The organism is Streptomyces viridifaciens (assembly GCF_001888885.2).
In the GTDB taxonomy this organism is placed as follows: Bacteria; Actinomycetota; Actinomycetes; order Streptomycetales; family Streptomycetaceae; genus Kitasatospora; species Kitasatospora aureofaciens.
Window position 1 is genome coordinate 7,574,525 of record NZ_CP090841.1, and the last position, 57,671, is coordinate 7,632,195.

Sequence of the window (57,671 nt, forward strand, 5' to 3'; positions counted from 1 at the left end):
CTGCGACGTTTCACTGAATGTGAAAACAGTCTCCTGACAGCTATTCAGTGAATGCGGAGCCCTTCGGAGTGACCTCGGATCAGGTTTTTCACCTGCCCGGATGCCGTTCTTAATGTTTCCTTACCCCTGGCCGTTGACCTGCGTTCATCAACTCTGCTTTCCTTCAGCCCAGCAGGCAGCCCCCACCGAAAGACAGTCAATTCCGGTTGCCCGGAAGAAACGACCGGATTTGGCGTTCGGGCGGATTCCGCCGTCTGCTCCTTCCCCACAAAGGGATCGTTCGCGGCCCCCAGCCGTACGGGCGATCGGTACGAGAGAGGCACCCCCACCTGATGGGTCACTCCCGCAGAATGCGGCGCGCGAAGTACGCAGCGCTCACCGGCATGGCGTCACTCGCCCTCGCCGCCGCCGGCCTGGCCGGTGCGGCCGGCCCGGCCGCCGCTCAGGACATCTCCAGCGCCTCCAGCTCCTCGGGCAGCGCCGGCAACGAGTTCAACCCCTGGAGCCCGCAGAACGGTCACCCGTACCGCCACGGCGCGGTCCCGGGCAAGCAGCAGCACGAGCAGTACAAGAAGTGGCTCGCCGCAAAGAACCAGGCGGCGGCCACCGGCCAGGAGACGCTCTCCTACGGCGGTGGCGTCGACGGCATAGGCGTGCAGAGCGGCCACTCCAAGGTCTACCTGGTCTTCTACGGCACCCAGTGGGGCACCCAGACCACCGACGCCAACGGGAACGCGAAGTTCTCCGGCGACTCGGCCGGCGCCGCCGGTGCCACCCAGCAGATGTTCAAGGGCATCGGCACCAACGGCGAGACCTGGTCGGCCGACCTGACCCAGTGGTGCGACGGCCCCAACGTCTCCACCGGTGCCACCAGCTGCCCGTCCAACGCCAACTTCATCCCGTACCAGAGCGGCGGCGTGCTGTCCGGCGTCTGGTACGACAACGCGGCCGCCTCGCCCTCCCAGGCCACCGGCAACCAGCTGGCCCAGGAGGCCGTCAAGGCCGCCGGCCACTTCGGCAACACCACGGCCGCCGCCAACCGCGACGCGTACTACGTCATCCTGTCGCCGCACGGCACCAACCCGGACGACTACCAGAACCCGACCACCGGATACTGCGCCTGGCACGACTGGAACGGCGACACCACCCTCACCGGCGGCGCGGCCAGCTCGCCCTACGGCGACATCGCGTTCTCCAACCAGCCGTACAACATCGACCAGGGCTCCACCTGCGGCGTCGGCTTCGTCAACTCGCCCGGCACGCTGGACGGCTACACGATGACCCTCGGCCACGAGTGGCACGAGATGATGTCCGACCAGAACCCGGCCGGCGGCTGGACCAACCACGTGAGCGGCAGCTCGTACAACGGCCAGGAGAACTCGGACGAGTGCGCCTGGATCCAGCCCGGCTCGGCCGGCGGCGCCGCGAACGTCTCCTTCGGTTCCTACGGCACCTTCGCCGAGCAGGCCAGCTGGTCGAACGACACCAACTCCTGCGCGATCTCGCACGCCATCCTGACCCACGGCAACACGGTCACCGTCACCAACCCGGGCAACCAGTCCGGCACCGTCGGCACCGCGGCCAGCCTGCAGATCCACGCCACTGACTCGGCCTCCGGCCAGACCCTGCGCTACTCGGCCACCGGCCTGCCCGCCGGCCTGTCGATCAACTCCTCGACCGGTCTGATCTCCGGCACGCCGACCGCCGCCGGCACCTCCAGCGTGACGGTCACCGCGACCGACTCCACCGGTGCCGCGGGCAACACCACCTTCACCTGGACCGAGTCGTCCACCTCGGGCGGCAGCGCCGTCACCAACGGCGGCTTCGAGAACGGCAACGCGACCGGCTGGAGCACCACCGGCAGCGCCTCCGTCCTCGGCGCGGCCGCCCACAGCGGCAGCTACGGCCTGCAGCTCGGCTCCGGCAGCCCGAGCACCGACTCCACCGCCGCCCAGACCTTCACCGCGCCGACCGGCTCCAGCAAGCTGTCCTTCTGGTACAGCAACACCTGCCCGGACACCGTGACCTACGACTGGGCCACCGCGACCCTGAAGGACAACACCACCGGCACGACCACCACGGTCCTCGCCAAGACCTGCTCCTCCGCCGCGAGCTGGACCAACCAGAGCGCGACCGTCACCCCCGGTCACTCGTACACGCTCACCCTGAGCAACCACGACGACGACTACGCGGGTGACCCGACCTACACCTACTACGACGACGTGACCGTCTCCTGACGATCTCCTCGCGCTGACGCACCGGGGTGGGCCTCGTGCCCGCCCCGGTGTGTTTCTTCGGTTCCGGGGGGATCCGATCCAGCGCGCGGTGCGTCCAACCGGTACCGCTTTCCCCCTGCACTGAGGAACCACCGTGAACCTGAGAAGACCCGCCGCCCTCGCCCTGACCTGCGCCGCCGCCCTGCTGGCCCTGACCGGCTGCGGCTCCAAGGGGGCCGCGACGGCCGCGTCCGCCCCGGCGCCCACCACCACGGCCCTGAGCACCCCGGCCGCCGTGACCGCCGACGAACACGCCAACCACACCACCCTGAAGGTCGCCGCCGGCGCGACCGTCTCGATCCAACTGCACGGCACCTACTGGTCCGCCGTCTCCAGCTCCGCCGGCGACGTCCTCGCGTCCGTCGGCGCCCCGACCACCGCGCCGTCCCCCTCCTGCCGCCCGGGCGGCGGCTGCGGCACGGTCACCACCTCCTTCACCGCCCGGACCGCGGGCACGGCGCACCTCACCGCCTCCCGCACCGCCTGCGGCGAGGCCCTCAACTGCGCGCCGGACCAGCGCAGTTACGACGTCACGGTCGAGGTCACGGGCTGACGGCAGGCCCGGGCTGTGGCCCGGGACACACTTGAGCCCGCCCCTGGGGCAGGGTGGAGATTCGTCACACCAGCCGGACACCGATCCGGACCCGACGGACTCCGAGGAACACCATGTCCACCACCCTTTCCACCGCCACCACCTCCTCCGACCAGGACCGCCCGGAACTGCGCCAGGCGATCGAGGAGATCGTCGAGTCGGGCGTCCTCGGCGTGCAGCTGCTGGTGACCGACGAACGGGGGGAGTGGGTCGGCAGCGCCGGGGCCCGCGAGCTGGGCTCCGGCGCCGGGCCGCTGACCGACGGGCACTTCCGCATCGGCAGCAGCACCAAGAGCTTCGTCGCCGGCTCGGTGCTGTTGCTGGTGGCGGAGGGCAGGATCGAGCTGGACGCCCCGGCCGCGCAGTACCTGCCCGCCTTCGGGCTGGACGGCCGGATCACCGTGCGGATGCTGCTCCAGCACACCAGCGGGGTCTTCAGCCACACCGGCGAGCTCCTGGCGGACGGGACGGTCGTGCCCGGCGTCGCCTGGCAGGGCAAGGCCTGGGTGGACGACCGCTTCCGCACCTACCGGCCCGAGGAGCTGGTCCGGTTGTCGCTGTCCAAGGAGCCGCGGTTGGCGCCGGGGGAGGGCTGGAGCTACTCCAACACCAACTACGTGCTGGCCAGGCTGGTGATCGAGGAGGTCACCGGCCGGTCCTTCGCCGAGGAGCTGCAGCGGCTGATCCTGGGGCCGCTGGGGATGACCGGCACCGTGGCGCCGGGCGCCTCGCCGGAACTCCCCGAGCCCCACCACCACAGCTACTACCGCTACCAGGACGGTGGGCAGGAGCGGACGCTCGACGTCACCCGGCACAACCCCTCCTGGGTCGCGGCCGGCGGCGACATGATCTCGACCACCCGGGACCTGCACACCTACTTCTCCGCGCTGATGGGCGGAAGGCTCCTGCCCGCCGAGCTGCTGGGCGAAATGCGCACGCCGGAGGCGACCATCGGCTACGGCCTGGGGGTGTTCGCCCAGGAAACGGAGGGCGGTACCGTCTACCACCACAACGGCGCCACCATCGGCTCGGCCGCGCTGATGTACGGCTCGGCCGACGGCAGCAGGATCCTGACCGCCGGCCTGAACTACGTGGACGACGCGGACCTGTCCCTCGCCGGGGCCTTCCAGAAGGCACAGCAACTGCTCCTCGCCGAGGTGTTCTGCGGCGGGCAGGCCGATCCGGCGCCGTCGACGGACTGAACGGCGGGCATCGGGACGGGGGCCGGACCGGGGGCCGGGTGGCCGCCCGGTCCGGACGCACGAGAAGCTGAGCAGATGATGAGCGGAGTCACGATCGGTCAGGCGGCGGCGTTCCTCGGCGTCTCGGTGAAGACGGTGCGGCACTACCACGAGCACGGACTGGTCGCCGAACCACGGCGCGACGCCTCCGGCTACCGGAGGTACGGCTCGGACGAGCTGCTGCGGCTGGTGCAGGTCCGGACCCTGGCCACCGCCGGGGTGCCGCTGGCCGAGATCGGGCCCCTGCTCGACGCCGACGCCGAGCACTTCGCCGCCGCCCTCGCCGACGTCGAGCGGCGGCTCGCCGAACGGATCGCCGAGCTGGCGGCGCGCAGGGAGACACTGCACCGGCTCGCCGAAGGTGACCGGGCCCTGTTGCCCGACCGCGCCTGCGCGACCCTCGACCGGATGCCCGCCCTCGGCTTCGACCCGGCGTACGTGACCGCCCAGCGCGAGGCCCTGGTGCTGGCCCGGGTACTGGTGCCGGACGGCTTCGACGGCTTCCTGACCCAGCTGGAACACCAGCTCGACGACCCCGGGTTCGTCGAGCTGGCCCAGCGCGGCTGGGAGGCGCGGGACTGGGACCCGGACGACCCGAGGATCGAGGAACTCGCCGCGGCCATGGCCGACCGCTACCTCGCCAACCCCGGACTGCTGGGGGACCCGGGCAGTCTGGAGGCCTGGAGCAGGGCTGCCACCCAGTACCGGCTGATCGACGGGCACCGGGAGGAGCAGGCACCGGTCTCCGCCCGGCTGACCGCGCTGACCGAGGCGAGGCTCCGGTCCGCCGGCGTGGCAGGACCACGCCTGCCCCGCCGGTGAACCGGAGCCGCACGGTTCACGCGCTCGGGGCGCCGCCCTCCACCAACTCGCCGTCCGCCAGCCGCAGCCAGCGGTCGACGCCGATGCCGGCCAGGAAGCGTTCGTCGTGACTGACCACCAGGAAGGCGCCCTGGTAGGAGTTGAGGGCGCCTTCGAGCTGCCCGACGCTGACCAGGTCCAGGTTGTTCGTCGGCTCGTCCAGCAGCAGCAGCTGGGGCGCGGGCTCGGCGCACAGCACGCAGGCCAGGGTGGCGCGCAGCCGCTCGCCGCCGGACAGCGCCCGGACGGGCAGGTGGGCCCGGGCGCCGCGGAACAGGAAGCGGGCGAGCAGGTTCATCCGCTCGGCCTCCGGCCGCTCCGGCGCGGCGGCGGCGAAGTTCTCCGCCACCGTGCGGTCCGGGTCCAGCAGGTCCAGGCGCTGGGAGAGGTGGGCGACCCGGCCGTCGGCCCGCTTGACCTGCCCGCCGTCCGGGGTGAGGTCGCCGACCAGCAGCCGCAGCAGGGTGGTCTTGCCGGCCCCGTTGGCGCCGGACAGGGCGATCCGCTCCGGACCTCGAACGGTCAGGTCGACGCCGCCCCCGGCGAACAGTGGGGCGCCGCCGCGCAGCACCTGGAGGTGTTCGCCGATGAAGAGGTCGCGGCCGCTCGGCACCTTGGTGCCGGACAGGTCGAGGGTGAGGCGCTGTTCGTCGCGCACGGCGCGCCCCGCCTCGTCGAGCCGGGCCTTGGCCTCGTCGACCCGGGCGGCGTGCATCTGGCCGGCCCGCCCGGCGGACTCCTGGGCGCCGCGCTTCATGTTCCCGGCGAAGATGCGGGGCAGCCCGGCGCTCTTGAGGTTGCGGGCGGCGTTGCCCGCCCGGCGCTCGGCGCGTTCGCGGGCCTGCTGCATCTCCCGCTTCTCCCGCTTGAGCTCCTGCTCGGCGTTGCGGACGTTCTTCTCCGCGACCTCCCGCTCGGCCTGGACGGCCTGCTCGTAGGCGGTGAAGTCGCCGCCGTAGAGCCGCAGTTCGTGCGAGTCGAGTTCGGCGATCCGGTCCATCCGGTCGAGCAGGGCGCGGTCGTGGCTGACCAGCAGGAGGCAGCCGCCGAAGTCCTCCAGCGCGTCGTACAGCCGGTGGCGGGCCCCGAGGTCGAGGTTGTTGGTGGGTTCGTCGAGCAGCAGGACGTCCGGCCGCTTGAGCAGTTGGGCGGCGAGGCCCAGTTGCACGATCTGGCCGCCGCTGAGGGCTGCCAGGCCCCGGTCGAGGCGCAGGGCGCCGAGGCCGAGGCGTTCGAGCTGGGCACGGCAGCGCTCCTCGATGTCCCAGTCGTCACCGATGGTGGTGAAGTGCTCCTCGGCGACGTCCCCCGCCTCCACGGCGTCGATCGCCCGGATCACCTCGGCGACGCCGAGCACCTCGGCGACGGTGAGGTCGGCCGTCAGCGGGAGGTCCTGGGGGAGGTAGCCGGCCGTGCCGGTGACCGTCACCGAGCCGGCCGCCGGGCGCAGTTGACCGGCGATCAGCTTGAGCAGCGTGCTCTTGCCCGAACCGTTGGGCGCGACCAGGCCGGTGCGGCCGGGGCCGACGGTGAAGGAGAGGTTCTGGAAGACGGGGGTGTCGTCGGGCCAGGCGAAGGACAGCTGGGACGCGACGATGGATGCGAAGGACATGGGAACGACCCGGAAGGTGAGCGGGCGGAAACGAGTCCGGCCCGGGAAAGACAGGGGGACTGGGGTACGACGAGTCCGACCGCTGCACCGGGCGCCCTGCACCCGCAACGGCCGTCAAGTCCGGGTCTCACCCGGAGATGTCGTCGTCACCCGCCATGTCTGCTGCACTCCTCCGAAGGGGTTGGTTCGCCAGCGTAGCAGTCCACTTCGCCGGGCGCCGCCCGTTTTTCCGCGCGGGTTCGGGGCCCGTGCGGTGAACGGAACGGCCCCGGCCCGGTGGGCTCCGGCCTCAGGGGTGGCCGGCGTCAGAGGTGGTCGGCGTCGACGACGGCCTGGGCGAAGGCGGTCGGCGCCTCCTGGGGGACGTTCTGGCCGATACCGGCCAGCGTCCGGTGCTCCGACTGTGTTCGCCGACGTCGACAACTCGATGCGGATCGCCCAGGAGGAGATCTTCGGCCCGGTCCTGGTGGTCATCCCCTACGAGGGCGAGGACGACGCCGTCCGGATCGCCAACGACTCCGAGTACGGTCTGTCCGGCGGCGTCTGGTCCACCAGCGAGGAGCACACGGACGGCTTCTGGCGGCGGGTGATGCCCGACGCGATGTCGCTCCTGGGGCACGCGCTCGCCACCGTCTGAGCCCTCGGCAGCCTCCGGAACGACCGTCAGCTGTTCCACCGGTGTTCAACCACGCGGTCTCGACTCCGTCCCGTCAACCCCCTACCTTCCCTGGGGGACTGCGAGAAGGAGCCATGGAAGACACCCAACCTGCCGTACGGGCACGCGGATTGACGAAGTGCTTCGGTGACGTCGTGGCGCTCGACGAGGTCGGGCTGGAGCTGGTACCCGGGCGGATCCACGGGCTGGCCGGGCCGAACGGCGCCGGGAAGACCACGCTGCTGGGGCTGCTGCTCGGGCTGGCCGTCGCCGACGGCGGCGAGCTGGAGGTGCTGGGCAGACCGGTCGGACGGGCACTCGCGGCGCCGGACGGGGTCGCCGGATTCGTCGACGGCCCCGGCCTGTACCCGTCGCTGACCGCCCGGAAGAACCTGGCCGCGCTGGCGGCGCTGCGCGGTCAGGACACCGGGGCCCGGCGGATCGACGAGGTGCTGGCCGAGGTCGGGCTGACCGACGTCGCCGACGACCGGGTGCGGGGCTTCTCGCTGGGCATGCGACAGCGGCTCGGCCTGGCCGCCGCGCTGCTCACCGAGCCGCGGCTGCTGGTGCTCGACGAGCCCTCCAACGGCCTGGACCCGGCGGGCAAGCAGCACGTGCACGGGGCGCTGCGCCGGCTCGCGGACAACGGCGTGACGGTCGTGCTGTCCAGCCACCGGATGGACGACCTGGAGGCGCTCTGCTCCGAGGTGACGATCCTCGCGACCGGGCGGGTGCGATTCTCCGGCCCGCTGGGCACGTTGGCCGTCGAGACCCGCGCGCTCGACCACCGGCTGCTCACCTCCGACCTGCGCACCGCGCGGCTGGTGGCCGCCGGGGCTGCCGGGGTGACGGTCCTGGACGGGGACGTCGCGTGGCGCGGCACGGAGGTCCTGGTGGTGCGCGCCACCGCGCCGGCCGTCGAACAGCTGGTGGCGGCGCTGGTACGGGAGGGCGTAGGGGTGCGCGAGGTCGCCCCCGTCGTGTCGCCGCTGGAGGCCGCGTACCTCGCCCTCACCCAGGAGCAGCGCACCGAGGAGCAGCAGGAGTACGGGCGATGAGCACGGTCACGGCCGGGAAGGCGGCGGCCGGTCCGGCCGCCGGGCCCGCGACGCGCCGGGTGCCGGTGGGCCGGGTGTACCGCTTCGAGCTGGTCAAGCTCGTCTCGCAGTGGCGGATCCGCCTGCTGGTGCTGGCCTGCTGGGCGCTGCCCGGGCTGTTCGTGGCGGCCGTGGCCCAGCAGGGGACACTGCCCTCCGACACCCTGTTCGGCCGCTGGATGCACGCCACCGGCTGGGCCGGTCCGTTGGTGGTGCTGGGCTTCGCCGGCTCCTGGGCGCTGCCGCTGCTGACCTCGGTGGTCGCGGGCGACGTGTTCGCCGCCGAGGACCGCCTCGGGACATGGCGGCACCTGCTGGTGGCGGTCCGCTCACCGCGGCGGATCTTCCTGGCCAAGACCCTGGCGGGCGCGACCGTGCTCGCGCTGCTGGTGGCCGGGCTGGTGGCCTCCAGTACGGTCGGCGGGCTGGCGGCGGTCGGCAACCGGCCGCTGGTCGGCGTCGACGGGCACCAGCTGGCCCCGTCCGACGCGGCCGCGTCGGTCCTGCTGGCCTGGGCCTGCGCGCTGGCGCCCACCCTGGCGCTGGCGGCGCTCGGGCTGCTCGGCTCCGTCGTCCTGGGTCGCTCCCCGATGGGGCTGCTCGTCCCCGCGCTGTCCGCGGTCGCGATGCAGCTGGCCCAGATGCTGCCGCTGCCGGTGGCGCTGCGCCTCGCGCTGCCCGGCTACGCCTTCGTCTCGTGGAACGGTTTGTTCGCCGATCCGGCACGTCTGACCGAGCTGCTGATCGCCGTCGCGGTGAGCCTGGTGTGGGCGGTGGTGGCGACCACCGCGGCCCGTGTGCTGTTCCTCCGGCGGGACTTCACCAACGGCAGCGAGGACGGCGGCGGTCGCCGGGCGCTCGCCTTCGGGGCGGCCCCGCTGGCCGGGCTGCTGGCGCTGACCTTCGGCGCGGTCGCCGTGGCCACGCCCTCGACCGGGTCGGGGATCACCCAGGCGAAGGTGCAGCGCACGGTCACCACCGTGTTCGCGCACCTGTACCGGCTGCAGACCGAGCAGTTGCACCGCCCCACCGTCACCGAGGCCGACCTGCGGGTCACGGCGGACTGCGGCCGGGGCGACGGCCAGGTCGACCCGGAGGGGCCGGGCAACGACTGGCGCTGCACCGTCACCTGGCACCTGCCCGGTACTGCCGCTCCGGGGACGGCGATCTACCAGCTGGACGTCGCCTCGGACGGGCGGGTGATGGCGGACGGGGACGGCCCGAAGGAAGTGAACGGCTACTTCCTGGTGCACACCGGGGCCGGCGACGCGCCGAACCCGCTCTGGCAGTTCGACGGCCAGGTCGACCTGCTCGCCTCCCCGACCGGCTGACCGGGCACCAGCGCCGGCACCGGCACCGGCACACCGAAGCTCCCACGCTCCCACGCATCCCCGCGCGCTCACCACGAAGCGCGCACTCACAACGAAGGGCTGACGCCATGCAGGTAACGCGTCGTCGACGTGTCCGCAACGAGCACCCCGGGCGCCCCGGCCGGCGGTCGGGCCGCCGGGCCGTGCTGGCCACGGCGTGCATCACGGCGGTGGCCGTGGCCACCGGCACGGCCTTCGCGGCCACCCACCAGTTCGGCAACGACCAGGTCGGCCAGGTCACCGCCGACGGCCAGGTGATCTCCAGCGACCAGTACCTGGCCCCGTACGGCGACCGGCTGGTGATCAACAACGGCAAGATCATGGGCTCCCGGGTCAGCCCGGACGGCACCCACCTGGCCGCCTCGCTCGCCGACGGCGACGCCTCGCTGGTCGTGGTGGACCTGAGGACCGGCAAGGTGCAGCAGCGTGCGGGCAAGGCAAGGACGGCCGACCTGAAGCTGACCGACGGCTCGGTCGGCCAGGAGGCCCCGGTCTACTCGCCGGACGGCAGGCAGCTCTGGCTGGGCCAGCTCGACGGCTACACCCGGTTCACCGTCAAGGCCGACGGTTCCCTGGCCGACCCGGTGAAGGTGGCGATCCCGGCCGACGGCGACAAGCACGCGCTTGCCTCCGGCGCGGTGTTCTCCGCCGACGGCTCGACGCTGTACGCGGCGGTCAACGGCCAGAACCGGGTGGTCGCGATCAACACGGCCACCGGCGCGCTCGGGCAGAGCTGGACGGTGGGCAACGCGCCCCGCGGCATCGTGCAGGTCGGGCACAAGCTGTACGTCAGCAACGAGGGCGGCCGCCCCGCCACCCCCGACGACGACACCCTCAACTCCTACGGCACCCAGGTCCCGGCCGACCCGGACACCGGCGCCGCGACCTCGGGCACCGTCAGCGTGATCGACCTCTCCGCCCCGTCCGCCGCCGTCGGCTCGATCGACGTCGGCCTGCACCCGACCGCGGTGTACGCCAAGAACGGGACGGTCTTCGTCGCCGACACCTCCTCCGACCAGGTGTCGGTCATCGACACCGGGCGCGACAAGGTGGTGCAGCGGATCTCCACCAAGCCGTGGCCGGAGGCCTCGGTGGGCTATGAGCCGACGGCGGTGACCCTCACCGACGACGGACGCCTGCTGGTCACCCTCGGCCGCGCCAACGCGGTGGCGGTCTACCGCTTCACCAGCGCCCAGGAGCCGGTGAGTTACGTCGGCCTGCTGCCCACCGACTACTTCCCGGCCGAGGTCACCACCGTCGGCCCGAAGGTGGTCGTCTCCAACACCCGCGGCATCGATGCCCGGCGCCCCAACTCCACCGGCGCCCACAACACCCACGACACCACCTCCAGCCTGACCCAGTTCACCCTGCCGGGCGACAAGGAGATCCGCTCCCAGACCGAGAAGGTCTTCCAGCAGAACGGCTGGACGAAGAACGCGGTTCGGACGGCCGACCGGCGCGGGGCTAAGCCCGTGGCCGTACCGGCCCGGATCGGCGACCCGTCGACGATCAAGCACGTCTTCCTGATCGTCAAGGAGAACCGGACCTACGACCAGGTCTTCGGCGACATCGGCAAGGGCAACGGTGACCCGAAGCTGGCCCAGTTCGGCGCCAACGTGACGCCCAACCAGCAGGCGCTGGCCAAGCAGTTCGGGCTCTACGACAACACCTACGACATCGGCACCAACTCCGCCGAGGGCCACAACTGGCTGATGCAGGCGGACAACCCGGAGTACACCGAGTCCTCCGCGGGCGAGTACGAGCGCAGCTACGACACCGAGGACGACGCCCTGGGGCACCAGCGCTCGGGCTTCCTGTGGACGGGCGCGCAGGCGGCCGGCCAGGACGTGCGCGACTTCGGCGAGTTCCACCAGTTCCTGACCAAGCCCGACGGCGCGAACTGGCAGAACCTGTACTGCGACGCCAAGAACATGGACGCGACCGGCGACGACACCGCCTACCCGCTCAACTCCTCCTCGCCGATCCCGTCGCTCAACGACGTGTCGGTGCCCGGCTTCCCCAAGTTCGACCTCGACGTGCCCGACCAGTACCGCTACCAGATCTGGAAGCAGGACTTCGAGCAGAACGGCCCGGCCGCGCTCAACATGCTCTGGCTGTCCAGCGACCACACCGGCGGGCCGGCCAGCCCGGCCGCGCAGGTCGCCGACAACGACCTGGCGGTCGGCAGGATCGTCCAGGAGATCTCGCACAGCGAGTACTGGAAGGACTCCGCGATCTTCGTGGTCGAGGACGACTCCCAGGCCGGCCTGGACCACGTGGACGGCCACCGCGCCCCGATCCAGATCATCAGCCCCTGGGCCCAGCACGGCGCCGTCGACAGCCGCTACTACTCGCAGATCACCATGGTCCGCACCATCGAGCAGATCCTCGGGATCCACCCGATGAACCAGAAGGACAGCGCGGCCACGCCGATGGCCACGGCCTTCACCGACAAGCCCGACTACACCCCGTTCACCGCGGTGCCCAACCGGACCTCGCTGACCGACGGCCTGAAGACCCCGCCCTCCTGCGGCGTCGACGTGCCCGGCGGGGCCCAGGACCGCAGCGCGGTGGCGGCGCCGGTGACCGCCGCCCCGCCGGCGGCCGAGCAGGGCGTCGCCGCCCAGTGGGACACCTGGAAGTCCAAGCAGCACCTGACCGGCCCCAACGCCGCCCCGGACCGCGCGAACCCGGCCCAGATGAACCACCTGACCTGGTACCAGACCCACAACTGGACCACGCCGTACCCGGGCGAGGACGAGATCCACACCCCGGACGACGTCCCCGGCGCCTACATCCCCTCCGCCGAGAACGACGGCTGACACCCTCCCCGAGGACCGTGAACGGGCCCCGGAGCGGCTCCAACCGGTCCGGGGCCCGTACGTGTCCCATCGAGGACAGGGCCCTACGAGCGCACCGCCGCGCCCGTCCAGGCCCGGTTGCCGAGGAGGGTCTTGATGTCCGAGGCGAGCCCGTTGTCGGGGTTCACCAGGAAGCCCAGCTCGTAGAGGGTGTTCTTGTCCCAGTTGGTGGTGAGCAGCCGGATCGGGACGTCGCCGGGGTGGGCCTGGAGTGCGAGCTTGAGCTCGGCGACCATCTGGGGGGTGATCCGGTGGACCGGGACGGTGATCTGGACCGGCGGCTTGGTGCCGAGTTCGGCGGAGGAGACGTCGAGGGTGGTGATCTCCTGGCCGAAGACGCTCAGCGAGCCGTCGCGCTCGTTGAGCCGGCCGCGGATCGAGATCACGTTGTCCTCGATCATCTGGTCGGCCATCAGGTTGTAGGTCGCGGGGAAGAACAGCACCTCGACCGAGCCGTCGCGGTCGGCGAGGGTGATGATCGCCCAGGCGTTGCCCGCCTTGTTGATCCGCCGGTCGACGCCGGTGATCAGCCCGGACAGCCGGACCTCGCCCTCGGAGCGGCCGGAGCCGAGGAGTTCGGCGATCGAGGTGTCGCGGTTCTGGGACAGGATGTGCTCGGCGCCGTCGAGCGGGTGGCTGGAGACGTACAGGCCGAGCATCTCCCGCTCCAGGGCGAGGAGTTGGCGCCGAGGCCACTCGTTGTCGGTGAGCTGGAAGTCCAGTCCGATGCCGGGCCCGCCGCCGTCGCCGGGGTCGAGGGCGCCGAACAGGTCGTCCTGGCCGATGGCCTGCTGCTTCTTCAGCCCGGTGACGGAGTCGATCGCGCTCTCGTGGACGCTGCTGAGCGAGAGCCGGGTGTGGCCGAGCGAGTCGAAGGCGCCCGCCTTGATCAGGGAGTCGACGGTGCGCTTGTTGCAGACCACCAGCTCGACCTTGTCCAGGAAGTCGGCGAAGGAAGTGTACTTGCCCTTCTCTTCCCGGGTGCCGACCAGCGACTCGATCACGGGCACGCCGACGTTGCGCACGGCCTTGAGGCCGAAGCGGACGTCGCTGCCGACGGCGGTGAAGTCGACCACCGACTCGTTGACGTCGGGGGAGAGGATCTTGATGCCCATCTGCCGGCACTCGGCCAGGTAGACGGCCATCTTGTCCTTGTCGTCGGCGACGGAGGTGAGCAGCGCGGCCATGTACTCGGCCGGGTAGTTGGCCTTCAGGTAGGCGGTGTGGTAGGAGACCAGGCCGTAGGCGGCGGAGTGCGACTTGTTGAACGCGTAGCCGGCGAACGGGACCAGGACGTCCCAGACCGCCTGGATGGCCTCGTCGGAATAGCCGCGCTCCTTGCAGCCCGCGTGGAAGGGCACGAACTCCTTCTCCAGCACCTCCTTCTTCTTCTTGCCCATCGCGCGGCGCAGCAGGTCTGCCTGGCCGAGTGAGTAGCCGGCCAGCACCTGGGCCGCTCGCTGGACCTGCTCCTGGTAGACGATCAGGCCGTAGGTGGGGCCGAGGACGTCCTTGAGCGGTTCCTCCAGCTCGGGGTGGATCGGGATGATCTCCTGCTGGGCGTTCTTGCGCAGCGCGTAGTTGGTGTGCGAGTTCATGCCCATCGGGCCGGGCCGGTACAGCGCGGAGACGGCGGAGATGTCGGCGAACTCGGTGGGCTTCATCAGCTTGAGCAGGGCGCGCATGGGGCCGCCGTCGAGCTGGAACACGCCCAGGGTGTCGCCGCGGGCGAGCAGCTGGTAGGTGGTGGGGTCGTCGATCGGGATCTTCTCGATGTCGACGTCGATGCCCCGGTTGGCCTTCACGATCTTGATGCAGTGGTCGATGATGCCCAGGTTCCGCAGACCCAGGAAGTCCATCTTGATCAGGCCCATGGCTTCGCAGGACGGGTAGTCGAAGCCGGTGATGATCACCCCGTCCTTGTCCCGCATGTGCAGCGGGATCAGGTCGAGCAGCGGGGTGGAGGAGAGGATGACGGCGGCCGCGTGCACGCCGGTGCCGCGGATCAGGCCCTCGATGCCGCGCCCGGTGTCGATGATCTTCTTGACGTCCGGTTCGTTCTGGTACAGCGCCCGGATCTCGGTGCCCTCGTTGTACCGGGCGTGCTTCTCGTCGAACAGGTCGGCCAGCGGCACGCCCTTGCCCATGACGTCCGGCGGCATCGCCTTGGTGATCCGGTCGCCCATCGAGAACGGGTAGCCCAGGATGCGGTTGGCGTCCTTGACGGCGGCCTTGGCCTTGATGGTGCCGAAGGTGTTCACCTGCGCCGTGTACGCGGCGCCGTACTTCTCGGTGACGTAGCGCACCATCTGGTCGCGCTGGCGGTCGTCGAAGTCGATGTCGACGTCCGGGGGGTTGATGCGCTCGGGGTTGAGGAAGCGCTCGAACAACAGGTCGTGCTCCAGCGGGTCCAGTTGGGTGATCCCGGTCAGGTAGGCGATCATCGAGCCGGCGGCCGAGCCACGGCCGGGGCCGACCGGGATGCCGTTGTCCCGGCCGTACTGGCAGATGTCGGCGACCACGAGGAAGTAGGCGTCGAACCCCATCGGGGTGATGACGCCCATCTCCAGCTCGATCCGGTCCAGCACCTCCTGGCTCGGGTTGTCGCCGTAGCGGTGCTTCAGCCCGACCTCGATCTTCTTGCGCAGGTAGGAGGCCTGGGTCTCGCCCTCGGGCACGTCGAACTGGGGCATCCGGTCGACGTAGGTGAAGACCTCCTCGTACGACTCGACCCGCTCGGCGATCGCCAGGGTGTTGTCGCAGGCCTCCGGCAGTTCGCGGAAGAGCGCGCGCATCTCCTCGGCGGTCTTCACGTAGTAGCCGGTGCCCTGGAACTTGAAGCGGTTCGGGTCGTCCTTGTTCTTGCCCACGCCGACGCAGAGCAGGCTGTCGTGGGCGTCGGCCTGGTCAGCGGTGACGTAGTGGGAGTCGTTGGTGGCCAGCAGCGGGATGTTCAGCTGCTTGGCCAGCCGCAGCAGGTCCTCGCGGACGTCGCGCTCGATGTCCAGGCCGTGGTCCATCAGCTCCAGGAAGTAGTTCTCCTTCCCGAAGATGTCCTGGTACGCGGCGGCGGCCTTGACCGCCTCCTCGTACTGGCCCAGCCGCAGCCGGGTCTGCACCTCGCCGGAGGGGCAGCCGGTGGTCGCGATGATGCCGCCGGCGTTGGCGGCGATCAGCTCGCGGTCCATCCGGGGCTTCATGTAGTAGCCCTCCATCGACGCGAGGGAGGACAGCTTGAAGAGGTTCCGCAGGCCGGTCGCGTTCTGCGCCCACATCGTCATGTGGGTGTAGCGGCCGCCGCCGGAGACGTCCTTGCCGCCCTCACCGTCGGCGCCGGTCGGGCGCTGGCCGCCCGGCGACCAGAACACCTGCTTTTTCAGGAAGCGCGAGCCGGGGGCGACGTACGCCTCGATGCCGATGATCGGCTTCACGCCGGTCTTCGCGGCGGCGTGGAAGAACTCGTACGCGCCGAACATGTTGCCGTGGTCGCTCATCGCGATGGCGGGCATGCCCTGTCTCTCCGCCTCGGCGAACAGCTTGCCATTCTTCGCCGCCCCGTCCAGCATCGAGTACTCGGTGTGGACGTGCAGGTGCGCGAAGCTGTCGGACACGGCGCTGCTCTCCTTGGTGGGCGTCGGTAGGGCGAAGCGGTCCACGCTAGCGGGTCGGCGCGCGCGACGCACGACGGGCTGACGGACCGCCCTGCGACGGCCCGGCAGCCCGTGCGGGGGAACCGTCAGGCGCTCGGCCGGGCCTCGGCGAGGCCGGGGATCTCGGCGGCGCTGGCCAGCACGTGGGTCTGCGGGTGCCCGTCGAAGTCGGCGCGGCCGAGCTCCCCGGTCAGCACCCCGACGACCACGCCGGCCCCGGCGTTGCGCCCGGCCTCGACGTCGACCACGGTGTCACCGGCCGTCAGCACCCGGCGGGTGTCGATCACCCCGGTCTTCTGCATCGCCCGGTGGATCATGTACGGGGCCGGACGGCCGCGCGGCACCTCGTCCGAGGTCACCACCGCGTCAAGGTTGCCGCCCTCGCCGGTGGACCAGCCGAGCGACTCCAGCAGCGGGTACGCGACGTCGCCGCTGAAGCCGGTGGTGAGCGCGACCTTGATCCCGCGGCGGCGCAGCTCGGCCAGCGCCTCCTCGACCCCGGGGACGGCCTGTGGGGGAGTGGTCCGGTAGGCCTCGCGCAGGTACTCCGCGAAGGCCGCGTAGCTCTCCTCCACCAGCTCCGGGGTCGGGGTGCCGCCGCCGAGGCGGACCAGGGCGGCGATGGCCTCGCGCTTGTCGGTGCCCATCCAGGCCTGGAGGTCGGCCTCGGCGACGGCCACACCGTTGCGTTCGACGGCGGTGCGCAGCGCCCGGTAGACGGCGCCGGACTCGTTGATGGTGGTCCCGGCCATGTCCAGGGCGGCGAGCTCGATCACGGTGTCAGTCCTCTTCGGTGCGGTAGCGGCCGATGACGGTACGGCCTTCGATGGTGTTCTCGATGGTGAAGGTGGCCATGGCGGGCAGGTAGCGGTCGTCGGCGTCCTCCAGCGGCACGCCCAGGCGGGAGGTGGTGAGCCGGCGTACCCGCAGCAGCGGGGCTCCGGCGTCGACCCGCAGCAGTTCGGCGTCGCGCGGCCCGGCGGCGACGGCGTCGATGGTGTGCCGCGCGTGGTGGAGGTCGACCTCGCGGCGCAGCAGTTCCTGGTAGACGGAGCCGGTGTCCGGGTCGAAGTCGAACAGGATGCGGCCGACCTCGTGGACGAAGGTGGAGCGCTCCAGCATGGCCGGGACGCCGTCCAGCAGCCGCAGCCGGACGAGTTCGACGACCGGCTCGTCCTGCGCGAGGCCCAGCCGGACCGCCGCCTCCGGGGAGGCCCGGCGGCGGGCGACCTCGAGGGTGTGCTGCCCGGGCTCGCGGCCGATGCTGCGGGCCCACTGGGTGAAGGACAGGAAGGTGTCGAAGGGCTGGGAGGGCGTGGTGCGACGGGCCACGGGCGGCTTCCCGCGCCCGCCGACCAGGCTGCCCGCGCTGCGCAGCATGGCCAGGGCTTGGCGGACCGGCCCCCGGGAGGTGCCGAACTCGGCGCAGAGCTGCGACTCGCTGGGCACCGGCTCGCCCTCGGGCCACTCGCCGGACTCGATGCGGCGCTGGAACTCGGCGCCGAGCCGTTGGTGGAGGGGGAGGTCCTCACTTGTCTTCACAAGTCGACTATGGCACCCGGGCCCAGGACTTCTCAAGACCGATCGAGCTGCGGATTCTCCTGTTCACCCGGCAGATCACTGAGATCGTCGGGCGGATGAACAGTCGGTAACTTGTACATACATGTCTTGACGCCAGCGCCCGCCCGCCCGGAAGCTGGACCCATGAGCAGCAGCACCCCACCCGTGACCTCCCCCACCACCCCGCGCAGCGATGTGGTGATCGTCGGCGCCGGAATCATCGGCCTCGCCCACGCCTTCGAGGCGCTGAGCAACGGACTCTCCGTCACCGTCCTCGACCGCGACCGGCGGCCGGTCGGCGCCTCCGTCCGCAACTTCGGCCACTGCTGCATCAGCGCCCAGGACGGCGAACTGCTCGCCCTCGCCCAGCGCTCCCGGCCGGGCTGGCTGCGCGCCGCCGAGGCGTCCGGCATCTGGGCCGCGGAGGCCGGCACCCTGGTGGTCGCCCGGTCGGCGACCGAGGCGGCCGTCCTGGAGGAACTGCACGCCGAACGCGGCGGCGACGCGGTGCGGTTGCGCAGCGCCGCCCAGACGGCCGAGGCGCTCGGCCGGGCGGCGGGCGAGGACGGCGACCTGGTGGGCGGCGCGGTGCTGCCCGCCGACCTGCGGGTCGACCCGCGCGAGGCGGCGCCCGGCCTGGCCCGCTGGGTGGCCGAGCAGCCACGGGGCCGCATCCTGTGGGGCACCGCCGTCACCGGCGTCGAGTCCGGCACCGTGCACACCACCCGCGGCCCGGTCCACGGCGACCGCAATCTGGTCTGCGTCGGCCACGACCTGGACTACCTGCTCCCCGACGTCGCCGAGGACCACGGGATCCAGCGCTGCCGGCTGACCATGGCCCGGGCCGCCGCCCCGGAGGGCTTCCGCACCGACTCCGCGGTGCTGACCGCCACCTCGATGCTGCGCTACGACGCCTTCACCGCCCGGCCATCGGCTGCCCGGCTGCGGGAGGAGGTGCTCGGCCACAGCGCGGAGCTGCTGGAGATCGGCGCGAACGTGATGTTCACCCGCCAGCCGGACGGCACCCTGCTGATCGGCGACTCGCACCACTATGACGCCACCACCCCGCCGTTCGTCGACGAGCGCACCTACGAGCTGCTGATCGACGCCGTCGCCCGGGTGCTGGGCGTGCCGCGGCTGCGGATCCTGGAGCGCTGGCAGGGCGTCTACGCCAGCAGCCCCCGCGGGCCGCTGCTGGTGCGCGACCTGGCCCCGGGGGTGCGGGCCATCTCGGTCACCTCGGGCATCGGGATGACCCTCTCCTTCGGCCTCGCGGCCGCCACCTTCGACGGCACCCTCGCCGCGACGGCCTGAGCCGCTGCCCATCGGTGCTCGGAAGTCCCGTCGGTGCTCGAAGGCGGTCGGTGCTCGGAAGGTGGTCGTGCTCAGAAGGACGAGTGGGCGAACCAGTGCGCCAGCAGTTCCTGGTCGCCGGAGAGCTCGACACCGGCGGTGTCGCGGTCGAGGCGCCCGTACAGCATGAGCAGCAGTTCGGCGGCGGTGGCGCGGACGGTGGCAGCGGCCTCCGTGTCGGTGTCGGCGTGGTCGAGGCCGAAGCCGTCGGGGCGCAGCCGGACCAGCCAGTCGCCCTCGCCGTCGGTGCGGGCGAAGCGGACGGTCCGGTTCTCGGCGCGCAGTTCGGCCGTCGCGGGGGCGAAGAAGGCGGCGAAGGGCAGGTTGGTCAGGAACTCGTCCACCCCGTCGGCCGCGAGGGCCGGGTCGATCTCCGGCTCCAGTCCGAGCGCGCGTTCGGCGTCGACCCGGTGGACGAGGGTCTCGAACAGCATCCGGCGCACCCAGAACCGGGCGTGCTGGTCGGCGCCCCAGGCCCACATCGGCGCGTCGAGGTCGCCCTCGGCGAAGGCCGCGGCGGCCTGTTCGGCGGCCTCGGCCAGCCAGGCCGGGTAGTCCTCCGGCCGCTCGGGCAGCCGCAGGTCGACGTCCCGGCTGCGCGGCGGCTCCTGGATCCGCTGGCGCAGCAGGACGGTGAACCAGCGCTGCACGCTGCCGGTGTGGCGGACGAGGTCGGCGAGCGTCCACCCCGGGCAGCCGGGGACCGGGAGGGCGGGGTCGGCCTGCCGCACGGCGGCGACGAAGCGGGCGGTCTCGGCGGCGACGGCGGTGCCGTGGTCCAGCGGGGTCATCAGGGCTGCCTCTCAATTCTTCATGTAGTGAAGCAATTGCGACGACGCTAGGCCTGAAAGGTTGAGGCTGTCAAGTAACTCTCGGGTGCGCTCCGGCCCCGGAGATCGCCGGCCCAGAGGGCGGGTGGCTTCGCCGCAGCGGGACCTACCCCCACGGCCGTACTCACTCGGCGGGCGCCGAGCGGATGGACAGGCCTGGCCGGCGGCGGTGGACGGTGAGGTAGACCAGTCCGTCCCCGCCCGCCGTGACGGACCGCCGGGCGCCGTGCGGCAGCCAGGCCGTGCACCCCGGGGAGAGGTCCTGGCGGCCGTTGGCGGTCTCCAGCCGACCGCTCCCGTCGAGCACCTGGACCAGGACGTCGAGGTCCGGCTCCACGTGCCCGGCGACCTCGGCGTTCGCGGGCAGGCGGATGATGTTCGCGTCCAGCTGGCGGCTCTCCTCCTGGAGGCGCCACAGCGCTCCGCTGCGGTCGGCGGGAGCCTGGTGGAGCAGGGACCCCAGGTGGGCGAGCACACCGGGGCCGGGATCGGACGTCAACGAGGCCTCCTGCGGGCGAGTGGGATCGGCCCGTGGATTCTACGGAGGATCGCACGCGACCCGGACGGCCGGCGGGCCCGGTCGCTGGTCCCACTCGGTGGGCCCGGTCGCTGGTCTCGCTCGGTGGGCCCGGTCGGCGGGCTCAGTCGGTGGCGAGGAGCCGGGCGAGGGCCGCGTCGATGTCCAGGTGGTCGGACTCGGAGCCGGCCGGCACCAGGGTGAAGGAGTCCGAGAGGAACGCCGTGACGAGGTCCTCCGGTGCGCTGACCAGGGACCCGCCGCCGGGCCCCCGCAGGCTGATCAGGACCTCGCCCGCCACCCCCGGACGGACCTTCACGTCGCCGCTGCCGACCGGGCCGAGCCGCCCCTCGTTCAGCAGCTCACGGCTGAAGTACCAGGACACCCGGGCTTCGTCGCCGGTGCACTGGCACGGAGTCAGCGGAAAGGCCAGGCAGGCCGCATAAGGGAGGCTCGCGTCGAAGCGGAGCTCCGCCTCGACCGGAACGTCGGGCGCCGCGCTCTCCGGGAAGGTCACGGACAGCGGGCGGACGGTGGACAACTGCATCGATTCGGCCTCCTGCGATCGCAACGGCCGGCCCGCGGCGGTCCGGCTGCCCATGGCGCCTACCCGGCGCGCCGAGACACAGCCAGGGGCGGACGAATCTCCACAATTCCCTTGCATCACCGGCCTGCACCGCCCGCCGGCAGGCGTCAACTCCGCGCCCGCTTCTTCACTCCTGCGCATGAAATGGTGGGCCGTCCGGAGCTCTGGAGCAGGTCACGGCGGCCTCCTGCCGGAGGAGGCTGGCCAGTGGGCCGCTCCCGCCGCCCGCCCTCCCGAACGGAGCCCGAACGTGACCAGATCCCGGCCCCTCCGGGCAGCCGCCGCGCTGCTGCTCCCCGCCGTCCTCGCGGCCTGCTCCAGCTCGGGCTCCGGCTCCGGAACGCCGTCGACCACCGCGACGAGCCCCCTGCAGGGCAGCACCGTCGCGACGAGTCCCGTCCAGAGCAGTGCCGCCGCCGCGAGCCCCGCCCAGAGCAGTACCGCGGCGCTCCAGGTCACCATCAAGGACTTCGCCTTCGCGCCCGCGACCCTGAAGGCGGGCCCCGGCCGGACCGTCACCGTGACGAACCAGGACACCACCGCCCACACCCTCACCGCCGCCGACAAGTCCTTCGACACCGGGACGATCGCGCCCGGCGCCACCGCGACCTTCACCGCGCCCCAGCAGGCCGGCGACCACCCGTACATCTGCACCATCCACCCGTTCATGCACGGCACCCTCACCGTGGGCTGAGGCCCCGTGGCCACCCCCGCACCCGCCCGCCGGCACCGCCTCGCCCACCTCCTGCCGCGCGTGGTGGCCGCCGCCGGCCTCGCCGTGCCGGTGGTGTTCCTCCGGCGCCACCGCACCGGCGATCTCTACGCCTGGCTCGTCGCCGCCTGCGGCCTCGGCGCACCGCTGCTCCGCCGCTACGTCGACGTCGGCACCCTGGGCCCGCTGCCGAACATGTACGAGCCGATCTGGTTCGAGGAGAAGATCCGCGCCGCCTGGGCCGAGGGCATCGCCACCGCGGCGCTCACCGTCCTGCTGTTCGGCCACCGCCGACGCCCGGCCTGATCGCGGAGGGGGCCCCGGACACCGCTCCCGCCGCCCGGGTGAACGGGCGGCGCGGCGGTCCGGGTGAACGGGCGGCGCGGCGGGCCGGAGGCGATGATCGCCGGAATCCTGGAGGCCCTCACCGTCGGAGGCGGACATGCGGATCCTGCTCCTCGCCAGTGCGTTCAACAGCCTCAGTCAGCGGCTGCACGCCGAACTGCGCGACCGACGCCACCAGGTCGAGTTCCAACTCGCCGGTGACGACGAGGAGTTGTCCGCCACCGTGGCCCGGTTCCGGCCGGACGTGCTGCTCGCGCCGATGCTGCGCACCGCGATCCCGCAGGAGGTCTGGTCGGAGCTCACCTGCCTGATCGTCCACCCCGGCCCGCCCGGCGATCGCGGTCCCTCCTCACTCGACCGGGCGATCCAGGACGGCCGCACCGAGTGGGGCGTCACGGTGCTCCAGGCCGAGGCGGAGATGGACGCCGGACCGGTCTGGGCCGCCGAGCCCTGCGGGCTGCCCGAGCACGGCAAGAGCGACCTCTACCGCAACGAGGTCTCCGACGCGGCCGTGGCCGCCGCCCTGCTCGCTGTGGAGCGCGTCGCCTCCGGCACGTACGTCCCGCAGCCGCAGCACGGTCCCGGCTGGCGCCGGACAGTGCGCACCCGGCCCTTCCTGCGCCAGCACGACCGCCGGATCGACTGGGCGGCCGACCCCACCGAAACGGTGCTGCGCAGGCTCCGCGCCGCGGACTCCCAGCCCGGCGTGCTGGACGAGCTGTGCGGCGGCGAGTGGTTCCTGCACGGCGGCCACCGCGAGCCGCTGTTGCGCGGCCGCCCCGGTGAGCTGCTCGCCACCCGGGCCGGCGCCGTCTGCCGGGCCACCTCGGACGGCGCGGTGTGGATCCCCGAACTGCGCCGCCGCCGCACCCCGGGCGGGCCCGCGACCTTCAAGCTCCCGGCGGTCACGGCGCTCGGCGCCCTGCTGCCGCCCCTGCCCGAGGCACTCGCGCCGCTGATGCCCGATGAGGGCGAGCGGCCCGGCTGGTCGGACATCGGCTACCGCGAGGACGGCCCGGTGGGCCTGCTGCGCTTCGCGTTCCCCGGCGGGGCGATGTCCACCGAGCACTGCCGCCGGCTGCTGGCGGCGTACCGCTTCGCGCTCGGGCGCCCGACCTCGGTGCTGGTGCTCGGCGGCGGCCGGGACTTCTTCTCCAACGGCATCCACCTCAACGTCATCGAGGCGGCCCAGGACCCGGCCGCCGAGTCCTGGGCCAACATCACCGCGATGGACGACCTGGTCGCCGAGGTGCTCGCCACCACCGACCGGCTGGTGGTCTCCGCCCTCGGCGGCAACGCCGCGGCCGGCGGGATGATGCTGGCGCTGGCCGCCGACGAGGTGTGGTGCCGCGCCGGCTCCGTGCTCAACCCGCACTACCGGCTGATGGGCCTGTACGGCTCGGAGTACTGGACCTACACCCTGCCGCGGCGGGTGGGCGCGGCGGAGGCCGGGCGGCTGACCGAGCAGGCCCTCCCGGTGTCCGCCGCGGCGGCCGAGCGGATCGGCCTGGTCGACCGGGTGCTGGACTGCGGGCCGGGCGAGTTCGGGGCGAACGCGGCCCACCTGGCCGGGCTGCTCGCCGCCTCGCCCGCCGCCCAGCAGCGGATCGCGGCCAAGAAGGCGGTGCGCGAGGCCGACGAGCGGGCGAAGCCGCTCGCCGCGTACCGGGAGGAGGAGCTCGCGGTGATGCGCCGGCAGTTCTTCACACCCGAATCGCCGTACCACGCCCTGCGGTCCGCGTTCGTCCACAAGCGCCCGGTGCCCGCCGGGCTCCTCGCGAGGACGTGACCCGAACGGCCGCGGCGGGCTTGCGCGGCCAGGACGGTCCGGTGGGCTCTCCGCCCGGCGGCCGACCCGGATCGTTGGTATGACTGGGACCGAGCCATCCCCTCCGGTTCCCGTCCCCGAGGAGGCATCCTCATGAGCGCCGCGACCGCCGCAACGGCTGTAACCGCCGCAATGGCTGTAACCGCCGCAACCGCTGCAAGCGCCGACACCGACATGCTGCACAGTCGGCCGAACGGGCCCGCCCGTTGCCCGCGGAGGTGACGGCGTGAGTGAACGAAGTGAGCGAAGGCACACGAGCGGCTTCCCCGAGAAGATCGAGCGCGGTTTCGCAGGGGCCCGGCGGATCGCCGACGCGGTGCTGATGGCGGGCTACGAGCTCCACCCGCACCGCGTGTCCGAGGCCGAGAACAGGCTGCGCCGGCAGTTCGGCGTGCTGGTGCCGCCCGAGTACACGGCGCAGGGCGGCGAACACTCCCACCAGCGCACGGAGTGCGTGATGGAGGCGCAGTACGACGACCGGCTGGCGGTGGAGCTGCGCTTCCTGCGGGCCCAGCGACGCACCGTCGAACAGGCCGTCAAGGGCGGCGGGTTCGAGCCGGTGGAGGAACTGGAGCTGGCCGACCGGGTGCTCGTCGAGTGCGACGAGGCGGTCGAGGAGCGGATCGAACTGCTGCTGTCCGTCGAGGAGTTGACCGGCGAGGTGGTGCAGCACGGGTTCCGGCTGCCGGGCGTCGGCAGCACGGAGCTGCTGCACGAGCGCGGCAGCGCCGTCGGCCGACTGGTGCGCCGGCGCGAACAGGTCGACGGGCTGGTGCGGTTGAGGGTCGAGGAACTGCCCGGCCGGTACCGGGCGCAGCGCCTGACCGTCGAGGTGGAGAACGCCTCCACCTGGACGCCGCCCCGAGGGGCCGGCCGCGAGGAGGCGCTGCCGCGCTCCCTGCTCTCCACCCACCTGCTGCTCGCACTGGAGCACGGCCGCTTCCTGTCGGTCGCCGATCCGCCCGACTGGGCCCGCTCGGCCGTGGAGCGGTGCCGCAACGAGCGCACCTGGCCCATGCCCGCCGGACCGGACGGCGGGTACCAGGTGGTCCTCTCCTCGCCGATCCTCCTGGAGGACCACCCGCCCATCCCCCCGGAGAGCCCCGACGCCTTGTACGAGGCCACCGAGATCGACGAGATCCGGGCCCTGCGGACGGCGACCCCGACCGACCGGCGGAAGCGGGAGCCCCGGGGCAGCGACGGCCTGGCCGCTTCCATGCCGCCCGAGGTGCTCGGGTAGCCGCACGGCGTGATCCGCGGCGTGCGCGGCATCACCGGCTGCGGCCCGGACCGGCAACAGCCCTGGTGGGACCCGGGCAGCCCGGTGCTGCTGCGGCCCGGACGGCGGCGCACCGCCACCCAGGACCTCGACGGGTCGGTGCACCTGGCCGGCACGACTGGAGGACGACCTGGGCGCGGACCTGTGGCGGGCCCAGGGGCGCTTCCGGTGCCTGCAGCCCGACGAGATCACCCCGCCGGAGGAGTCGTGACCCGACGGACGGTGCTGATCGCCGGAGTGGCAGACGTCCTCCTCGGCGACGACGGCCTCGGGGCGGAGACCGTCCCGCCCCGGAGCTGCTGACCCGCACCGGCCCGGGCTGGTCGTCGGTGGTGCCGCGTAGGGTCGGGCCCGACAGGTTGAGCCGGTGTTGAGGGTGGGGCAGTTGGAGCCGCAGGGGAACGAGTGGGACGCGCGGGTGGCCGGGGTCCGGAGGTTCGCGGAGGCCGGGAATCTGGACGGTCTGGTGAGGAGCCTCTACGGCCTGAACGTCGACCTCGATGGCGACTGGGCCGGCGACGGCGGCGGGCAGGTGATCGAGCTGCTGGGGCGGATGCCCATCCCCGACCGGGTGCAGCTGCTGTGCCGGATGACGGAGGGGCTGGAGGAGACGGCCGTCCACGCGCCCCGTGAGCGCCCGGGCCTGGCCAGGCTGGTCGTACGGCTGAGTGAGGGGCTGAGCTGCGAGCAATTGGCCGCCTGGCGGGAGCCGTTGCTCGACCTGGCGGCGGGGATGATGACCCTGTGGGAGGGCTGGCGGCTGGGCTGCCTGGCCGAGGTCGAGCTGGCGGCGGGTCGGTGCCTGCCGGACGCGGTGGTCGCCACCGTTCGCCGGACCGCGCTGGCCGCCGAGACCCCCGGTGAACTCCTCGATGTGGCCGCCGGAATCGCCGAGCCGCCTCTCAACCCCGGCGAGCCGTGGGCGGATCGGGCACTCGCGGACCTGGCGGTCACCGGGCCCGCCTGGCACCCGCTGATCGGCCACGCGCTGTCCCTCTCCGGCTCCCGCCCCGGCGTCGGGTGGCAGCGGGCCGGGCGGCAGCTGCTCGCCGAACTCGGGCCGGAGCGCGTCCGCTCGGCGGTCTGCGGGTGGCTCGCCCTGGCCGGCGAGCCGCGCAGTCTGCCCGTCGCGTCCTACTACGGCTCGGGCACCGCGGGGTTCGAGATGGACCCCTTCAACGTGCGTGCGCTCCAGGGCGTCGCCGCGCTCCTGGCGCTGGCACCCGCCCACCCGGACTCGGCCGCAGCCCTGGGCCGTCTGGTGGAGGCAGCCCTGCTGCGGATCCCCGGCGTCGGACCGCGGTCGCACAAGACGGCCTCCGCCGCGGTGCACGCCCTCGTCCAGCTCGGGGACGAGGACGCGTACGACGAGCTGGAGCGCCTGGCCGGCACGGTGAAGTACCGCCCGACCGTGAACCTCGTCACCAAGGCCCTCGCCGCCAGGACCGTGTAGAGCGGGGCCTGCGGGAAACCGATTTCCGTTTCGGTAGGGACATCGCCTATGGTGATCTCACCGACGCGGGGTGGAGCAGCTCGGTAGCTCGCTGGGCTCATAACCCAGAGGTCGCAGGTTCAAATCCTGTCCCCGCTACCAACAGAAGCCGGGGTCGGCGCACTTGGTGCGCCGACCCCGGCTTCTTCGTGTTACGGGAGCGGAGGACGGGGTCGATCCCGGCCGGGGCTTCGCGCGTGACCGGCGTCCGCGCGGTCGCGGTGGTCCCGGCTTCGTCCGAGGTCGGCCAGGGCAGCGACGGCTGCGTGCCGCAACTCCGTGTCCAACGTGTCCGCCCGCCCTTTCGCGATGTCCGGGCTAGGTACCACCGGGTGCCCAGCGGTTCCGGCGCCGAGTGGGTGTCAGGCCCACGTGAACTTCCTTGATGGGACCCTGACAGCACATCAGGTTACTTTAGGGTAATTTAACGGTGTCGTCCGGGTGAACGTCCCCGGCCTCCCTTGAAGGACTCGTACGTGCTCTCTCACCAGTTCCACCGTTCCGGTCGCCGTCTGGCCGGGTCCGCGCTGGCCCTTGTTGCTGCTGTCGGTGTACTGCCCGTTGCTCCCGCGTTCGCCGATCCGGCGCCCGTGCCGGGGGCGGCCGGTCAGCCGGACGCCACTGCGCATCTGGATGCGGTGGAGCGGGCGTTGCGCGAGGTGTCGCCGGGGCTGGAGGGGACGGCGTGGGAGCGCACGGCGGGGAACCGGCTGGATGCGCCGGCCGGAGACCCGGGTGGGTGGCTGCTGCAGACGCCGGGGTGCTGGGGGGACGCCTCGTGCAGCCAGCGGGTGGGGACCAGGCGGGTGCTGGACAAGATGCGGGAGAACATCTCGCGGGCGACCCGGACCGTCGACATCTCAACTCTCGCGCCGTTCCCGGACGGTGGGTTCCAGGACGCGATCGTGGACGGCCTCAAGGCGTCGGTCGCCGCCGGGAACACGCCGCACGTGCGGGTCCTGGCCGGGGCCGCGCCGCTGTACAACATCACCGCGCTGCCGTCGAAGTACCGGGACGACCTGGTGGCCCGGCTCGGGGGTGCCGCCGGGAGCGTGACCGTCGAGGTGGCCTCGATGACCACCGCGAAGACCGCGTTCTCCTGGAACCACTCCAAGCTGCTGGTCGTCGACGGGCAGAGCGTCATCACCGGCGGGATCAACAACTGGAAGGGCGACTACCTCGACACCGCCCACCCGGTCACCGACGTCGACCTGGCGCTGAACGGTCCGGCCGCCGCCTCCGCCGGTGCCTACCTGGACACCCTGTGGGACTGGACCTGCCGCAACACAGGGGTCTTCTCGGCCGCCTGGTTCGCCTCCTCCAACGGCGCCGGGTGCACCCCCGACCTCGAGCGGCGTCTCAACCCGGCGGCCGCGCAGGTGCCCGCCGCCGGCGACCTGCCGGTGATCTCGGTCGGCGGCCTGGGCGTCGGCATCCGCGGCAACGACCCCGCCTCCGGCTACCGCCCCGACCGGGCGCCCGCCGCCGACGACCTCAAGTGCGGCCCGATCGGCCTGCACGACAACACCAACGACGACCGCGACTACGCGACGGTCAACCCGGAGGAGGCCGCGCTGCGGGCGCTGATCGCCGGCGCCGGCAGCCGGATCGACATCTCCCAGCAGGACGTGACCGGCACCTGCCCGCCGATGCCGCGCTACGACGTGCGGCTCTTGGACCTGCTCGCGGGCAAGCTCGCGGACGGCGTGAAGGTGCGCATCGTGGTCAGCGATCCCGGCAACCGGGGTACCGTCGGCAGCGGCGGCTACTCGCAGATCAAGTCCCTGAACGAGATCAGCGACACCCTGGCCGCCCGCCTCACCGCCCGCCTCGGCGACCCGGGGAAGGCGAAGGCGACGATGTGCCAGAACCTCCAACTCGCGCCGTTCCGGGCCTCCTCGGCCCCGACCTGGGCCGACGGCCACCCGTACGCGCTGCACCACAAGCTGGTCTCGGTCGACGGATCCGCCTTCTTCATCGGTTCCAAGAACCTCTACCCGGCCTGGCTGCAGGACTTCGGCTACGTCGTCGAGAACCGCGCCGCCGCCGGGCAGCTCGACCAGCAGCTGCTCGCCCCGCAGTGGCAGTACTCGCAGGCCGCCGCGACCTTCGACTACAGCCGGGGCGTCTGCCAGGGCTGACGGTCAGTAGAAGAGCAGTCAAGGAGCCGCCCCCGCCGAACCGGAGCCCGGCGAGGGCGGCCCCGCAGGCGCGAGCCCGAAGAGAGGCCCTTGGGCGCCCTGGACGGCGGGTCAGCGGCTGCGCGAGCATGGAGCACATGCCCGAGACGCCGAAGTCCCCGCGCAGGATCGCCGACGACCACGTCGTCCGGGTCGCGGCACTCGACCCGGCGACCTCGACCAGACTCGGCCTCCACCCCGAGGACGACCGGCAGCCGGACCTGTCACCGGACGGCTTCGAGGCGCTCGCCGAAGTCGCCCGGCAGACCCTGACCGCCCTCGACACCACGGCGCTCGTCGACGATCCCGCCGAGCTGGACTGCGCCCGCCTGCTGCGCGAGCGGCTCACCGCCGAACTCGCCGTGCACGAGGCCGGGGACCACTACCGCCAGCTGCGCAACGTCAACTCGCCCCTGCACAAGGTCCGCGGCGTCTTCACCATGATGCCCACCGACACCGCCGAGCAGTGGGCGGCCGTCGCCGGACGGCTGCGCAACGTCCCCGGCGCCCTGCACGGCTACCGGGCGACGCTGGCCGAGGGCATCGGCCGCGGACTGCTCAGCGCCCCCCGGCAGGCCCGCGCCGCCATCGCCCAACTGGACGCCTGGACGGGGCGAGCGGGCGGCGGCACGAGCTGGTTCACCGGCTTCGTCGCGGACGGGCCCGCCGCGCTGCGCCCCGAACTGGACGCCGCCGCCGAACGGGCGACCGCCGCCACTGCCGCCTTCCGCGACTGGCTCGCCGACACCTACCTGCCCGCCGCCGACGGCACCCCGGACGCCGTCGGCCGCGAGCACTACCTGCGCTGCGCACGCTCGCCGAGGAAGCAGGTGAGGGCCACGTGGCCGCTGCTGAAGGAGGCCATGCCGAGTCGGCCGCGCCGGCCGCGCTGGTGCGCGGCGGGCGTGAGCGACGAGGTCAGAAGCTGTAGTCGATCGCCTTCTCCTGCATCAACGTGTCCAGCTCCGCGTCCGACAGCGGGTGCAGGGTGTTCAGGAGGTCGCGCAGCCCGGCTTCGCCGAGGGTCTGGCTGGCGACCGAGACCTCCGTGTCGCGGTAGCGCCGGGTGACGGTGGTCTCCTGGGTGGAGCCGTGAACCGTGACCATCTCGCCGTGGCCGTCCACCCTGCAGGTCGTGCCCGCCTCCGGGGGCTCGGGGCACCGGAGAGCCGGTGTGAGCGGCAGGCGCACCACGAGACCCACGTACCCGGTCTCGTAACCCTCGCGGACGGGCCGGTAGTCGACGGCGAAGGAGGCCGGGCCGACCCGGACGCGGGACACGTGCATGCCCGCCGGTGCGGTACCGAGGTACAGCAGCGAATAGGTGAGCACCATGAGCTGCCGTCGGGCGTGGCCGTCGGGCGGGGCTGCGGCGGCACCTTCGGCTGATTCCGGATCAGTTGCTCCTCGGTCATGGCGTGCGAGCATGACCGGATGACTGTGACTTCCCACGAGCTGCACCGGGTGACGACGCCGGTTCTGGAGATTGCCTACCACCGGACCGGCGAGCGCCGCCGGACCACCGACGCTCCGGTGATCCTGCTGCACGGGTTCCCCTACGACGTGCGGGCCTACGACGAGGTGGCGCGGTTGGTCGCGGAGGTCGGCCGGGAGGTACTGGTGCCGTACCTGCGTGGTTACGGGCCGACGCGGTTCCTGGACGGGGGGACGGTACGCAGTGGCCAGCAGGCCGCGCTCGCGCGGGACCTGGTGGAGTTCATGGACGCGCTGGGGATCGAGCGGGCGGTGGTGGCCGGTTACGACTGGGGTGGGCGGGCGGCCTGTGCGGCGGCGGCGCTGTGGCCGGAGCGGATCGACGGTCTGGTTGCGGCGGGCGGCTACACCGTCCAGGACATCGCCCGCGCGATGGAGCCCGCCGCGCCGGAGGCGGAGCGCAACCTCTGGTATCAGTACTACTTCCATTCCGATCGCGGCCGCCAGGGGCTGGAGCAGAACCGTGAGGAGCTGTGCGGGTTGCTCTGGCGGCTGTGGTCGCCGAGCTGGGCGGCGGCCGGGAAGGCGTTCGCGGCGTCCGCACCCAGCCTGCACAACCCGGACTTCGTCGAGGTGTCGATCCACTCCTACCGGCACCGGTACGGACTGGTGGAGGGCGACCCGCGCTACCAGGAGCTGGAGGAGACGCTGGCCGGCCGGCCGCCTATCGCGGCTCCGACGGTGGTGCTGGTCGGGGAGGAGAACGGGGTGATCCCCGCCGCGGACCAGACCGGCACCGACCGGTTCACGGGCCCGTGCGAGGTGCGGACCCTGCCAGGCGTGGGGCACAACGTTCCGCAGGAGGCGCCGGAGGCGTTCGCCGAGGCGGTGCTGAGCCTGGTGGGGTGAGGAGGGAGGGGCGGTGGGGCCGCCGGGCGGACGGCGGCCCCACCGGTGGCGCAAGGAGTGCTAGCCGTGCGTGACGCACTTGTTGGTGCTGTTGGACCACAGGCCCTGGAGGTCGAAGGTGCCGGTGCTCAGGGTGACGTAGGCGTCGAGGTTCTGGCACTCGTCGCCGATCTCCCCGCCGCCGCCGTTCCAGCCGATGCTGGGCCAGAAGTCGGTGACGGTCTCGGCGTACTCGTGGGTCTCGGTGGATTCGATGCCGGAGAGCATCCGGCCGTCGGTGAAGGTGGTGCAGGCGCCTGCTCCCAGGTCCGGGATGTACGGCATGTTGGTGTAGGCCAGGGTGCCGTAGGAGCTGCTGGTCTTGTCGTGCCAGGCGCAGAATCCGCTGTTGGGGAAGCCGTCCGGGTGGGTGCCGGTGGGGGAGAGCACCACGTACTGGGCGTTGAGGTTGGGCGCCTGGGTGGTGTTGCCGAAGTGGGCGGCGGCCTTGCCGGCCTCGGCGCCGAGCTGGGTGCTGGTCGCGCTCGCAGGCGCGGCGGCGGAGTTGTCGAACCAGACGCCGGCGAGCGGGGTGGTGGCCGGGTGCTGGACGTGGACGCCCTTGGTGCCGCAGTTGGTGGTGCCCTTGGCGACGCCCTCGCAGTACTGGTCGAGGATGGTGCCCCAGGTGTCCTGGCTGCCGTAGAGGCCCTTGAACATGTTCTGCATGTCGGCCGCCACCCCGGCCGGGTCGGAGGACCACTGGCTGCCCCAGAAGACCAGGTACACCTTCGGGGTGGGGGAGACCACGCCCTGGGTCGCGGAGGAGCGGACCGAGAGGGTGTTGTTGGTGGTGGCGGTCGGGCGCTGGGCGGCGCCGGGGTGGAGCGCCTTGGTTCCGAAGTGGGCGGCGGCCGGGGCGGGTTGCGCCTCGGCGCCGGTGGCCAGTGCGGTGGTGCCGAGGGCGGCCAGGGCCAGCGCGGTGAGGGTGTGTGCGGCGGCCTTGAGCGGTGTGCGCATGCGTCTGCTCCCGAGTGTGAGGGTGTGGGAGGTTTGTCCGTGCTCGTCGAGTCGAGCCCGGACACCACACCAACTCGGCGGCGGTGCCGTCCAGATGGCGGACACGGCCGTGCGAAGCCTTTGCCGTGGTCATACCAAGTCCTTGTCGTCGAACGGCCGGTGGACGTGTTCGATGGTCCACGGCGGTCGGTACTACGATGCGCAGCGATGTTTTCCGGCCGATCAAGGGGGAACTGATGACGGGTCAGTGGCAGGAGCTGGGCGCGCCCGGCGGTATCGAGGCGTACGTGCACCGCCCGGCGGGCGAGGTGCGCGGGGCGGTGGTGGTCTGTTCGGAGCTGTACGGCGTCAACGCGTACCTGCGGCGCGTCTGTGCCGAGTTGGCGGACCTCGGGTACGTGGCGGTGGCCCCGGACTTCTACTGGCGCAACGCCCGCCGCACCGAGCTCGGTTACGGCGCCGAGGAACGCGAGGCGGGTCTGCTGCTGATGACCGCCCTGGACCGCGACGAGTTGGTCGCCGACGCCGCCGCGGCACTGGACGCCGCCCGGGCACTGGCCGACGGCCACGGCGTGGCCTTCTTCGGGATGAGCATGGGCGGCCACATCGCCGTGCGTGCGGCCACCGAGCTGCGCTTCGAGCTGGCCGCGGTGTACTACCCGGGCTGGCTGCTCAACTCCGGCTTCCCGCTGGTCGGTCCGGTGCCGCCGCTGGAGACGGCGGAGCGGATCGCCGCCAACGGCGTGTACCTGCTGGGCTTCTGCGGCGAGCTGGACCACATCCTCCCGCAGGAGGAGTGGCGGGAGGCCGAGCGGCGGCTGACCGACGCCAAGGTCGGGCACGAGCTGGTCACCTACCCGGGCGCCCGGCACGGCTTCGCGGCCGACCGCCCGGCGGACCACGACGCCACCGCGACCGCCGACGCCTGGCGGCGCGTCCGGGGGGCGCTGGCCGAGCGGCTGTAATGCGCGACGATGCCGCGCGCTTCCGGTCCGGCTGTGCGACGGGGGAAGGCGATGGAGAAACAGCAGCATGCGGAGCCCTGGTACGCCACCGCGCTGCGGGCCGGGCTGGAACTGGTCGGCTGGATCGGCCTGCCGATCGCGCTGTGGCCGCACTCGGTACTGCTGGCGATCGGCGTGGACGTGCTGCTGATCGGCGTCCCGGCGCTCCTGCAGACGCCCGGGGACAAACCGGGGACGGTCGTCGCGGTGCCCGGCTGGGTCACGGTCCTGATGGTGCTCGCCGAACTCGCCGGGGCCGTCACCGCCGCCGGGCTGCTCTTCCCGGGCTGGGCGGCGGTGCTGGTCACGCTCCTCGCGCTGGCCTGCTGCGGCACGGAACTGCCGCGATGGCGGCGGTTGTTGAGCCGGTAGAGCGTGCCCCGACGCCAGGCGCGCCGATAGAGCGTGCCCCGACGCACGGCGTCGGGGCACGCTCAAGGGACGGCCGTCAGTGAGGACGTTCGGCGGCGACGCCGTACGCGGCCCGCCGAACGGGCCCCGCGAAGGCGCGCCTGCCCGGCGGCGGGGCCGGGAACGGCTGCCGCGGCCGCCGGGGGGATCACGCGAGCCCCTCGACGTGGATCACGCGAGTCCCGTCGACGTGGGACCCTCACCGTCGCCATGACCTTGCCCGGCCCCGCCTGCCGATGTTTGAGCCGGGGCTGCTGGGCAGACGCAAGGTGGACACGCGGACCCGCGGGTCGATCTGCGCGTATGCGCGGCAGGCCTGCGGGCCGTCGGAGAGTAGTGATCGGAAACGGCCATGAACGACCAGGAATCGACTTCATCCGCCCCGTCGAGGGGTACGGCCCTGCTGCTGCGCCCGGTGGAGTCCGCCGCCTCCGCCGTGCGGCGTGTACCGGGTGCCGGGGCCGTCGGCGGGATGGTCGACGGAGTGCTCGACACCGTGGGACTGGTGTCGCCGCGGGCCCGTCGGATCGCGGCCTACACCGGCGCCGGGCTGCTGGGAGCGGTGGGCGCGGTCGAGTGGCCGGTGGCTGCAGCCGGCGCGGCGGCGGTCTGGCTGACCCAGGCGCGCCCGAAGAGTTCCACGGGGTCCGCCGCCACGCCCGCCCGGGAAGGTGCGCCGGCAGCCAAGAGCAGAACCACCGAGGCACCGAAGGCCTCCCGGTCGGGCGGCACGGCGCCGAGCCGCCGCCGGACGACCATCGCCGCGTCCGCCGGGTCGTCCCGGCGGAAGACCGTCTGACCCGGCGGATCGGGGCCGAGCCGTGGTGCCGCACCGACTGACCCGACTACCGGCGATGGGCCTGGGGCTGTCCCTGGCCGTGCCGGTCGTCCTCGCGCGCTCCGCCGTGCCCACGGCCCGCGCCGCCGCCCGGGTGGCCGCCGAGGCCGGGCGCGTCGGCGCCCGTACCACCGTTCGCACCACCGTCCGGACGGCCGTCTCGGCCGCGGGGACGGCGACCCGGGTGGGCCGGGTCGCCCGTAGCGCGGCCGAGACGGGCACGGGCTACTGGCACGCGGGCTCGCGGATCCAGCTGCCACTGCGCTCCCGGGGAGCCGGTACGGCGCGGAACGTCGAGGCGGCGGCCCGGCGGGTGGCGCTGGGACTGGCCAGGCGGCCGGACGTCATCGCCGCCTACTGGGACGGCGGCCTTGCCCGGCTGGTGATCCAGTTGACCCAGGACGCGGCCATCGACCGCGTGGTGGAGCGGGCCACCGAACTCGCCGCCGGGCAGCGCCTGGAACGGGTGGACGAGGACGTCCTGGAGACCGCCCACCCCGGTCGCACCGGTGGCGTCCGCGCCCAGTCGGTCGCCCTGGCCTGCGACGCCGTCGGCTTCGTCACCGCCGTGGGAGCCCGGGTGGTTCCGCTGCGCACCGGGCCCCGGCTGGCCACCGCCCTGGTCTCCCTGGTCCGCGAGGACCCGGACGTCCGCACCCTGCTGCGCCGCCGGTTCGGCGACGCCGGGGCCGACCTGGTGCTGGCCGCGGTCGGCGCCGCGGCGCACGGCGTCGGGCAGTCGCCCGGCGCGCTGGTCCTGGACGCGGTGCTGCGGACCGGCCGGCTGATGGAGACGATCGCCGGCGCCGCGGCCTTCGACGCCGCGCACGACACGGTCTGCGCCCCCGGACGGCTGAGCGTCGCGGGTACCGGAACCGCCCGGCCCGCGCTGCGGCCGCTGCCCCGCGAGAAGTTCGAGGACCAGGCCGTCGGCAGCACCCTGCTCGGCGCGGCCGCGGCACTGCTGTTCACCCGCGACGTGGCGGAGTCCGCCGAGGGCCTGACGGCGGGCAACCCGAAGGCCGCGCGCTACGGTCCCGCCGCGTTCACCTCCGCGCTGGGCACCGCGCTCGCCCGGGAGGGCGTGCTGGTCCGCAACCTGGAGCGGCTGCGCCGACTCGAACTGGTGGACACCGTGGTGCTGCACCCCGACGCGCTGCGCGGGACGGGCAGAACGGTCCTGGAGGTCCATCCCTCCGCGCCCGACTGGGACCACGACCGGCTCTGGCAGGCGGCCGTCGCCGCCCTGGATCGGCCCGGGGCGGAACTCGAACTACGGCCGTTGCCGGACCGGTCGGGCCGGCCGGACGCCGGGACGGGGCTGCTGGTCGCGTCCGCCGGGGGCAGGGACGTCGGCACGGTCCTGGTCGGACGGGAGATCGCCCCGGTGGCCGAGGCCGCGCTGGACGCCGCCCGCCGAGCCGGGTTGCACGTCGTGGTGGCCGACGACGGAACGCTCGGAGACTTCGGCACCCTGGCCGATCAACTACTGGGCAGCGAGAGGTCGTTGTCCGATGCGGTGCGCCAACTCCAGCGCGAGGGGAGGGTGGTGCTCACCATCGCCCGCGTTCCGGCCGACCACGGCGCCGAGTTGACGGACGAAGCCCGCGAACTGCTCGCCGGGCTGCTGCGCGGTGACCTCGCCGTCGCGCTCACCGACCGGGAGAGCGCGGTGGTGTGGGGTGCGGACCTCCTCCTGCTCAACGGCCTGAACGGTCTCGACTCCGCCTGGCGGCTGCTGGCCGCGATCCCCGCCGCCCGTACCGTCGCCCAGCACTCCAAGACCCTGGCCGAGGCGAGCGCCGCGCTGTCCGGCCTCCTGGTCGTCACCCGTGGTCGACGGCCGCACAGCACCCTCCCGGTCGCCGCCCGGCTCTCGCCCGTGAACGTCGCGACGGCCGGGGCCCTGGTCTCGGGCTGGCGGGCCGCCCTGCGGGTCGGCACCCGCAGCGCGCCCCACCCGCCGCCGCGCGTCCCCTGGCACGCGCTCGCGCCGAAGGAGGCGGTGGCCCGGCTCAAGGCCGTCCGCCGCCCGGCGCGCCGCGACGCCGCATGGGTCCGGCGGCTCGCCGCCCATTCGCCGCTGCGCGGGGCGGGCCGGCTGGTCGGCGCGGTGCGCTCCGAGCTCGACGATCCGCTGACGCCGGTCCTGCTCGTCGGGGCGACCGCCTCCGCCCTGCTGGGATCGACCGTGGACGCGGCGCTGGTCGCCGGAGCCCTGACGATGAACGCGCTGATCGGCGCCTTCCAGCGGTTGCGCTCAGAACGAGCCCTGTCCGCACTGGAAGTGACCCAGCATCAGCGCGTGACGGTGGTCGACGGCGAGCGGACCCGGCGGGTCAGCGCCGCCGACCTGAGGCCCGGTCAGGTGATCGAGTTGGGCACCGGCGAGGTGGTGCCCGCCGACGCCAGGCTGATCGAACTGGACGAGCTGGAGGTTGACGAGTCCGCGCTGACCGGCGAGTCCCTCCCGGTCGCGAAGCAGCTGGCCGCCACCCCCGAGGCGACGGTCGCCGACCGCCGCTGCATGGTCTTCGAGGGCACCACCGTGGTGGCCGGGCGCGCCCGGGCCGCCGTCGTCGGCACCGGCGAGGACACCGAGGCCGGACGGGCCGCGCACCTCGCCGCCCGCACCCCGCCCGCCGGGGGAGTCCAGGCCCGGCTGCGCGAACTGACCGACCGCAGCCTGCCGTTCACCCTGCTCGGCGGGGCCGCCGTGGCGGGCCTGGCGGTGCTGCGGGGCAGCCCGGTGCGCGAGGCCGTCCGGGGCGGACTGGCCGTGGCGGTGGCCGCCGTACCGGAGGGCCTGCCGTTGGTGGCCACCGTCGCCCAGCTGGCTGCGGCCCGCCGGCTCAGCAGCCGGGGCGTGCTGGTCCGCACCCCGCGCGCGCTGGAGGCGCTCGGCCGGATGGACACCGTGTGCTTCGACAAGACCGGCACCCTGACCGAGAACCGGCTGCGGGTGACCCGCGTCGCCACGGCCGACGGCGCCCGCCACCCGGCCGACGACCCCACGGCGGCCGCGGTCCTGCGGATGGCGGCCCGCGCCTGCCCGCCGGCCGACGACGACAGGACCGTGCACGCCCACTCCACCGACGAGGCGGTGCTCGCCGCCGCACCGGACGACCTCGGCTGGACCCCGGCCCAGACGCTGCCCTTCGAGGCCAGCCGCGGGTACGCCGCCGCCACCGGGACGGAGGACGACGGACGGGCGCTGCTGGTGGTGAAGGGCGCACCCGAAGCCGTGCTGCCGGCCTGCACGGGCAGGGGCGCGGGCACAGGCACGGGCGCGAGGGAGGACGGGGAGGCGACCGTGGCCGCCCTGGGCGCGGACGGCCTGCGGGTCCTCGCGGTCGCGCTGCGACCGCTGTCCGCCGATGAGGAGGAGGCGCTGGACCGCCCGTTGGAGGGGCTGGAACTGGTCGGTTTCGTCGCCCTGGCCGACAGCCCGCGCCCCGGGTCCGCGGCGCTGATCGAGGGGCTGCGCCAAACCGGGGTGCGGCCGGTCATGCTCACCGGCGACCACCCGGCCACGGCCCGCGCGGTCGCCCTCGCCCTCGGCTGGCCCGAGGACCTCGCACTGGCCACCGGTGACGAGCTGGCCGGCCTCGACCGGACCGGCCGCGCCCGGGCGCTGGGCGGCTGCGACGTCGTCGCCCGGGTCGCGCCCGAGCAGAAGGTACTGGTGGTCGAGGCGCTCCGGGAATCCGGGCGGGTGGTGGCGATGGTCGGGGACGGCGCCAACGACGCCGCCGCCATCCGATCGGCCGACATCGGCATCGGGATCGCCGCCCGCGGCTCGGCGGCCGCCCGCAACGCGGCCGACCTGGTGATCACCGACGACGAACTGACCGTGCTGACCGACGCGGTGGACGAGGGACGGGCGCTGTGGCGCAGCGTCGCGGACGCGATCACCATCCTGATCGGCGGCAACGCGGGCGAGATCGGCTTCTCCCTGCTGGGCACGGTGCTGTCCGGTCGCGCCCCGATGTCCACCCGGCAGATCCTGCTGGTCAACCTGCTCACCGACATGTTCCCGGCGATGGCCGTCGCCGTCACCCCGCGGAACGATCCGTCGAACGGGGAGGCCACCCGGCGCGTGGGCACGGCCGCCCTGGACGCCCCGCTCGCCCGGCAGATCCGGCACCGCGGCCTGGTCACCGCCCTCGGCGCGGCCACCGCCTGGTTCATCGGCACCGCCACCCCCGGCACGGTCCGGCGCACCAGCACGATGGCCCTGTGCGGCGTCGTCGGCGCCCAGCTGGCCCAGACCCTGGCCGGGCGGGCCCGCAGCCCGCTGGTGCTGGCGACGGTGCTGGGCTCCGCCGCCGCGCTGGCGGTCATCGTGCAGACGCCGGGCGTCAGCCGGTTCTTCGGCTGCACCCCGCTCGGCCCGGTGGCCTGGACGGGCGTGGCGGCCTCGATCGTCGTGGCCCTGGCCGCCCCGCCGCTGCTCCCACAGGCCGAGCGGCTGGTGCTGGTCGCGCTGGCCCGGGCGGTTGCGGCCGTCCGGGCCAGCGGTCGTGAGCGGGGCCGTCAAGTAGGCATCAGCGCCGACGGGTGTCGCGCCCCTGCCCGGCGGCCAGGCGGCGGCGGACCACCGTCAGGTCGAACGCGCTGATCCCGGCGAAGGCCGCGCAGACGGCGGCGAGCACGGCGTACACGCCCCGGTTCGGCGGCGGGCCCGGGGCGGCGAGTGCGGCCAGTACGGCGAAGACCACCGTCCCGCAGAGGAACAGCACCAGGAAGATCCGGGACAGCAGCCGCCGCAGTTCCAGGTCCGTCCGGGCGTTCACCGGCTCGGTGCCCCGGCGCACCCCCGGCTGGGGCCGCAGTTCGGGCGTCGTCCGGCCTGGGCCGCTCGGGGTGTGTGGGAAGTCGTGGTGCTCACCCGCCCCGCGTCGCGTGCGTCGTCCGGCCATGGGGGCTCCCGAGGATCGGTGCGGCCAGTAGTCCTGTCGCCGAGCGGCTACCCGGCCCCGGGCGTGGCACACCCGAGCCGCAGGCGGACCGCCAGCTGAGGGCCCTGCTCCTCGCGGCCCTCCTCGTCCACCGGGCAGAGCTCGGAGAGCGCCCGCAGCATCGTTTCGACGTGCTCGGGCGCGCCGAGCAGTTCCGCCGTGGCCTCGCCCGTCAGGGCGGGCGGTCCCGGCGGCGGGGCGGGACTCTGGACGTCGAAGGCCTGCGAGGTGCTCACCGCCGGGCCCGGCCCGGGGATCGTCCGGGTGCCCTCGGGCCCGGCCTCGGCGACCGTCCAGGTGCTCTCCGAGGTCAGGGTGGGCGGTACGTCCCACACGTTGCCGATCCGGGTCCGGCCCCGGCCGGTGTGCGTCGGGAAGGCCGTCTCCAGGGCGTCGAGGACGGCCCCGGCGACCTCCGGTGCGCCGTCCGTGAGGCGGACGAGCACATGGCCGGCGAGCAGGGGCAGGCCCATCGGTATCTCCGTCCATCCGTTCCGTGCGGTGTGTTCGAGGACCAGGGACGCACACCGGGCGGGTCGCCGCACCTTCAGCGCTCCCGCCGGAGCCGGGACGGCAACTCCGGCAGGTCCGCCACCAGGTCGAGGACGTGGTCCGGGTGGCCGTCGCCGCGGCGCGGGGTGCGCGGGGCCACCGTGCCGGTGCGCACCATCCGTCTGCCCATCCGGCCGAGGGCCCGGCCTCCGTTCGTCAGCCGATCAGGCCGAGGCGCGGTCCGCCCGGTCGTGCAGCCGCCGCAGGAAGCCGAGCACCCCGGCGGATCCGCCCGCCCAGGTGGTCGCCGTCACCCCCGCTCCATCGCCTCCAGGTCGGCGTCCCGGAGTGCGGTCAGCCGGTCGTGGCGGGCGGGCAGCCGGGCCGGGTCGCGAACGGCGGCCGTGACCTGGTGTCCGTCGGCGAGGGCGAGGCCGACCAGATGGCGGCCGATGCCGCCCGTCAGTGCCCCAGGTAACGGCGGCCCGGTATCTGTTCGAAGATCAGGTTGGTGCGGGTCTGGGCCACCGCCGGGTGGGTGGTGAGGTGGTCCACGACGAAGTCGCGAAGCGCCTCGGGGCCGGCGACGCCGACGTGCAGCAGGTAGTCGTCCGATCCGGCCATGTGGAAGACGGCCAGCACGCCGGGCAGGTCGGGGGCGGTGCTGCGGAAGCTCTCGTTCTGCTCGCGGGTGTGGGCGCGCAGCCGTACCGAGATCATCGCCTGGAGCGGCAGCCCGATCGCGGCCGGGTCGAGTTCGGCCCGGAAGCCGCGGATGATGCCGCGCTCCTGGAGGGCGCGGACGCGGGCCAGGCAGGTGGAGGGGGCGATGCCGACGGCGGCCGCGAGGGCGTTGTTCGGGAGGCGGGCGTTGTCGGCCAGGGCGCGGACGATCGCCCGGTCCACGTCGTCGACCGGCGCCCGGCGGCCCTGCGGATTGTTCGGCATGCCCGCCAGGATCGCAGCCCTTTCCGCAGATTCGCAAACCTGATCGGAACTTGGCCGAATGTTCTTCGAAGAGGCTTCCCAGGAGCGCCTGAAAGTTCCATCCTTACCGACGGTCCTGACCGACGACCGTCATCGACATCGACGACGACGTCACACCCGGTCGCCGCCCCACCGCACCCCCGGAGCGCCCCGCCCATGAGCCCGACCGCCTTCCCCGCCGCCGAGACCGCGACCGCGCCCGCGCCCGCCGTCGATCCCGGTCCGGAGCTGGACGGCGGTGACTTCACCCTCCCCGAGGGCGGCCTGGACGACGACCGGCGGCTGCGCGCGCTCGACGCCGTGGACGAGTACCTGACCCGCAAGCGCAAGCACCTGGTCGGCTACCAGGCCACCCAGGACATGCAGGGCACCGCGCTGGACCTCGCCCGGTTCATGCCGAACAACATCAACAACCTCGGCGACCCGTTCCAGAGCGGCGGATACAAGCCCAACACCAAGGTCGTCGAGCGGGCCGTGCTCGACTACTACGCGAAGCTCTGGCACGCCGAGCGCCCGCACGACCCGGCCGACCCGGAGTCGTACTGGGGCTACATGCTGTCCATGGGCTCGACCGAGGGCAACATGTACGCCCTCTGGAACGCCCGGGACTACCTGAGCGGCAAGGCGCTGATCCAGCCGCCGACCGCCCCCTTCGACGCGGTGCGCTACGTCAAGGCCGACCCCGACCGGCGGAACCCGAACGCCCACCATCCGGTGGCCTTCTACTCCGAGGACACCCACTACTCCTTCGCCAAGGCCGTGGCCGTCCTCGGCGTGGAGACCTTCCACGCCGTCGGCCTGGAGAAGTACGCCGACGAGTGCCCGCTGGTCGACCCGGTGACCGGGCTGCGCACCTGGCCCACCGAGGTGCCCTCCCGCCCGGGCCCGTCCGGCCTGTCCTGGGACGGCCCCGGCGAGATAGACGTCGACGCCCTCGCCGTACTCGTCGAGTTCTTCGCCGCCAAGGGCCACCCGGTCTTCGTCAACCTCAACCTCGGCAGCACCTTCAAGGGCGCCCACGACGACGTCCGCGCCGTCTGCGAGCGCCTGCTGCCGATCTTCGAGCGGCACGGGCTCGTCCAGCGCGAGGTGGTCTACGGCAGCTGCCCGCAGACCGGCCGGCCGCTGGTGGACGTGCGCCGCGGCTTCTGGATCCACGTGGACGGCGCGCTCGGCGCCGGCTACGCGCCGTTCCTGCGGCTGGCCGCCGAGGACCCGGAAGGGTACGGCTGGACGCCCGAGGCGGAGCTGCCCGAGTTCGACTTCGGCCTGCGGCTGCCCACCGCCGGGCACGGCGAGGTGGACATGGTCTCCTCGATCGCGATGAGCGGCCACAAGTGGGCCGGCGCGCCGTGGCCGTGCGGCATCTACATGACCAAGGTGAAGTACCAGATCTCGCCGCCGTCCCAGCCGGACTACATCGGCGCCCCGGACACCACCTTCGCCGGCTCCCGCAACGGCTTCTCCCCGCTGATCCTCTGGGACCACCTGTCCCGGTACTCCTACCGGGACCAGGTGGAGCGGATCCGCGCGGCCCAGGAGCTGGCCGCCTACCTGGAGCGGCGGCTGACCGCCATGGAGCGCGAACTCGGCGTCGAGCTCTGGCCGGCCCGTACCCCGGGCGCCGTCACCGTACGGTTCCGCAAGCCGAGCGCCGAGCTGGTGGCCAAGTGGTCGCTGTCCTCCCAGGACGTGCTGATGGTCCCGGGCGACGAGACCACCCGGCGCAGCTACGTGCACGTCTTCGTGATGCCCTCGGTCGACCGGGCCAAGCTGGACGCGCTGCTCGCCGAACTCGCCGAGGACCCGGTGATCCTGGGCGCACCGTAGTCCGCAACGCGTCCGGGGCTTCCCGTCAGAGGTTGGTCAGCTGGTCGCCCTTGGCGTCCTGGAGCACGTGGTCCACGCAGACCGCGAGGATGACCAGGAGCAGGGCGTCCTGCTGGCTCATCACGTCCACGGCGTAGGCGTCGCGGATCGTGAACCAGCGGCGGGAGACGTGCGCCAGGGTGGTGCCCTCGTGGCGTATGTCGAACTCGCGGTCCCACAGGTTGCCGTTGATCCTCAGCTTGCGGCCGTCGCCGAGACGGACCTTGAAGCGGTCGCCGAACAGCTTGAACAGCTTCTTGCTGACCTTCGCGGTCGGCTGCCCCTCCTGCTTGATCAGCAGGGTGTGGTGGAAGGTGAAGGTCTTGCGGACGATGCTCGCGACGTGCTCGCCGCGGGTGTCGACCAGGGCGAAGGTGCGGCGCAGCCGGAAGAACTTCCGGTTCACGCGGTAGAGCTTCTCCCGCTGCTCGGTCTCGATCCAGGCCTCCTCGTGGAAGGCGAACATGCGGTCGCGGACCAGGTAACGCACAGTGGTTCCCCCGTGGTGGATCCGCCGGCCCCCGTGGCGCGGCGCGGCCCAGAGCGTAGCGGCTGGTCAGCGAGGGGGGAGGGGCAGGGGGTGGTGCTTTTACCGGTCCGCGACGTTCCGCCGGTCCGACGGTGACCCGGCGCGGCTCATTCGAGAAGCCCGTAGACGTTCAGCGCCCCGGAGAAGGTCGCCAGGTACACCTTGCCGTTCGCCACGGTCGGCGGCACGAACTTGGCGAACAGGCCGACGTCGTCCCGGGCGGCGTTCATCTTGCTGTTCCACAGCTCCTTGGTCAGGTCGGAGGCCAGGTAGACGCGGAACACGCCCTCCACCACTGCGTGGTTGGCGTCGTCCTTGAGCACGTGCGAGGCCCACAGCAGGCCGGAGTCGGGGTCGCTGCCGTTGGCCGAGACGGAGAGGAATCCGCCGGGCATGATGAACGGGGGCGGCTCGGGGGTGGTGCTGGTGAAGGCGGGGGCCGTCTGCAGCACCCCGCCGGCGAAGCGGTAGGCGCGCAGCGGCACGTTCTCCGGCCAGACGTAGACCAACGGGCCGTCCTGGAAGTCCCAGTACACCGGCCCGCCGTGGATGTGGTTGTTGGTGTGGTCCTGGGTCAGCCAGAAGCTCTGGACGATCTGGCTGTCGGAGCCGGCCTGGAAGTGGCCCATCGCGCCGGTGTCCAGCAGATAGAACTTCGCCTCCTTGCCGCCGCCCAGCAGGAGGTTGGTGTTCGGGATCAGCAGCGGACCGGCCGAGCCCAGGTCCAGGTCGGCGTTGCCGTTCAGGAAGGCCTGGTTGAACGGGGCGAACCAGTCCAGGAGTTTGAGATCGGGGCTCAGCTTCACGATGCAGCAGGAGAGGTTCGACCCGTCGGGACGGAAGCCGCCGTTGCCGGTCATGAAGTACAGGTCGCCGTTCCCGTCCGCGGCCAGCCCCTGTCCCGCCTGCCAGATCCCGCCCAGGCCGGTGTCGGGCGTGGTGATGAACACACCGGTCTGCTGCAGGTTGTCGGCGTCGAAGCCGAACACCCAGCCGTGGTACGGTTCCCGGTCGCCGTAGGCCGCGAAGGCGACGTACAGCCGGTCGTTGACCAGGGTCAGCGCGGCCCGCTGGATCTGGAGGTGGCTGGTGAAGGCGATGGTGCCGTTGACACTGCCCTCGCCCGATCCCGGGACGGTGGCGGCGATCCGCACCGGGCCGCCGAGGGATTCCTGCCCCGACCGCAGGTCGAGGGCGTGCAGGGTGTGGTGGTACGTGTTGCCCTCCTTGGTGAAGGCGACGACGTAGATGAGGTTCCGGTCGACCGAGATCACCGGCGTGCTGATGACGCCGACCTCGACGGAGATGTCCGCGTACCCGCCCGGGCCGATGTTGGGATCCGGCATCGGGGCCGACGGGCCCAGTCGGGCGTGCCACAGCGGTGCCGAGGCGTTCGGGTCGTCCGCGTCGAAGGCGTACACGCTGTTGTGCATGGTCGCCACGTAGACGACGTTGCGCTGTCCGACGCCGGCCACGTCGACCTGGCAGAGGTAGAGCGGCTGGCCGTAGATCTCGCCGTCCACCGCCCGGGTGAAGACTTTGCCGAAGGTCTTCGGGCCGACGTTCGACGGGCGCAGCGTCACCTCGAGCAGATTGGCTCCGGTGCGCCGGTTGTCGTTGTGCTGGGTGGTGACCGACACCGGGCCGAAGGCCACCGTCGCAGCCGGGCCGAACTCGGTCACGGTGGTGCGGATGCGCTGACGGGCACTCACCGTGTCGTTCATGCGCAGCGGTCCGCTGACGCCCACCTGGACGCCGGGGGTGGTCGTGGTCGCCGTCCCCTGCCACCGGCCGTTGACGTAGACGTCCACGTCGGCCCCCGGGACCACACCGTCCACCCACACCCAGCGGGTGCACTCGGTGAGCGGGGTGCGCACGGTGGGCGGCTCGACAGCGCCGAGCTGCTGCACCGTCACCAGGGCCGATCTGGGGCTGGTCCGGCCGCAGGCGAGCTGCACCGCGTAGATCTGGTCCCCGGCACTGAGCAGCGGTGCCACCGGGATGTCCGCCTGTCCCGCGTAGACGTACTGGAGGCCGATCGGCGCGCCGAGTGCCGCGGAGTGGACGAGGACCAGGGCGCCCGGCTGCACGTTGATGACCCGGACCCGGGAGGCGCACTCGAAGAGCGGTGGGACCACCACCGGGGCGGGCAGGCCCGCGGGCTGCGGGTCCACCACCACCGGCGCGGAATCGGGGCTGGTGTACCCGCAGAGCTCCTGGCGCGCGGTGACGGTGCCGCCGCCGATCAGCGCGGGCACGTCGAGGTCGGCGCTCGGCTCGAAGGCCTGCGCCGTGCCGAGCACGACGCCGTTCTCGAGGACCGTGACCAGCGCGCCCACTACCAGCCCGGTGACCCGGACCGAGGTGCCGCCCGCGCACAGCGCAGCGACGACGGCCGGCGCGGGGATCTGGTCGGCGGGCCCGACCACCACGGTGGCCGAGGCTCCGCCGAGTGCCTCGCAGTTGACGAAGGCCTGGTCCGCGGAGACCTGCTCGCCCTCCACCAGCGGCGGCACCCGGAACGTCAACGCGCTGAGGTCGAAGCAGCCGCGCGTCGTGTTGGGCACGCCGGTGCGGTGCAGCGTGACCTGTGCCCCCTCGAACACGCCACTCACCGGCACGCCGGTCTGGCAGGCCAGCAGCGGACCGTGGACGACCGGTGGTGGCGGCTGCTCGGGCGGACCGTCCGGCACCGGGCTCGGCGTGGGCGTGCCGGGGTTGCCGCAGGCCTGCTGCTCGGCCATCAGCACCTCGCCGGCGGCGATCGGGGCGCCGAGCTGGACGCGGGCGATGCCGTCCGGGGCGGTGGCGCTGCCCAGGACCGTCGCGCCCTGCTTCACGGTGACGGTGGCACCGGGGACCGCGCCGTCGATCCACAGGCACTGCCCGCACACGTACTGGTGGCCGCCGTAGTGCAGGGAGCCGATGACGGCCGGCTCCTTCTGGACGGCGACCGGCTGCGCGGAGGCGGCGCTGACCTGGCCACCGAGCAGCTGGGTGGCGGCGACCTGGTCACCGGCGTGCAGGGCGACACCGGGGGTGAGCGGGAACTCCTGGTCGGGCCAGGTCGCGACGCCGCCGCCGACCAGCTGGCCGCCGACCGTGTGCGAGCCGTTCACGAGCAGGGTGACGGTGGACCCGACGAGCTGGTTCTGGACACGGACCGAGGTGCTGCACTCGGACAGCGGTCCGACGACGGTGGGGGGCAGCAGGGGCACGCTACGACCTCCGGAGGATCGGGCGGCGAGACGGGGCAGGGCCGGGACGGGGCAGGGCCGGGACGGGCGGCGGGCCGGGACTAGGCGGCGTTTTCAGGGCCGCTTTCGGTGGTGCCTTCGGAAGCGTGTTCGATTGCGTCGAGCATGGACCAGAGGACGTCGCACTTGAACGACAGCGCGGCGAGGGCGGCGTCCTGCTCCGCCCGCGTCGCGCAGTGGGCGATGACCAGGCCCAGGGCGTGCTCGGCGTCGGCAGCGGCGACCGGCGGTCGGTCCGTGAAGTAGCCGTGGCCGGAGGGGGCGATCCAGGTGTAGTGGGTCTTGATGGCGTCGAGCCGACGGCGCATCAGGTCCGGGGAGAACAGCTCGGTCAGCGAGGCGGCGACGGACTCGGTCCACGGCCGGGTACGGGCGAAGTCCACGTACGCGTCGGTGGCGAAGCGGACCCCGGGCAGCAGCAGGCTCCCGTCCAGCACGGCGGTCCGCTCGAGCCCGGCGGCCTCGGCGAGCCTGAGCCACTCCTCGTGACCGCCCTGACCGTCGGCCGCGCCGTCCTGGTAGACGATCCGCTCGGTCCAGCGCCGCCGCACCTCCGCCACCGGGCAGTTGGCGATCACAGCCGCGTCCTTCTGCGGCAGACGGGCCTGGTAGTACCAGCGGTTCGCGATCCAGAGCCGGAGCTGATCGGCGGTCAGCTCGCCCTCGTGGAGCCTGAGGTGGAAGGGGTGGTGGTGCCAGTACTTCTCGGCGTAGGCGTGCAGATCCGCAGTGAACTGTGCGGGGGTCCGCGCTGGGGAGGTCATGCGGCACAGCTTCGTTCACGCACGGTTATTTTTCAATCACCGGGCGTGTCTGTGCCGCCCTCCCGCGGCTCGGGGGAGAGCTGCTGCCGGCGGGCTCTAGGCGATGCCCTGCCCGTCGATGTCCGCCCCCCACTCGTCCTCGCCGGTGGCGCCCACGCAGTAGCCGCCGCCTTGGACGGTGCCGCCGTTATTCTGGCACTGCTCGGCGGTGACGTCGCGGGGAAGGGCCCGGGCCGGGGCGGAGCCGGCGAGGACGAGCACGGCGGTGGCGGCGAACAGGACGGCCAGGCGGGCCAGCGATGAAGTGATCATGTGCCTCACGACAGCACGCGCCCGCGGCGGCGGCGAGCCGGACGCGTCCGTTCGCGGGCCACGGTCCGTTCGCAGTTCACGGCCCGTCAGTGCGGACGGGCCGGTTCCGGGGGCCAGGTGCCGGCGGCGAGAACGCCGAGCGCGTAGGCACGGGCGACCAGGGCGGTGCGGTTGGGGAGGTGCCAGCGGCGGGAGAGCCGGGAGAGGTGGTAGTTGACGCCGTCCGCGGTGAGGCCGACCTCCTTGGCGATCCGGGCGGTGGTGGCGCCCCGGGCGGCTGCGGCGAGGATGCGGGCCTCGATCGGACTGACCTCGGCGCCCGGTCCGGGCTGTCGGGGGACGGACGGGGCGGCGGGCTCGGCGAGGGTGCGCAGCGAGATCAGCAGGTTCGGGGTCTCCTCCGCGGAGTCGCTGATCAGCTCGACGGTCATCTCGCCCTGCCGTTCGCGGCCGTCGGCGGGCGTCCAGGAGACCCTGGCCGGGTACTGGGAGCGGCGGTGCAGGCGGACGGCCTCGGTGAGCGCCTGCAGGGTGGCGCGGTCGTGGAGGGTGAAGAACTCCAGGATCCGCCGGTGGCGCAACTGGCCGGGCAGCAGGCCGAACTCGGCGGCCATCGCGCGGTTGACGATCAGGATCCGGCCGCCGTACTCGCACACGGCGATGGGCAGCGGCACGTGGTCCATGAGCCGCAGGGCGCGGTTGCGCCAGATCACCGCCGGGTCCTGCCTGGTCACCGGCGCGGGGCGGCGGCCCTCGATCGGTCGCATGCGTCGTTCTCCTCCTGTCGCACCGGGCCGCAACCGGTGGGGCGTAGGCAAGTCTCCGGACGGTGCGAGCACTACACAATCATGTAGTGATCACTGTCGGGCGGTGGTCCCGGGGGCTCAGAGTGGAGGAACCGAGAAGTTTTCCGCCGTGGGAGGGACCCACCGATGACCGACACCACGACCGAAGCCATGACCAGGGCCAGGACCGGCACCGGGGCCACCACCGATGGCCCGGCCGTTCCCCTCGTGGACATCTCCGCGCTGCCGCCGGCCAGCGTCCCCGTGCTGCGGAGCATGGAGCTGGCCAGAGAGCACGGCCCGGCCTTCGTCCAGCGCCTGCACGGCCGGGAGGTGCTGATGGTCAGCAGCTTGGAACTGGTCGAGGAACTGGCCGACGAGGAACGCTTCACCAAGGCGGTCGGCCCGGCGCTGGAGAACGTCCGCGAGTTCACCGGGGACGGCCTGTTCACCGCCTACAACGACGAGCCGAACTGGGCCAGGGCGCACGACATCCTGATGCCCGCGTTCGCGCTCGGCTCGATGCGCACCTACCACCCGGTGATGCTGAAGGTCGCCCGCCGGGTGATCGAGGCCTGGGACCGCCGCTCGGCGGCCGGACTGACGGTCGACGTGCCCGGCGACATGACCCGGATGACCCTGGACACCATCGGACTGGCCGGGTTCGGCTTCGACTTCGGCTCCTTCGAGCGGGACGAGCCGCACCCCTTCGTCGAGGCGATGGTGCGCTGCCTGGACTGGGCGATGACCAGGCTGACCCGCAACCCGGCGCTCGACCACGAGGAGCGCGACGCGGCCTTCCGCCGGGACGCCGACTACCTGGCCGGCGTGGTGGACGAGGTGATCGCCGCCCGGGTACGCGGCGGTGCCGAGGACGGCCCGGCCGAGGACCTGCTCGGCCTGATGCTCGGCGCGGTCCACCCCGTCGACGGCACCCGGCTGGACATCGCGAACATCCGCAACCAGGTGATCACCTTCCTGATCGCCGGCCACGAGACCACCTCGGGCGCGCTGTCCTTCGCGCTGCACTACCTCTCCAAGCACCCCTCCGAACTCCGCCGCGTCCAGGAGGAGGTGGACGCGCTCTGGGGCGACCAGGCCGACCCGGAGCCCTCGTACGAGGACGTCGGCCGGCTGCGCCACACCCGCCAGGTGCTCAACGAGGCGCTGCGGCTGTGGCCGACGGCGCCCCAGTTCAGCCGGGAGGCGCGGGCGGAGACCCTGCTCGGCGGGCGGATCCCGGTCCGTCCGGGAATGCCGATCTTCGTGCTGACCCCGATGCTGCACCGCGACCGCGCCTGGGGCGACAACACGGAGCTGTTCGACTCCTCCCGGTTCGACCCCGAGTGCGAGGCGGCCCGCTCGCCGCACGCGTTCAAGCCCTTCGGCACCGGCGAACGCGCCTGCATCGGAAGGCAGTTCGCGCTGCACGAGGCGACCATGCTGCTGGGCATGCTGGTCCACCGCTACCGGCTGATCGACCACGCCGACTACCGGCTGACCCTCAAGCAGACGCTCACCATCAAGCCCGACGGCTTCACCCTCGCTCTCGCACCGCGCACCCCCGCGCCGCCGGTCCGGCACGTCCAGCCGGTCCCGCCGGTGCAGGACGTGCGCGCCGCCGAGGGCTCCGAGCGCCCCGGCCGGGTCCGCCAGGGCACCGGCCTGCTGCTCCTGCACGGCTCCAACTACGGCGCCTGCCGCGACTTCAGCCGCCAACTCGCCGACGTCGCCGCCGAACTGGGCTGCGACACCGAGACCGCCCCGCTGGACGCGTACGCCGACGGCCTGCCCACCGACCGCCCGGTGGTGATCACCGCCGCCTCGTACAACGGCCAACCGACCGACGACGCGGCCGAGTTCGTCCGCCGTCTGGCCGAGGCCCCGGACGGCGCCGCCGACGGCGTCCAGTACGCGGTGCTCGGCATCGGCGACCGCACCTACGCCGCCACCTACCAGCGCATCCCCACCCTGATCGACGACCGGCTCGCCGCCCTCGGCGGCACCCGGCTGCTCGCCCGCGCCGCCGCCGACGCCTCCGGCGATCTGGCCGGTACGGTACGGGAGTTCACCGAGGCGCTGGCCGACCTCCTGCTGGCGCGCCACGGCGACGCCGAGGCCGTGGCCGCCCCGCGGGAGGAGGCCGCGTACACCGTCACCGAGCTGACCGGCGGCCCGCTGCACGCGCTCGCCGCCCGGCACGGCATGAGCGAACTCACCGTCACCGCCGTCGGCAGTCTGACCGACCCCGACTACCACCGGGTCAAGCGGTTCGTCCGGCTCGCCCTGCCCGCGGGCGCCGACTACCGGACCGCCGACCACCTGACCGTGCTCCCCGCCAACGACCCGGTGCTGGTCGAGCGCGCCGCCAAGCTGCTCGGCGCCGACCTCGACACGGTGCTCGGCATCGTTGTTCACCGGCGCACCGGCCTCGCCGTCGACCGCCCCCTGACCGTACGGGAACTGCTCACCCGCCACGTCGAGCTGCAGGACCGCCCCACGGCGGAGCAGCGCGCCGCGCTGGCCGCGCTCAACCCCTGCCCGCCCGAGCAGGCCGCGCTGCGGGCGCTCCCCGCGGACGACCCGCGAACCCTGCTCGACCTGGTCGAGGACTTCCCGGCCCTGCGGGAGGCGCTCAGCTGGCCGGTGCTGCTGGAGCTGCTGCCGCCGATCCGGCCCCGCCACTACTCGATCTCCTCCTCGCCCGCCGGCGCCGTGCCGGCGGCCGGGGGCGCGCGGGAGGTCGACCTGATGGTCTCGGTGCTCAGCGCCCCGGCGCGCTCCGGCCGGGGCACCTTCCGGGGCACCGGCTCCGGCTACCTCGACCGGGTGGGCGTCGGCGACACCGTACTGGCCCGGGTCCAGCCGTGCCGGGAGGCGTTCCGGATCGGACACCGCACCCCGGTGATCATGATCGCCGCCGGGACCGGCCTGGCGCCCTTCCGCGGCGCCGTCGCCGACCGCCGAGCGCTGCTCGCCTCGCCCACCGCGAGTACGGAGCTCGCTCCCGCCCTGCTGTACTTCGGCTGCGACGCCCCGGAGGCGGACTACCTGCACCGGGCCGAGCTGGAGGAGGCCGAACGGGCCGGCGCGGTCTCGATGCGGCCCGCCTTCAGCCAGCAGCCCGAGGACGGGCGGCGTTTCGTCCAGGACCGCATCGCCGCCGAGGCCTCGGAGGTCTGGGCGCTGCTGGAGGCCGGGGCCGAGGTGTACGTGTGCGGAGACGGCGCCCGGATGGCGCCCGGTGTGCGGGAGGCCTTCCGGGCGCTCTACCGGGAGCGCACTCCGGGGGCCGACGAGCAGCGGGCGCAGGAGTGGCTGCAGGGCCTGATCGAGGCCGGGCGCTACGTGGAGGACGTGTACGCGGGCTGAGAGCCGGGCCGTTGGGTGCCCGGCCGGTTGGGAGTCAGGCCGCTGAACCACAGCCGTCCGCCCGCTGCTCCGGTCGAGCAGCCGGCGGACGGCCGGTGCGTCAGTCGTGACCCACCTGCCCGGGCACCCGGGCGACGGGGCGCCCGACGGCGGACCCTACGGCCGGGGCCGGACCTGGATGACGGCGTGGCGGCCGCTGACGCGCCACGCCGTGCCGGTGCCGTCGAGCCGGGCGACGGTGTCGGCGTCCAGGCCGACGACCACGTCCGACTTCAGCGTCCGCAGGGCGGCGACGCTCGACGGGAAGTGCCCCGCCGCCTCGGCGAAGGGGGTGGTCGGGGGCCAGAGCCGGTCGCCGACCAGGCGGCGGTAGTTGAGGTCGCCCTTGAGGATCGTCACTGCCGCGCCCGCGAGTTCGGTCCGGAGGTCGGCGGGCAGGTCGTGGTACGGCAGCGGCGCGCAGAAGAACGGATGGGTGCGGATCACGAGCGTGCCGCGGTTCAGCGCCCGCCACAGCCGGCCGCCGACGGCCCCGGCCGCCGCTGACGGCGCGGTGCGCAGCCGCTCGACCGAGGCGAGGACGTCGGCCGTCGTCGCGTCCGACACGTAGTACGGCTGGGGCTTCACGTAGAGGGCGACCTCGGCGGCCCGGCCGTCGGCCAGGAGGTGGTCGATCAGCACGAGGTCCGGCAGCAGCTCCCGGCCCGCGTTGTCCGCGACGAGGCAGACCAGCCCTCCGCGAGCCCGCTCCAGCTCGGACCGGAGCAGCGCGCTGTCGTCGGCGAGCAGGTCGGAGAAGGCGGCGCCGCCGGGACCGGCGGTGAGCTGGAAGCCGAGGTCCGCCCGGTTGCCCCAGAGCGCGGAGGACAGCAGCGCGTCTTCCCGTTGGGGCTTCGGCAGGTCGTCGAGCCGGTCGAGCGCCGCCAGCTCCTCGTCCACGGCCGTACCGGCCAGTTCGGCGTTCTTGAACGGCGCGAACGGGTCGATGCCCTGCCAGGCGCCCGGCCCGAAGTACCCGGTGGCCTCGAGCAGCCGGCGGTAGAAGTAGCTCTCCGCCCACAGGAACGGCGCCTCGCCCCAGGGACTGCCCCACACGGGCCCGCCCCACTCCCGCCATTGGGCGGCGTCCGGGGTGTCCTCCTCCGGCGGCTCCAGGAGGCCGGTGGTGCTCTCCAGCAGCAGCCGCTCGACCGCCGCCCGCTCGGCCGGGCCGTACGGCAGGGCGTCGAGGAGCCGCCGGACCAGCTCGGGGTGGCGCTCGTGGAAGACGGCCCAGGGGAAGGAACCGGGGACGTCACTGCGGATCACGGGGGCGTTCGGCACGGTCGGGCCTCTCGGCGGGAGCTGCTGGCTGGGCCGAGGTCTCGGTCGCCGTCGGCTGCAGCCGAGACTAGACGATCACCGGAACGGGGGCGGCGGGCGGAGGAAGTCCCGAGAAAAAAAGTGTTATCCGCCCACCTGTCGAGCGGTCTCCTGGGCGTGGGAACGAACGCACCAGGCTGCGGCAGAGGGTGCGCGGTCGGCATGCGGGGTTCGAGATGGGGCGCTCCGCGCGGGGACGGAAGTCTCCGGCCCGCGTTCGTTCCCACGGCGCCAGGCCGGATCGTCCCGTCCGTCCGGCGTCGCCCGGCGGTCCGCACGCATTCCCCCACGGCGGCGGACCGCCGGGCCGCTCCTCCTCAGCTGCGCCGGAGCCGCCAGATCTGCTCCTCGCCGGTCTCCGCCGGGGCGAGCGCCTCGGCGGGGCGGCGCCGGTACTCGGTGAAGCCGAGTCGGGCCGGCACGGCGGCGCTGGCGAGGTTCGCCGGGTCGTGCATGATCTCCACGAAGTCCACGCCGGGGAGGCGGAAGGCCTGTTCGGCCAGAGCCCGGGCCGTCCGGGTGGCGATGCCGCGACCGGTGGCGGCGGGGTGCAGCCAGTAGCCGATCTCCCGGCCGTTCTCCTCGGTGTCATCGCGGCGGAACAGCCCGCAGGCGCCGACGATCGCGCCGTCCAGCAGGATCGCGTACGTGAAGTCCTGCCCGCTCTCCCACAGCTCCGGCCGCTCCGCCAGGAACGCGGTGGTCTTGGCCTCACTGTGCTCGGCGACCCATGGCATCCAGGGCCGCAGGTGCTCCAGCGACTCCTCGATGACCCGGAAGAACTCGGGGAAGTCCGCTTCGCCGCGGAAACGGCGCAGCGTCACCTCGTCCAGGGCGATTTCCTGCTCTACTGGCTCCATCCAGGGAGGATGTCCGTCACCCGGCCGCCGGCGCAACGGGATAACGGCGCCTCCGCAGCAGTTGGAGCAGTGCGCCGAGGCCGGCCGCGGCGCCGGAGACGACGAGCAGGGAGGCGTCGGCGAGGCCGACCATCGCGAGGTCGAACCGGGGGTTCTCGGCCTCCGCGGTGAACTCCGGGCGCACCAGGCCGTCCGGGTCCTCGGTGACACTGACCCGCTCGCCCGCCGTGTCACCGCTCCCGCAGGCGACGGACCGGGTGCGCCCCGGGGCGTCGTCGTACCGCACCTCGCAGGTGTAGCTGGTGCCCTTGCCGTGCGTCACCGTGATGTCGGTGACAGTGCCCGGGTGGGCCGTGCCGCGCATGGACAGCACGGTGGCCTGGACGGTGTTCATGCTCATCAGCGGGACGGCGATCATCGGAGCGACCGCCAGAAGCAGTGCCGCGACCTGCAGCGCCCTGATTCGGCAGAGGCACGCCGTGGCGTAGATCAGCCCGGTCGCCCCGGTCAGGGCCAGCGCGACGGAGGGCAGCACGAACCACGCGCCGAACGCGCCGAGCGCCCCGCCGAGCGGAAGCAGCACGGCGGCGGCCGGGATCCACAGTGCCATCAGCAGCGGCCGCCGAGGCCACGGCGTGCTGTCCTCCCCGGACCTCCGGGGTCGGCCGCCCCGGCCGCGTCGCTGCCCCGGCCGGGACGTCTCGTAGTGCGTCATGGCGGGAGATCCTGCCAGGCCGGACCGGGGGTGGGCGGTGGAGGGGGAGGACCCTTTGCCGGGCCGGGCGGCTTGTGGAGGTCAGGGGCAGGAGTGGTGGAAATTCCCGATGTACAGTGCTGATTCCGGCCAGGTAGGGGGCGTGGAAGGGATGCGGATCCTGTTGTTGGACGCGGCTCCGGGGGAGCTGCTCGATCGCGAGCTGGAGCGCCTGGTCGGGTACGGGCTGGCCGTCACGTTGAACCTGCGGCGGGTGGAGGACCGGCCGGGGGTGGTTCAACGGTGGGCGGGTCGGGTCGAGTTCACCGACGTGGACCTGTTCGCCGAGGCGGCGCTGATCGAGGAGGTGCTACGGGACGGGCAGGGGTACCACGCCCTCAAGTCCCGCGCGGGTGCCCCGCTGCGCGCCGCGCTGCTCGCGGCCGGGACCGACCGCGGGCTGGCCCACCGGCTGAGGGTGATCGGACGGGCCGGGGCGGGCACCGACCATGTCGACCTGGCCGCCGCCGCCCGGCACGGCGTCACCGTCACCCACACGCCCGGCTCCAACGCGAACGCCGTCGCGGAGTTCACCCTCGCCCAACTGCTCACCCTGACCCGCAACCTCGGCGCGTACAACGAGGCCGCGCACCAGGGCCGTTGGAGCGCGCCGAAGGCCCCGGCCGTCGAGCTGTCCGACCTCACCCTGGGCATCGTCGGCATGGGGCGCATCGGGCTGGCGCTGGCGGAGCGGGCCACGGCGCTGGGCATGACCGTCCAGGGCCACGCGCGGCGCCCCACGCCCGCGCCGGTGCCCCGGGTCGAAACCCTCGACGCCCTGCTGGCCACCAGCGACGTGGTGTCGCTGCACCTCCCGCTCACCCCGGACACCGCGGGGCTGATCGGCCGGGCGGAACTCGCCCTGATGCGGCCCGGGTCGATCCTGCTGAACACCTCCCGGGGCGGCATCGTCGACGAACAGGCCCTGGCCGACGCCCTGCGCGACCCGGCCCGGCCACCGGCCGCCGCCGCCGTCGACACCTTCGCCCACGAGAACGCCGCCTTCGCCTCACCGCTCTCCGGCCTGCCCAACGCCCTGCTCACCCCGCACGTCGCCGGGATGACCAGGACCGCCATGGCCGAGGCGGCCCTGCGCTGCGCCGACCACGTCGCGGCCCTGCTCGCCGGGCGCCCGGACGGCGTGCCGGTGGTGGCCTGACGACGCTACGGGGCGGCCGCCCGCATCGGCGTCACCGTCGCCCGGTCGGCCGGGAAGAAGGTCTCGACGGTGACCGCGCCCCCGAAGGCTTCGACGCCGCCGCGCACCAGTAGCTTCCGGCCTGCGGGGCAGCGCATCCACGACAGGTCCAACGGCTGGGCGGTCACGGTTCGTTCCCGCTGGGAATGTGACGCTTCGCCCAGCCCGTTGACCTGTCGCAAGCCCGCTGACCCGCCCATACTCCGGAACCTCACGAACCACCGAGGCGGAGGAGCACGATGAGCACAGCAGCAGCGTCGGAAGCGGGAACCTGGAAGCTCGGGGACCTGGAGGTGAACCGCATCGGGTACGGGGCGATGCGGCTGACCGGCAACGGCATGATGGGCAACTCCGACGGCACGCCGATCGACCGCGACGCCGCGATGCGATTGCTGCACAGCGCCTTCGAGCAGGGGGTCGACCACGTCGACACGGCCTCGTTCTACTTCTCGCCGCTGCGATCCGCGAACGAGCTGATCAACCGGGCCCTGGCGTCCTGGAACGGCGACGTGGTGGTGGTGACCAAGGTCGGTCCGGGGCGCGACCCCTCCGGAGAGTGGCTCACCATGGCCCGTCCGGACCAGCTGCGCGGTCAGGTCGAGGAGAACCTGCGCCAGCTCGGCCGGGACCACCTCGACGTGGTGAACCTGCGCCGCAACGGCCCCGGGACGGCCTCGATCGCCGAACACTTCGGCGCCCTCGCCGAGCTGCGCGAAGCGGGCCTGATCCGGCACCTCGGGATCTCCAACGTCAGGCCGGAGCACCTGGCCGAGGCCCGGGCGATCGCGCCCGTGGTCTGCGTGCAGAACTCCTACGGCCTGGACTGGCGCCGCGCGGACGAGAGCGGAATGGTGGACCTGTGCCGGGAGCAGGGCGTCGCGTTCGTCCCGTACTTCGCCATCGCCGGACGGCGGCGCGAGGCGCCCGCCGTACGGGAGCGGGACGCGCGGGTGCACACGGTCGCCCGTGCCCACGGCGCGACACCCGCTCAGGTGCGGCTCGCCTGGACGCTCCACCGCGGCCCGCACGTGCTGGCGATCCCCGGCACCACCAGCCCCGGCCACCTCGCCCAGAACATCGCCGCCGGTGCCCTCCGTCTCACCGAGGAGGAACTGGCCCTCCTGGACCGGCAGGTGTGAGGCCGGGGCGGGCACGGACGACGAGGAACGGGGCGCGGCACGCGAAACGCCCCGGGCAGCGCGCCGCGCGACCTGGACGACCGGCCCGGAGAAGACCCGGATCGAGACCCAACTGGCGTGCCGGGAGGCCTCAGTGGCAACCGCTTCGCGGCGCTCGCGCATGAAGCGGAGGTACGCGTCCTCGTCCGCCCAGAGGCCGAGCAGCAGCGCCCGGTCGTCCGTCGGCGACCCTCCGCCCACCTGCCCGACCAGCCCGGGCCGGTCCGCGATCGCCGGAGGTGGGGATGGCCCTCGGGCCGACGGCGTAGGACCGGTGGCGGCGAAAACCGGTGGCGCCGCCCGAGCGCTCCTGGCAGGGTGCCGGTCGTGCTCGGAAGAAACCTGCTCTTCGTGACGCTGACCGGCCACGGGCACATCAACCCGATGCTGCCGCTGGTCGAGGAACTCGTACGGCGCGGGCACCAGGTGGTGTACGCGACCGAGGCCGCCCACGCCGCCACCGTCACCGGCGCCGGTGCGCGCTGGCTGGAGCTGCCGT

At 73.1% G+C, this 57,671-nt stretch carries 48 protein-coding genes and 1 tRNA gene (1 of these 49 cut by a window edge); 27 read left to right on the forward strand and 22 right to left on the reverse strand.

Annotation, left to right across the window (positions count from 1 at the left end; translation table 11 throughout):
* The first annotated feature begins 350 nt into the window (after window positions 1–350).
* From BOQ63_RS41050 to BOQ63_RS41065, 4 genes are all read left to right on the forward strand, one after another.
* Window positions 351–2,237 carry a putative Ig domain-containing protein gene (locus BOQ63_RS41050; protein WP_063737767.1) on the forward strand — a complete coding sequence of 629 codons (1,887 nt, stop codon included), beginning with the start codon at window positions 351–353 and terminating at the stop codon, window positions 2,235–2,237.
* A 133-nt stretch (window positions 2,238–2,370) separates the two neighbouring features.
* The gene (locus BOQ63_RS41055; protein ID WP_030279374.1) at window positions 2,371–2,829 is read left to right on the forward strand and encodes a protease inhibitor I42 family protein; all 459 of its coding nucleotides are present in this window, start codon (window positions 2,371–2,373) and stop codon (window positions 2,827–2,829) included.
* Between the two features lie 113 nt (window positions 2,830–2,942).
* Window positions 2,943–4,070 (forward strand): serine hydrolase domain-containing protein, encoded by a 1,128-nt coding sequence (locus tag BOQ63_RS41060; RefSeq protein ID WP_072656019.1) that lies wholly within the window; start codon window positions 2,943–2,945, stop codon window positions 4,068–4,070.
* Window positions 4,071–4,145: 75 nt separating this feature from the next.
* Complete coding sequence (locus tag BOQ63_RS41065) at window positions 4,146–4,931, forward strand: MerR family transcriptional regulator (RefSeq protein WP_030550418.1); 786 nt, start codon at window positions 4,146–4,148, stop codon at window positions 4,929–4,931.
* A gap of 16 nt (window positions 4,932–4,947) precedes the next feature.
* Here the strand turns inward: BOQ63_RS41065 and BOQ63_RS41070 are convergent, their stop codons facing one another.
* A complete protein-coding gene (locus BOQ63_RS41070) occupies window positions 4,948–6,582 on the reverse strand; it encodes an ABC-F family ATP-binding cassette domain-containing protein (protein ID WP_030279378.1) in 1,635 nt (544 codons plus the stop codon).
* Between the two features lie 403 nt (window positions 6,583–6,985).
* Between BOQ63_RS41070 and BOQ63_RS41075 the strand changes: the two genes are divergently transcribed.
* From BOQ63_RS41075 to BOQ63_RS41090, 4 genes are all read left to right on the forward strand, one after another.
* A complete protein-coding gene (locus BOQ63_RS41075) occupies window positions 6,986–7,219 on the forward strand; it encodes an aldehyde dehydrogenase family protein (RefSeq protein WP_030279380.1) in 234 nt (77 codons plus the stop codon).
* Between the two features lie 113 nt (window positions 7,220–7,332).
* Window positions 7,333–8,295, forward strand: coding sequence for an ABC transporter ATP-binding protein (locus BOQ63_RS41080; RefSeq protein ID WP_072656020.1), 963 nt, complete (start codon window positions 7,333–7,335; stop codon window positions 8,293–8,295).
* A complete protein-coding gene (locus tag BOQ63_RS41085) occupies window positions 8,292–9,665 on the forward strand; it encodes an ABC transporter permease (RefSeq protein WP_030279385.1) in 1,374 nt (457 codons plus the stop codon). Before BOQ63_RS41080 ends, BOQ63_RS41085 begins: the two co-directional genes overlap by 4 nt.
* Before the next feature lie 107 nt (window positions 9,666–9,772).
* Window positions 9,773–12,526 carry a bifunctional YncE/alkaline phosphatase family protein gene (locus BOQ63_RS41090; protein WP_030279387.1) on the forward strand — a complete coding sequence of 918 codons (2,754 nt, stop codon included), beginning with the start codon at window positions 9,773–9,775 and terminating at the stop codon, window positions 12,524–12,526.
* A gap of 83 nt (window positions 12,527–12,609) precedes the next feature.
* Here the strand turns inward: BOQ63_RS41090 and dnaE are convergent, their stop codons facing one another.
* The 3 genes from dnaE to BOQ63_RS41105 form a co-directional block, all read right to left on the reverse strand.
* Window positions 12,610–16,176, reverse strand: a complete 3,567-nt coding sequence (gene dnaE, locus BOQ63_RS41095) for a DNA polymerase III subunit alpha (RefSeq protein WP_072656022.1) — start codon at window positions 16,174–16,176, stop codon at window positions 12,610–12,612.
* A gap of 125 nt (window positions 16,177–16,301) precedes the next feature.
* Window positions 16,302–16,991 (reverse strand): phosphonatase-like hydrolase, encoded by a 690-nt coding sequence (locus tag BOQ63_RS41100; protein ID WP_030279391.1) that lies wholly within the window; start codon window positions 16,989–16,991, stop codon window positions 16,302–16,304.
* Between the two features lie 4 nt (window positions 16,992–16,995).
* On the reverse strand, window positions 16,996–17,757 hold the full coding sequence (locus BOQ63_RS41105) for a GntR family transcriptional regulator (RefSeq protein ID WP_030550426.1): 762 nt from the start codon (window positions 17,755–17,757) through the stop codon (window positions 16,996–16,998).
* A gap of 162 nt (window positions 17,758–17,919) precedes the next feature.
* Between BOQ63_RS41105 and BOQ63_RS41110 the strand changes: the two genes are divergently transcribed.
* The gene (locus BOQ63_RS41110) at window positions 17,920–19,089 is read left to right on the forward strand and encodes a TIGR03364 family FAD-dependent oxidoreductase (protein ID WP_454131059.1); all 1,170 of its coding nucleotides are present in this window, start codon (window positions 17,920–17,922) and stop codon (window positions 19,087–19,089) included.
* A gap of 71 nt (window positions 19,090–19,160) precedes the next feature.
* Here BOQ63_RS41110 and BOQ63_RS41115 read toward each other — a convergent pair whose 3' ends face one another.
* From BOQ63_RS41115 to BOQ63_RS41125, 3 genes are all read right to left on the reverse strand, one after another.
* Window positions 19,161–19,919, reverse strand: coding sequence for a maleylpyruvate isomerase family mycothiol-dependent enzyme (locus tag BOQ63_RS41115; RefSeq protein WP_072656024.1), 759 nt, complete (start codon window positions 19,917–19,919; stop codon window positions 19,161–19,163).
* Window positions 19,920–20,082: 163 nt separating this feature from the next.
* Entirely contained in the window at window positions 20,083–20,457 is a 375-nt protein-coding gene (locus BOQ63_RS41120; protein WP_030279399.1) for a cupin domain-containing protein, read from the reverse strand.
* A 142-nt stretch (window positions 20,458–20,599) separates the two neighbouring features.
* Window positions 20,600–21,022 carry an SsgA family sporulation/cell division regulator gene (locus tag BOQ63_RS41125; protein WP_051746593.1) on the reverse strand — a complete coding sequence of 141 codons (423 nt, stop codon included), beginning with the start codon at window positions 21,020–21,022 and terminating at the stop codon, window positions 20,600–20,602.
* Window positions 21,023–21,311: 289 nt separating this feature from the next.
* Between BOQ63_RS41125 and BOQ63_RS41130 the strand changes: the two genes are divergently transcribed.
* The 9 genes from BOQ63_RS41130 to BOQ63_RS41170 all read left to right on the forward strand — a co-directional run bounded on the left by BOQ63_RS41130 (window position 21,312) and on the right by BOQ63_RS41170 (window position 31,240).
* The gene (locus BOQ63_RS41130) at window positions 21,312–21,755 is read left to right on the forward strand and encodes a cupredoxin domain-containing protein (protein ID WP_030279403.1); all 444 of its coding nucleotides are present in this window, start codon (window positions 21,312–21,314) and stop codon (window positions 21,753–21,755) included.
* Between the two features lie 6 nt (window positions 21,756–21,761).
* Entirely contained in the window at window positions 21,762–22,079 is a 318-nt protein-coding gene (locus tag BOQ63_RS41135) for a hypothetical protein (protein ID WP_050367060.1), read from the forward strand.
* A gap of 136 nt (window positions 22,080–22,215) precedes the next feature.
* The gene (locus tag BOQ63_RS41140) at window positions 22,216–23,907 is read left to right on the forward strand and encodes an enoyl-CoA hydratase-related protein (protein ID WP_043480375.1); all 1,692 of its coding nucleotides are present in this window, start codon (window positions 22,216–22,218) and stop codon (window positions 23,905–23,907) included.
* Window positions 23,908–24,172: 265 nt separating this feature from the next.
* Window positions 24,173–25,186 carry a hypothetical protein gene (locus BOQ63_RS41145; protein ID WP_360463654.1) on the forward strand — a complete coding sequence of 338 codons (1,014 nt, stop codon included), beginning with the start codon at window positions 24,173–24,175 and terminating at the stop codon, window positions 25,184–25,186.
* Between the two features lie 424 nt (window positions 25,187–25,610).
* A complete protein-coding gene (locus tag BOQ63_RS41150) occupies window positions 25,611–26,678 on the forward strand; it encodes a hypothetical protein (RefSeq protein WP_072656025.1) in 1,068 nt (355 codons plus the stop codon).
* 64 nt (window positions 26,679–26,742) lie between these two features.
* Window positions 26,743–26,819: transfer RNA gene (locus tag BOQ63_RS41155), tRNA-Met, on the forward strand.
* Window positions 26,820–27,193: 374 nt separating this feature from the next.
* A complete protein-coding gene (locus BOQ63_RS41160; protein ID WP_072656026.1) occupies window positions 27,194–28,858 on the forward strand; it encodes a phospholipase D-like domain-containing protein in 1,665 nt (554 codons plus the stop codon).
* A 137-nt stretch (window positions 28,859–28,995) separates the two neighbouring features.
* Window positions 28,996–29,967: a DUF885 family protein gene (locus tag BOQ63_RS41165; RefSeq protein WP_072656027.1), complete on the forward strand. Its 972-nt coding sequence runs from the start codon at window positions 28,996–28,998 to the stop codon at window positions 29,965–29,967.
* 364 nt (window positions 29,968–30,331) lie between these two features.
* Entirely contained in the window at window positions 30,332–31,240 is a 909-nt protein-coding gene (locus BOQ63_RS41170; protein WP_030550438.1) for an alpha/beta fold hydrolase, read from the forward strand.
* 60 nt (window positions 31,241–31,300) lie between these two features.
* On the opposite strand, the gene BOQ63_RS41175 is transcribed toward BOQ63_RS41170, so the two are convergent.
* Window positions 31,301–32,239: a hypothetical protein gene (locus BOQ63_RS41175; protein WP_072656028.1), complete on the reverse strand. Its 939-nt coding sequence runs from the start codon at window positions 32,237–32,239 to the stop codon at window positions 31,301–31,303.
* Between the two features lie 236 nt (window positions 32,240–32,475).
* On the opposite strand from BOQ63_RS41175, the gene BOQ63_RS41180 reads away from it, so the two are divergent.
* From BOQ63_RS41180 to BOQ63_RS41195, 4 genes are all read left to right on the forward strand, one after another.
* Window positions 32,476–33,204 carry a dienelactone hydrolase family protein gene (locus BOQ63_RS41180; RefSeq protein ID WP_167395856.1) on the forward strand — a complete coding sequence of 243 codons (729 nt, stop codon included), beginning with the start codon at window positions 32,476–32,478 and terminating at the stop codon, window positions 33,202–33,204.
* Between the two features lie 51 nt (window positions 33,205–33,255).
* Window positions 33,256–33,615 (forward strand): hypothetical protein, encoded by a 360-nt coding sequence (locus BOQ63_RS41185; protein WP_030279420.1) that lies wholly within the window; start codon window positions 33,256–33,258, stop codon window positions 33,613–33,615.
* Window positions 33,616–34,006: 391 nt separating this feature from the next.
* The gene (locus BOQ63_RS41190; RefSeq protein ID WP_050367064.1) at window positions 34,007–34,453 is read left to right on the forward strand and encodes a hypothetical protein; all 447 of its coding nucleotides are present in this window, start codon (window positions 34,007–34,009) and stop codon (window positions 34,451–34,453) included.
* Between the two features lie 22 nt (window positions 34,454–34,475).
* Window positions 34,476–39,113, forward strand: a complete 4,638-nt coding sequence (locus tag BOQ63_RS41195) for an HAD-IC family P-type ATPase (RefSeq protein ID WP_454132033.1) — start codon at window positions 34,476–34,478, stop codon at window positions 39,111–39,113.
* Here the strand turns inward: BOQ63_RS41195 and BOQ63_RS41200 are convergent.
* The 5 genes from BOQ63_RS41200 to BOQ63_RS41220 all read right to left on the reverse strand — a co-directional run bounded on the left by BOQ63_RS41200 (window position 39,040) and on the right by BOQ63_RS41220 (window position 40,893).
* Window positions 39,040–39,414, reverse strand: a complete 375-nt coding sequence (locus BOQ63_RS41200) for a DUF6343 family protein (protein ID WP_232790681.1) — start codon at window positions 39,412–39,414, stop codon at window positions 39,040–39,042. The genes BOQ63_RS41195 and BOQ63_RS41200 overlap by 74 nt on opposite strands.
* 47 nt (window positions 39,415–39,461) lie before the next feature.
* Complete coding sequence (locus tag BOQ63_RS41205; RefSeq protein WP_072656032.1) at window positions 39,462–39,926, reverse strand: hypothetical protein; 465 nt, start codon at window positions 39,924–39,926, stop codon at window positions 39,462–39,464.
* 74 nt (window positions 39,927–40,000) lie between these two features.
* Window positions 40,001–40,135, reverse strand: a complete 135-nt coding sequence (locus BOQ63_RS41210) for a hypothetical protein (RefSeq protein WP_318277484.1) — start codon at window positions 40,133–40,135, stop codon at window positions 40,001–40,003.
* Between the two features lie 120 nt (window positions 40,136–40,255).
* A complete protein-coding gene (locus BOQ63_RS41215) occupies window positions 40,256–40,411 on the reverse strand; it encodes an NAD(P)H-binding protein (protein WP_078867090.1) in 156 nt (51 codons plus the stop codon).
* On the reverse strand, window positions 40,408–40,893 hold the full coding sequence (locus BOQ63_RS41220) for an Lrp/AsnC family transcriptional regulator (RefSeq protein WP_030279431.1): 486 nt from the start codon (window positions 40,891–40,893) through the stop codon (window positions 40,408–40,410). Before BOQ63_RS41220 ends, BOQ63_RS41215 begins: the two co-directional genes overlap by 4 nt.
* Before the next feature lie 195 nt (window positions 40,894–41,088).
* Here BOQ63_RS41220 and BOQ63_RS41225 point away from each other — a divergent pair, with 195 nt between their 5' ends.
* A complete protein-coding gene (locus BOQ63_RS41225; protein ID WP_051746598.1) occupies window positions 41,089–42,762 on the forward strand; it encodes a PLP-dependent aminotransferase family protein in 1,674 nt (557 codons plus the stop codon).
* Between the two features lie 25 nt (window positions 42,763–42,787).
* Here the strand turns inward: BOQ63_RS41225 and BOQ63_RS41230 are convergent, their stop codons facing one another.
* From BOQ63_RS41230 to BOQ63_RS41250, 5 genes are all read right to left on the reverse strand, one after another.
* Window positions 42,788–43,291 (reverse strand): LURP-one-related/scramblase family protein, encoded by a 504-nt coding sequence (locus tag BOQ63_RS41230; RefSeq protein WP_072656033.1) that lies wholly within the window; start codon window positions 43,289–43,291, stop codon window positions 42,788–42,790.
* A 146-nt stretch (window positions 43,292–43,437) separates the two neighbouring features.
* Complete coding sequence (locus BOQ63_RS41235; protein ID WP_072656034.1) at window positions 43,438–46,548, reverse strand: hypothetical protein; 3,111 nt, start codon at window positions 46,546–46,548, stop codon at window positions 43,438–43,440.
* An 80-nt stretch (window positions 46,549–46,628) separates the two neighbouring features.
* Window positions 46,629–47,351: a pyrroloquinoline-quinone synthase PqqC gene (gene pqqC, locus BOQ63_RS41240; protein ID WP_030550448.1), complete on the reverse strand. Its 723-nt coding sequence runs from the start codon at window positions 47,349–47,351 to the stop codon at window positions 46,629–46,631.
* A 96-nt stretch (window positions 47,352–47,447) separates the two neighbouring features.
* A complete protein-coding gene (locus tag BOQ63_RS41245) occupies window positions 47,448–47,663 on the reverse strand; it encodes a hypothetical protein (RefSeq protein WP_030279441.1) in 216 nt (71 codons plus the stop codon).
* A gap of 86 nt (window positions 47,664–47,749) precedes the next feature.
* Window positions 47,750–48,430: a PAS domain S-box protein gene (locus BOQ63_RS41250; RefSeq protein ID WP_046387026.1), complete on the reverse strand. Its 681-nt coding sequence runs from the start codon at window positions 48,428–48,430 to the stop codon at window positions 47,750–47,752.
* Between the two features lie 165 nt (window positions 48,431–48,595).
* Here BOQ63_RS41250 and BOQ63_RS41255 point away from each other — a divergent pair, with 165 nt between their 5' ends.
* Entirely contained in the window at window positions 48,596–51,820 is a 3,225-nt protein-coding gene (locus tag BOQ63_RS41255) for a cytochrome P450 (RefSeq protein ID WP_030279446.1), read from the forward strand.
* A 156-nt stretch (window positions 51,821–51,976) separates the two neighbouring features.
* On the opposite strand, the gene BOQ63_RS41260 is transcribed toward BOQ63_RS41255, so the two are convergent.
* The 3 genes from BOQ63_RS41260 to BOQ63_RS41270 all read right to left on the reverse strand — a co-directional run bounded on the left by BOQ63_RS41260 (window position 51,977) and on the right by BOQ63_RS41270 (window position 54,652).
* Entirely contained in the window at window positions 51,977–53,143 is a 1,167-nt protein-coding gene (locus BOQ63_RS41260) for a damage-control phosphatase ARMT1 family protein (protein ID WP_030279449.1), read from the reverse strand.
* A 356-nt stretch (window positions 53,144–53,499) separates the two neighbouring features.
* On the reverse strand, window positions 53,500–54,042 hold the full coding sequence (locus BOQ63_RS41265) for a GNAT family N-acetyltransferase (RefSeq protein WP_030279452.1): 543 nt from the start codon (window positions 54,040–54,042) through the stop codon (window positions 53,500–53,502).
* Window positions 54,043–54,058: 16 nt separating this feature from the next.
* Window positions 54,059–54,652: a hypothetical protein gene (locus BOQ63_RS41270; RefSeq protein WP_072656035.1), complete on the reverse strand. Its 594-nt coding sequence runs from the start codon at window positions 54,650–54,652 to the stop codon at window positions 54,059–54,061.
* Between the two features lie 256 nt (window positions 54,653–54,908).
* Between BOQ63_RS41270 and BOQ63_RS41275 the strand changes: the two genes are divergently transcribed.
* Window positions 54,909–55,955: an NAD(P)-dependent oxidoreductase gene (locus tag BOQ63_RS41275; RefSeq protein ID WP_030279456.1), complete on the forward strand. Its 1,047-nt coding sequence runs from the start codon at window positions 54,909–54,911 to the stop codon at window positions 55,953–55,955.
* A gap of 5 nt (window positions 55,956–55,960) precedes the next feature.
* Here the strand turns inward: BOQ63_RS41275 and BOQ63_RS41280 are convergent, their stop codons facing one another.
* Window positions 55,961–56,122, reverse strand: a complete 162-nt coding sequence (locus BOQ63_RS41280; protein ID WP_157881807.1) for a hypothetical protein — start codon at window positions 56,120–56,122, stop codon at window positions 55,961–55,963.
* A gap of 111 nt (window positions 56,123–56,233) precedes the next feature.
* On the opposite strand from BOQ63_RS41280, the gene BOQ63_RS41285 reads away from it, so the two are divergent.
* Window positions 56,234–57,133 carry an oxidoreductase gene (locus tag BOQ63_RS41285; RefSeq protein ID WP_072656036.1) on the forward strand — a complete coding sequence of 300 codons (900 nt, stop codon included), beginning with the start codon at window positions 56,234–56,236 and terminating at the stop codon, window positions 57,131–57,133.
* Between the two features lie 366 nt (window positions 57,134–57,499).
* On the forward strand, window positions 57,500–57,671 hold the start of the coding sequence (locus BOQ63_RS41290; protein ID WP_360332193.1) for a macrolide family glycosyltransferase. Its footprint extends 1,004 nt past the window's final position; only the first 172 of its 1,176 coding nucleotides appear in the window; the start codon lies at window positions 57,500–57,502; the stop codon falls past the right edge of the window.

Bases quoted from the DNA above. Each gene is read 5' to 3' on its own strand.
- BOQ63_RS41090 (WP_030279387.1), top strand. From the start codon at position 9,773: ATGCAGGTAACGCGTCGTCGACGTGTCCGCAACGAGCACCCCGGGCGC.
- BOQ63_RS41110 (WP_454131059.1), top strand. From the start codon at position 17,920: ATGAGCAGCAGCACCCCACCCGTGACCTCCCCCACCACCCCGCGCAGC.
- BOQ63_RS41210 (WP_318277484.1), bottom strand. From the start codon at position 40,135: ATGGGCAGACGGATGGTGCGCACCGGCACGGTGGCCCCGCGCACCCCG.
- BOQ63_RS41180 (WP_167395856.1), top strand. From the start codon at position 32,476: ATGACGGGTCAGTGGCAGGAGCTGGGCGCGCCCGGCGGTATCGAGGCG.
- BOQ63_RS41200 (WP_232790681.1), bottom strand. From the start codon at position 39,414: ATGGCCGGACGACGCACGCGACGCGGGGCGGGTGAGCACCACGACTTC.
- BOQ63_RS41190 (WP_050367064.1), top strand. From the start codon at position 34,007: ATGAACGACCAGGAATCGACTTCATCCGCCCCGTCGAGGGGTACGGCC.
- BOQ63_RS41050 (WP_063737767.1), top strand. From the start codon at position 351: ATGCGGCGCGCGAAGTACGCAGCGCTCACCGGCATGGCGTCACTCGCC.
- BOQ63_RS41170 (WP_030550438.1), top strand. From the start codon at position 30,332: ATGACTGTGACTTCCCACGAGCTGCACCGGGTGACGACGCCGGTTCTG.
- BOQ63_RS41140 (WP_043480375.1), top strand. From the start codon at position 22,216: ATGCGGATCCTGCTCCTCGCCAGTGCGTTCAACAGCCTCAGTCAGCGG.
- BOQ63_RS41255 (WP_030279446.1), top strand. From the start codon at position 48,596: ATGACCGACACCACGACCGAAGCCATGACCAGGGCCAGGACCGGCACC.
- BOQ63_RS41225 (WP_051746598.1), top strand. From the start codon at position 41,089: ATGAGCCCGACCGCCTTCCCCGCCGCCGAGACCGCGACCGCGCCCGCG.
- BOQ63_RS41250 (WP_046387026.1), bottom strand. From the start codon at position 48,430: ATGCGACCGATCGAGGGCCGCCGCCCCGCGCCGGTGACCAGGCAGGAC.
- BOQ63_RS41175 (WP_072656028.1), bottom strand. From the start codon at position 32,239: ATGCGCACACCGCTCAAGGCCGCCGCACACACCCTCACCGCGCTGGCC.
- BOQ63_RS41165 (WP_072656027.1), top strand. From the start codon at position 28,996: ATGCCCGAGACGCCGAAGTCCCCGCGCAGGATCGCCGACGACCACGTC.
- BOQ63_RS41205 (WP_072656032.1), bottom strand. From the start codon at position 39,926: ATGGGCCTGCCCCTGCTCGCCGGCCATGTGCTCGTCCGCCTCACGGAC.
- BOQ63_RS41080 (WP_072656020.1), top strand. From the start codon at position 7,333: ATGGAAGACACCCAACCTGCCGTACGGGCACGCGGATTGACGAAGTGC.
- BOQ63_RS41060 (WP_072656019.1), top strand. From the start codon at position 2,943: ATGTCCACCACCCTTTCCACCGCCACCACCTCCTCCGACCAGGACCGC.
- BOQ63_RS41185 (WP_030279420.1), top strand. From the start codon at position 33,256: ATGGAGAAACAGCAGCATGCGGAGCCCTGGTACGCCACCGCGCTGCGG.
- BOQ63_RS41065 (WP_030550418.1), top strand. From the start codon at position 4,146: ATGATGAGCGGAGTCACGATCGGTCAGGCGGCGGCGTTCCTCGGCGTC.
- BOQ63_RS41245 (WP_030279441.1), bottom strand. From the start codon at position 47,663: ATGATCACTTCATCGCTGGCCCGCCTGGCCGTCCTGTTCGCCGCCACC.
- BOQ63_RS41275 (WP_030279456.1), top strand. From the start codon at position 54,909: ATGCGGATCCTGTTGTTGGACGCGGCTCCGGGGGAGCTGCTCGATCGC.
- BOQ63_RS41220 (WP_030279431.1), bottom strand. From the start codon at position 40,893: ATGCCGAACAATCCGCAGGGCCGCCGGGCGCCGGTCGACGACGTGGAC.
- BOQ63_RS41285 (WP_072656036.1), top strand. From the start codon at position 56,234: ATGAGCACAGCAGCAGCGTCGGAAGCGGGAACCTGGAAGCTCGGGGAC.
- BOQ63_RS41270 (WP_072656035.1), bottom strand. From the start codon at position 54,652: ATGGCACTGTGGATCCCGGCCGCCGCCGTGCTGCTTCCGCTCGGCGGG.
- pqqC (WP_030550448.1), bottom strand. From the start codon at position 47,351: ATGACCTCCCCAGCGCGGACCCCCGCACAGTTCACTGCGGATCTGCAC.
- BOQ63_RS41265 (WP_030279452.1), bottom strand. From the start codon at position 54,042: ATGGAGCCAGTAGAGCAGGAAATCGCCCTGGACGAGGTGACGCTGCGC.
- BOQ63_RS41070 (WP_030279378.1), bottom strand. From the start codon at position 6,582: ATGTCCTTCGCATCCATCGTCGCGTCCCAGCTGTCCTTCGCCTGGCCC.
- BOQ63_RS41085 (WP_030279385.1), top strand. From the start codon at position 8,292: ATGAGCACGGTCACGGCCGGGAAGGCGGCGGCCGGTCCGGCCGCCGGG.
- BOQ63_RS41125 (WP_051746593.1), bottom strand. From the start codon at position 21,022: ATGCAGTTGTCCACCGTCCGCCCGCTGTCCGTGACCTTCCCGGAGAGC.
- BOQ63_RS41115 (WP_072656024.1), bottom strand. From the start codon at position 19,919: ATGACCCCGCTGGACCACGGCACCGCCGTCGCCGCCGAGACCGCCCGC.